The following is a 49,982-nucleotide window of genomic DNA, read 5'->3' on the forward strand; positions in this document are numbered from 1 at the left end:
GCGATGGCCGGGTCGGACATGGGTGGGTGCTCCTTGGCTTGCGGGTCGGATGCCGTGCGGGTGGGGCGCCGTGCGGTGCGGGTCAGAGGCTGCGGATCTGGCGGGGTGTCGGGAGGCCGCGCGGCTCAGAGGCTGCGGGCCGCGATGTCGCCGTACTCCGTGGTGGCGTGGATGTTCAGCTCGGCGGCGGCGCCCTCCGTGTTCCGGAGGGAGTTGTGCACCCGGCCGTAGGAGGTGCCGGCGTTCAGGGAGGCGGAGACCCCGCGGGCGGCGCCGACCTGGATCCCGCCGGACTGGGTGCGGAGCACGACCGTGCCGCGCACGGCCTCGGCGATCCGGATGTCGCCCCTCGCGGTGCTGATCTCCGCGCCGCCGCCCAGCCGGCCGACCTCGATATCGCCGTCGATCGCGGTGAGGCGGATGCTCTCGGCCTCGTCGATCTTGATCTCGCGGTACGCGCCCTCGAAGGCGATGTCGCCGAGGCGCCCGACGCTCCGGAGTTCGGCGCTGGCCGTCTTCGCCTCGACGCGGGAGCCGGCGGGCAGCTGGACGGTGACCTCGACGGACCCGGAGTTGCCGAGGATCCGGTTCTTCGCCTCCGCCGCCGCGATCCGCAGGACACCGTCGGCGTACTCGACCGTGACCCGCTCGGCCGCCTTCACGTCGCGGCTCTTCGAGGCGTCCGCGAGGAGGACCTCGACGGTGGTGTCGGTGCGGTCGGCGGCGATGAACCGGATGTGTCCGGCGGGGACGTCGAGGACGGCGGCGATGGCGGCGGGGGTGTCGAACTTCTGCATGGTGCTCTCCTTCTTCGTCAGCGTGTGCCCTGTTGGCTCGCTGTTTCCGATGAGTGAAAAGCTACGTTGCGTTCGCGAGGTTGGCAATGAGCTTGTTGCGTTGAGTTGGAATAATTGCAGGTCAAACTAGGAAAGTTGTTGCAACGGCTCTGAAGGTAATGCAACGTCAGCTGGCGAGTTCGTTGCAATAAGGTGCAAGTGAACGCTATGCTGGGGGCGTCAGGGTGCACCGAGGAACATGAAGGAGACCGCGATGCCGGGAGGCAGGCTCACCCAGCAGGAACGCCAGCAGATCGCGCTGGGACTGGCCGACGGCCTCGCCTACGCGGAGATCGCCAGGCGCCTCGACCGTCCGACCTCGACGGTCACCCGCGAGGTGATGCGCAACGGCGGCCCCGCCACCTACCGGGCCGACCTGGCCCACCGCGCCACCGAACGCCGTACGCAACGGCGCAGGCAGGCCGCGCCCCGGACGGCGGAGGCGACTCCGCAGGCCCACGGGCGGGACGCCGAGGCGGTGCGCGAGTACGAGGAGGTGTTCACCACCGTCCTCCTGGCCTCGGGGATGCCCCCGATGATGTCCCGGGTGATGGCCTGCCTCACCCTCACCGACACCGGCAGCCTCACGGCGGCCGAACTCGTCCGGCACCTCCAGGTGAGCCCGGCCTCCATCTCCAAGGCGATCACGTTCCTCGAGGGTCAGGGCTTCGTCCGCCGGGAGCGTGACGAGCGCCGCCGCGAGCGCTACATCGTCGACGACGACATCTGGTACCAGTCGATGATCTCCAGCGCGCGGGCCATCGCCCAGATCGTCGAGACGGCGCGGCAGGGCGTCGGCGTCCTCGGTGCGGACACCCCGGCCGGCCACCGCCTGGAGAACGTCGCCCGCTTCCTCGACTTCGTCGCCGAGAGCAGCATCCGTGCCGCGGAGCAGGCTCGGGAGGTCCTGCACACGAAGGGCCGGGCGCCCTCCGGCGAGCCTGCCGGGCCGGTGGAGTCCTGATCCCGCCCCAAGTGCAACCGTTCGGTTGCACTGTCTGTGATGAAGTGCAACTCTGGAGTTGCACTCACTTTCACGTGGTGCTTCCTACGCGAAGAAGGAGTCCCCCATGAGCGAGGACCGGATCGAACGCGACACCCTGATCGAAGCGCCCCTCGAGCGCGTCTGGACCCTCGTCGCCCAGCCCGGGTTCTGGGTGGCGGACGAGGCGAGCGTGGCCGGGACCGTGGCCCGGGAGGGCGAGTCGATGCTCGCCAGGAACTCGGCCCACGGCGACTTCCCCGTACGCGTCGAGAAGGTCGAGCCGCCGACCTACGTCGCGTACCGCTGGGCGAGCGCCTTCCCCGGGGAGGAGCTGCGCGACGACAACAGCACCCTCGTGGAGTTCACCCTGACGGAGGAGGACGGCGGGACCCGGCTCCGCGTCGTCGAGAGCGGCTTCGCGGCGCTGCCCGGGTCGGAGGAACTGCGCGCCCAGGCGGTACGGGACAACACGGGCGGCTGGCCGCAGGTCATCGACGCGTTCAGGAAGCGCGCCGAGCAGGCGCCGTCCTCGTGACGTCGAAGGAGCCGGCAGGGGCGGGCGGCGGCCCGGCGAAGTCCGGGGGCGAGGGATCCGGGTCCGCCGACGGTGTGCTCGGGGCCCTCGCCGACCCCACCCGGCGGCGGCTGCTCGACCTGTTGGCCGAGCACGGCGAGGCCACCGCGACGGCGCTCGCCGCCGGCCTCCCCGTCTCGCGCCAGGCCGTCGTCAAACACCTGGCCGTCCTCGACACCGCCGGGCTCGTCTCGGCCACCCGCGTCGGCCGGGAGGTCCGTTACGCGGTCCGCCCGGCCGCGCTCGACGCGACCGCCCGCTGGATGTCGGCCCTCGCCGCCGACTGGGACCGGCGTCTCGCCGACGTCAAGCGGACCGCCGAGGAGGGGGGAGAGGTGTGAGGGCGGGGGCCCAGAGAGCCCAGGGGGCACCTGGGTTGAGCCCCCTCGACGCCCGCTCTAGCCCGCGCAGGCCGGGAGGAACTCCAGCCCCTCCGGGGTTCCGAAGCGCACCACCGCGAGGTACGCCTCCGGGTAGTCGCAACCCAGGTCGATCCACTGGAGAGCGAGGGCTGTCCAGACGACGAAGACGGCAAGGAAGAACCAGCGCCAGCCCTTTGACATGTACGCCAGGTACCCGTCGGTCCTGCGGAGGAACCGCTTCCTTGAAGGCTTGTGCCGAGGCGGAGGGCGCTGCGATTCTTTCCGGGCCGTGGACATGATCGGCATCGGCATCGGCATCGGAGTCGGTACGGGGGAGGGCTCATGCGATACCGGTTGCGGGTCGCCGTCGCCATGACGGCGGCTGCGATGACGGCGGTTGTCCTGGCAGGCTGCTCGGGCGGTGACGGCGACGGTGGCAGTGGCGGTGGCAAGGCTTCCGCCGTACCGCCGTCCTCCTCCGCGTCACCGTCGTCTTCGGTGCCGCAGCGGCCCACCCGGGCGGAGGTCGTCGACCGGACGCGTGCGGCCGTCGTCAAGTCGACGGCGTTCCGGCCCGACGCGCCCGGTCCGGCCGGACCGATGCTGATCGAGGCGTGGACGAACGGCACCGCGGCCTGGGCCTGGGAGACCGGCGACCACCGGTTCTGTCACGCCTCGGTGGACGGCGACATGGTCTTCCAACAGGTCTGCGCGACGCACCCGGACGATCCGCCCGTACCGAAGGGCCGGCAGGTCAGCGACCTCGACACCTTGTTCGTGCACGGCTGGGGCCGTATCTTCGCCGCCGACCACCAGGAGGTCACGGCCGCGTCCTGCGGAGGCAGGCCCGTGGAGGTCCTGCGGATCGGCACCGTGGCGAAGGGCGTGCGCACGCTGTACGCCGTGTTCTTCCCGGACTACACGAGGGGCGAGGTGCTGTTGACCCTGCGGCACGGCACCACGACCTCCCGTGTGCCGTTCCCTCTCGGTGACGCCGGTGATCTCTCGTGTACGGCGACGTCCAGCGCCAGGGCCTGATCCCTGACGCGGACCCCTGACGCGGACCCCTGACGCGGACCCCTGACGCGGACCCCTGACGCGGACCCCTGACGGCGGACCCCTGACGGCGGACCCCTGACACGGACCCCTGGTCCGGCTTGTCCCGCCCGACTCACTGGTCGAGCCGGGCCATCCGCTGCCTGTTGCCCTCGTCCGTGGACTGCTGGCTCGCCGACACGAGGACGACCGCGTCGGGGAGGGCGCCGCTCAGGTGGCCGGCGACGGCGGCCGTTGCGGCGGCGAGCCGGTCCAGGATCAGGTCGAGGTCCGGGGCGACGGCCTGGGCGAAGGACCCGCTCGCCTTGACGGTCGCGTGCCGGCCGGTGGCGGCGGTCAGCTCGGCGGTGGTCCTGGCGCGGACGTCGGCGGCGACCTCCCCGAGCTTGCGGGCCGCGAGCCGGTGCTCCTCGTGGTCCACGCGCAGTACGCTGCCGATGCCCCGGCCGGCATCCCCCGCGCCCCCCGCGCCCGCCCCGACTGCCCCTGCTGCCGCGCCCGCCACGCCGGCCGCGGCCCCGCCGGTCGCTCCGGCGCCGACCCCGCCGCCCAGCCCGCCCGAGAGGTCGCCCGGGACCTTCTCCAGGGCGGCCACGTCCGGGTCCGCGAGGAGGGACCTGAGGCTTTGCTGGACGGCCTTCGCGGTGTTCTGGACGCGCTGTGCGGCCCGGGCGGCCGTCCGCTGGGCGTCCGCGGTGACGGTGGCGGCCGCGGTGGCCGCCATCCCCGGTGCGAAGGTCAGCGTGCCGGCTGCGAGGGTGAGGGCGTTGCGGGCGGCGAGCGCGGCCGCCTCGCCCGCGATGGCGAGCCTGAGGGTGTTGATCGTGCCGGGGATCTCGCTCACCGCGAGAGCCAGGGCGTGGGCCGACTTGGCGATGGGCGCCATGTCCTGCTCCATGACCCGGGTCCAGTGCTCGGCCAGCGCGTCCATCGCCTCGCCCTGGCCGGTGGAGAGCAGGCGCTGCATGTGCCGGTTCGCGGCCCAGCCGTCGTCCAGGGTGAACCGGGCGTAGGTGTTCAGGGCGGTCGCCACCGGTGCGTAGCCGGCCTCGTCGACCTCCGGCCATGGGAGGCCGTAGTGCGCGATCACTGCCGCTTCAAGTTCCGAGACGTGTGCCGTCATGCCCTGAACTCCCCGTTGTCACGCGCGTGTTGGTGGCACGCGCCCCCACGTGTGGCGGTCACGGTCTCATGGGCTCCCTGCCGCCACAAGGCGGCCGACGCCTTCGCCGCGGTCCCGTCCGAGGCCCTGCCGCCCCGCCCGACACCTCGCCCGAGGACCTGCGCCCCCGCCCGATATCCCGCCCGGCGGTCAGTCGATGTGCACGATCTGGAAGGCCTCCGCCATCCGGCCCGGGGGCAGCCCGCCGGCCGTCGCGTGTTCGCCGAGCCAGGTGCGCAGCAGGCCGGCGAGGTCGTCGAAGTGGGCCGTCTGCGAGGTGTGGATGCGCAGGGCCTCGACCTTGCGGTCGAAGACGGAGGTGACGTCCACGTACTGGTTCGGGGTGGGGCCGGTCATCAGCCACAGTTCGTGGACGGTCCAGGGCTCCAGGCCCTCGTCCTTGAGCAGTCCGGCGTGGGCGAAGGGGTTGCGGGCCTCGGGGTAGACCGCGCGCAGGCAGGCGTCGCCGACCGCGCGGTGGTCGGGGTGGAGGTCGGCGACCCGGGCCCAGTTGATCTCGGGGGAGGGGATGATGGCGCGCTGCGGCCGTACTTCCCGGATGACCCGGCACAGGTCGCGGCGGAGTTCCACGGAGGCTTCCACGAAGCTGTCGGGGTAGCCGAGGAAGCGGACGTCGGCGACGCCGCTGAGTTGGGCGGAGTGGACCTGTTCGGCGCGGCGCAGGTCCGCCATGGCCTGGCGGGGGAGCCGTTCGTCGTAACCGCCCGCGCCGCCGTCCGTGACGATGCAGTACGTGACGCGGGTGCCGCGCTCGATCCACTGCATGACGGTGCCGCTGACGCAGAACTCGATGTCGTCGGGGTGTGCGGCCACGACGAGCAGCGACTCCGGCGCGCCGCGGTCCGGTGCCGAGTCGGTCTTCGGGTCGGTCGCGGGGTCGGTCGTCGCGTGGTCCTCCATGTCCCTCATGGGGCCAGCCTGTTGGGGGCGAAGGGGCGTCGCAAGACCGAGCCGTGGCGTGAACTGGACATGGCACTTACGCGCCACTCAAAAAATTGGTAGATTCAAATCATTGGGTGTGACGTGTAATGAATGACGATGTGCTTGGAGGGTGACCGGCATGTGCAGGATTCTCGGCTCCTTCGCCGCCGGGGCGGACCGCCCCGAGCCGGCCCAGCTCTCGGCGGTGTCCGCCCGACAGCGCCACGGCGGTCCCGACGAGCACCAGGTGCTCAGCGGGCCCGGCTGGTCCCTCGGCTGCGACCGGCTCGCCGTGACCGACCCCTGCGGCGGACAGCAGCCCTACCGGCTGCCCCACCTCCCCGGCGTCCTCGCCGTCCTCAACGGCGAGATCTACAACCACGCCGAACTGCGCCGCGGCCTCGCCGCCCGTGGTCACCGGTTCCCCGACCACTGCGACGGCACCCTGCTCCCCGCGCTCTACGCCGAACACGGCCCCGCCTTCGCCGAGCACCTCGACGGCATGTTCGCCGTCGCCGTCCTCGACCTGCGCCCCGGCAGCAGTCAACTCGTCCTCGCCGTGGACGACATGGGCATGAAGCCGATCCATCTGCACCACGACCCGTACGACGGCTCCACCCGCTTCGCCTCCGAGATCCCCGCCCTCCTCGCCTTCGAGGGCGTACGGATCTCCCCGCGCGAGGACGCCCTCGACACCGTCCTCGCCGCCCGCACCTCCTTCTCCACGCACACCGCGCTCGACGGCGTCAGCGTCCTGCCGCCCGGCGCCACCGCCCTCGTACGGCCCGGTGCGACGCCCCTCGTACGCCGACGCGGGCCGCACCGCGCCACCCCCGTCGGCGACACCCAGGACGTACTGCGCCACGAAGTGCGCCGGCTCGCGCAGGCCGACGCGCCCGTCTGCGCCATCACCAGCGGCGGCCTCGACTCCGGGCTCGTCACCGCGCTCGCCGCCGAACACGCCCGGGAGACCGACGCGCCGCCGCTGCACACCTTCCACCTCACCTACCGCGGCCGGTGGCCCGCGTCCGAAGCGGCGTACGCCCGTTCCGTCGCCCGCCGCACCCGGACCGTCCACCACGAGGTCGCCGTCGACCCCGACGAACTGAGCTCCCTCCTCACCCGGACCGTCCGCCACCTCGGCCAGCCCAACGCCGACCCCATCACCCTCTCCACGTACGCGCTCTTCCGCGCCGTCCGCGAGAACGGCTTCACCGTCGCCCTCACCGGCGACGGCGCCGACGAACTCTTCGGCGGGTACGACCGCATGCGCGCGGCCCTCGCCGCGCCCGCCGGAGCCGACTGGGCCGGCGCCTACGCCGACGCGCTCTCGGCGGCCCCGCGGCTCCTCCGCGAACACCTCTACACCGCCGACTACCGTGCCTACATCGCCGATCAGGGGTCCGCCGCCGACCGCATCGAGCAGGAGCTGGGCTCGGCCGAGGCCGTCGGCGCGGACCGGCTCACCGCGATGACCGCCTTCGAGACGCGCTGGCGGCTTCCCGCGTACCACCTGCGGCGCGTCGACCACCTGTCCATGGCCTGGGCCGTCGAGGCGCGGATGCCGTTCTGCCAGCCGTCCGTCGTGACGCACGCCCGCGCGCTGCCGACGGCGGCGCGCACCGGGAAGCGCGCGCTGTACGAGGCCGGGGCGGAGCTGCTGCCCCCGGCGGTCCTGCGGCGGCCGAAGCAGCCGTTCACACTGCCCGTCTCGGCGATGCTCGCGCCCGGCAGCCCGCTCCTGGAGACCGTCCGGGAACTGCTCTCCCCCGCGCGGCTCGTCCTCGGCGGAAAGGTCCGCGCGGACCGGGTCCGGAAACTCCTCGCTCGCCACGCCGAACGCCCCACGCAGCAGGACGCCCTGACGCTGTGGGCCCTCGCCGTCCACGAACTGTGGACGGAGGTCGTGCAGGGCATGCGGATCCCGGTCGGCTGTGCGGCCTGAAACCCCGGGACCTCCACGTCCCGGACCCGGCCGGCCCGGAGGCCCGGGTGCGCCCGGCGCCCCTGCGGACCCGGCCGCCCGTGGCCTCACACGCCCGGAGCTGCCCGGCGGCCGTGCGGGCCTTGCGACGCCCGGTGCGGACCTTCGCCCCACCCGTGTGGGCCTTGCGACGCCCGGTGCGGGCAGCTTCGCCCCGCCCGGTGCGGACCTTCGCCCCACCTGTGTGGGCAGTCGCTCCGCCGGGGTGATGGGGGTACCCCCTGCTCGAGCGGAGTCGAGAGCTTGGGGGAGGGTGGGCACACGGGACGGCGCCCTGGGTGGCGCGGGCGCTCGGGGTGGGGCACAGGGGGCGGAGGCGCCCGCAAGGGCGCCGTCCGTTGTGCCCACCCGTCCCGCCCCAGCGGGACGAATGCCCACGACGGCGGGACGGGCCTCCGTCACCGTCGTGCGGGCTCTCGATGCGCCTGGGCCCACCCTCGTCGTGCGGAGTGACCGGCTGCCGCCCGGCGCCCTCGGTCTCGGGGGTGAGCTGGCGCGCTTGCGCCAAGCCCTCGCCCGTACCCCCTACGCCCGCCTGGGCAAGATCGCCCTGTACCGCCCGGGGCCCACGCTCGACTACCGCTTCGTCCAGGCCCTCCCGGGCGGCGGGTTCGACTTCCGGGCCGGGTGCGGGCACTCGCTGCTCGCCTGTGTCGTCGCCGAGGGGCGCCCCGGGCCCGTCGTCGTCCGGGCCGTGACCACCGGCGACACCGTCCTCTGCGAACCGCAGCCGTACGAAGACGCCTACACGCTCAGCTTCCTCAAGGCCCCCACCGCCCCCGGTGTCCTCCCCACCGGCCGGCCCGTCGACGTCCTCGACGACGTCCCCGTCTCCCTCGTGCGCTACGGCAACCCGTACGTCTTCGTCGACGCCCGGCACCTGCCCGGGCCCGATCCCGCCCTCCACGACCGGCTCCTCGCCCTCCGCGCCGACGCCGCCCGCCTCCTCGGGCACCCGCCCCACTCCGCCCTCCCCAAGATCGCCGTCTTCACCGCCGGGTCCGGCGGGCTCTCCGTCCGGGCCCTCACCGTCGGCGGCTGGCACCCCCGGCTCGCGCTCACCGGGGCCGCCGCCCTCGCCGCCGCCGGGGCGCTCGACGGGACCGTCGTCCCGCCCGTGGACGGCGAGGTCCGCACCCCCGGCGGCACCGTCACCGTCTCCACCGCACCCGACCGCGTCCGCGTCCACCACAAGCGCGCCGAGGTGCTCGAAGAGCTCGAACTCCCCTGGCGTATCCACGCAACGGCGTGAACGCGCACCCCGCTCACCAGGCCCCGGGTCCCTTTCCTCTGCCACGCTGAAACGGACCGGCCATCGGTATCCGTGGGGAGAGCAGACACACATGAAATTCGAGAATCTGCGTGTCGTCGTGACCGGCGCGTCCCGCTATTTCGGTCGCGCGCTCGCCGTCGGTTTCGCCCATCTCGGCGCCGAGGTCTACGTGTCGGCGCGGACCGTGGAGGCGGCCGAACGCACCCGTACCGAAGTCATGGGTTCGGCCCGTGACCGTATCCACGCCTTCGGCTGCGACCTCAGCAAGCCCGCCGAGATCCGCGAGTTCGCGGCTCGCGTGGGCGAACACACCGACCGTGTCGACCTGCTCGTCAACAACGGCGCCCGCTGGCTCGACGGCATGGACCTGGAGGCGGCGAGCGACGCCGAGATCGTGGAGACGATCGAGTCGACGGCCGGCGGCACGGTCCTCATGGTGAAGCACTTCCTGCCGCTGCTCCGTGGTTCGCTGCGCCCCGACATCGTCAACATGGTCGCCGTCCGCGACGCCGAGGGCGCCTCCGCCGCGACCGCCGGCGCCGCCCACGAGGCCTTCTGGGCGGCGAAGAGCGCGCAGGCCGGATTCGCCGACATCCTCTCGCGCCGGCTGCGGCCTTCCGGAGTCCGCGTCTTCTCCCTCTTCCCGCCGGACTTCTCGACCTCCGACCCGCGCTTCGCGGAATGGGACGGATCGAATCCGGACGGAATGGCGCCGGACGAGAAGCTGACCACCCAGGCCCTTTTCGAATGCATCGTGTACGCCGTCGAACAGCCCCGCGACTGCTTCATCCGCTCGTTCCACTTCGAGCCCCGCTGACGCCATTCGTCAAGCCGCCCGTGAAGACGCCCGCAAAGCCACCCGCAAAGAAACCGTGACCCGCTGACCGCCCTGCGCCGACAGCGCGCCCGCCCGAACGCGACCCGCTGAAGCCCACCGCACCACAGCGTCAAGGAGGTCCCATGAGCACCCCTGTCTGGATCACCGCGACCCCTCCCGCCACCCACGGCGAACTCCACATCGGCCACCTCGCCGGGCCGTACGTCGCCGCCGACGTCCTCACCCGCTACCTGCGCGCGGAGGGCGAGGAGGTCCGGTTCACCACCGGCACCGCCGACCACGCCAGCTCCGTCGAGGTCCGGGCGCTGCGCCACCACCGCAAGCCCGAGGAGGTCGCGGAGGGCTACCGCGCCGCGATCACCGCCGACTGGCTGCGCTCGGGCGTGGAGTTCGACCACATCGTGCGTCCGCGCCGCGACAAGGGATACGGGCGCTGGGTGCAGGACCTCTTCGGCCGTCTCTTCGCGCAGGGCGTGATCGCCCCGCGCACCCGGCTGCTCCCGTACTGCGAGCCCTGCGACCGCTGGTTGTACGGGGCGCACGCGACCGGCACCTGCCCGCACTGCGGCGCGGTCAGCGAGGGCGGCATGTGCCACGAGTGCGCCCGCCCCAACGACGGCGGCGACCTCATCGCCGCCCGCTGCGCCCTCTGCGACACCCCGGCGGTCGCCCGTCGCTGCCGCCGGCTCTACGTGCCCCTGGAGCCGTTCCGGGAGACGCTCGCCGACTACTGGGCGACGGCGGGCCTGCCGCCGCGTCTCGCGGCGCTGTGCGAGTCGCTCGTCGAGGACGGCCTGCCGGACATCGCGGTCGGGCACCCCGCCGAGTGGGGTCTGCCGGTGCCGGTCGAGGGCTTCCCCGAGCACCGGATCGACGGCTGCTTCGAGGCCGCCGCGATGCACCTCTTCGGCTACGACACGAAGGGCCCGCTGCCCCGCCGCGCCATCCACTTCTGCGGCTTCGGGCACGCCTTCCGCCACGCGGTGCTGCTGCCGGTGCTGCTCCTCGCGCAGGACGTCAAGCTGCCGCAGGACTTCAACGTCAACGAGTCGTACGTCATCGAGGAAGGCGTCCAGGAGGGCAACGTCTGGGCGCTCGACCTGCTCACCGAGTACGGCTCCGACACCCTGCGCCGCCACGTCCTCCAGGCCCGTCCGCTCGGCCGCCGCACGGTCTTCCGGCGGGAGCGGCTCGCCGCCGCCCGCCGGGAGCTGGACGAGAACTGGAACAGCTGGCTGTCCCGGCTCTTCGCGGCCGTACGGGAGGAGTGCGGCGGTCTCGCGCCGCAGGCGCTGCCCGGCGGCACCGGCTGGGAGATCCTGGAGCGGCGGCTGCACCGGGGCGTGGACGACCTGCGCGAGGCGTACGGCCCCGACGCGTTCGATCCGCGCCGGGCGGTGGCCGTCCTCGACGAGATGGTCCGTTCGACGGCCGACTTCGGTCATGTCAACGCCCATGAGCGGTGCCGGCCCAGCATCTCCTGCCGGCATCTTCCGGCGCTTGCCGCGCAGTTGGCGGTGGCCTCCGCCCTGTCGGCGTGGTCGCGGCCTGTGATGCCGGAGGGCGCCGACCGGCTGGCGTCGGCGCTCCAGACGGTGCCGGGGCGCCCGGTCGACCGGCACGCCCTGACGCCTCCCCTCCCGGGGACACGCCTGGCACCTCCGTCGGGCCCGGTCTTCGGGTTCTGATCCCCTCCTCCCACTCGCTACTACTAAGCAACTAAGTAGACAAGTAACTGCGTACTTCACGATCTCCGCCACCCTGCCGCGTGACCGTGCGCGCGAGCGACGCGCGGGGACACGTGGCCCCCACTCCTCAGGAGCCCCACGTGTCCCTGCGCGTCGCCATGCTCAGCGTCCACACCTCCCCGCTCCACCAGCCCGGGACGGGGGACGCCGGCGGGATGAACGTCTACATGGTCGAGCTGTCCCGCGCCCTGGCCGAACAGGGCGCGGAAGTCGACCTGTTCACCCGCTGCCGGGGCGAGGGCGTGCCCCCGCTCGTCGAACTCGCCCCGGGCGTCCGGGTCCGTCATCTGCACGCCGGGCCGCGCGAGGCGCTGCCCAAGGAGGCCATGCCGGATCTCGTGGTGCCGTTCTCGCTCGCCCTGCTCAAGGAGGAGCGGCGGTACGACCTGGTCCACTCGCACTACTGGCTCTCCGGGCAGGCGGGCCGGATCGTCTCGGTGGGCTGGCGGATCCCGCTGGTGCACACCGCCCACACCCTGGCCCGGGTGAAGAACGCCTCGCTCGCCGCCGGTGACACCCCCGAGCCGGAGCTCAGGATCCGGGGCGAGCGCCAGGTGGTGGGCGCCGCCGACCGGCTGATCGCCAACACGGCCGACGAGGCGGAGGCGCTGCGTTCGCTGTACGGGGCGGAGGGGCCGCGCACCGAGGTCGTACGCCCCGGGGTCGACCTGCGGACCTTCCACCCGGGGGACGGCCGGGCGGCCGCGCGGGCCCGGCTCGGGCTTCCCCTGGACGCGTTCGTGCCGCTCTACGCGGGCCGGATACAGCCGCTGAAGGGCCCGGACGTGCTCGTACGGGCGGTCGCCGAGCTGCTGCGGGAGTCACCGGACCTGCGCCGCCGGCTGCTCGTGCCGGTGGTCGGCGGGCATTCGGGCGCGAGCCGTGAGGGGTCGGTCCGGCAGCTCGCCGGGGAGCTGGGGGTGACCGATGTGCTGCGGCCCTGCCCGCCCGTACCGCAGGAGCGGCTCGTGGACTGGTACCGGGCGGCGGACGTCCTCGTGGTGCCCTCGCGCAGCGAGTCCTTCGGTCTGGTGGCCCTGGAGGCGCAGGCCTGTGGGACGCCGGTGCTCGCGGCGGCGGTGGGCGGGCTCCCGACGGCGGTGTGGGACGGGGTGACGGGGCTGCTCGTGCGCGGTCACGATCCACTGGAGTACGCGCGCCGGCTGCGCTGGCTCGCGGCGCGCCCGGAGGTGGCGGAGACGATGGGGGAGGCGGCGGTGGCCCATGCGCGGGGGATGAGCTGGCGTGCGTCGGCCGTCCGGACGGTGGAGGTGTACCGGGGGGCGCTGGGGCCAGGAGTGGGGCAGGGGCGGCGGCACGCCCCTGCCCCGGCGGCCCCTCTCTCCTGGAGGAACGAGAAGGCCGTGGCGGAAGTCTAGCATCTCTTTTGGTTCGACCAAAGATATGCAGGACTCCGGATCGCTCAATTCCGTTGCCGGGAAGGCGTATTGACGCATCCACGCCATGGCGGGTCCACGCAGAGACAAACTCTGGATCGGGTTCCGGGGCAGGGACAGAATGGAGATGTCTTCAGGGGAACACCCGGCGGCACGGGAGCCCCGAAGACGGAATTCACATTCCAACTCCTGGAGGAATCATGTCTGCTGAGCACGCCACGGGGATGCGCAAGATCGTCCGTCAGTTCGCCCTCGCCGCGGCCGGCTGTCTCGCCGTCGCCGGCGGTGCGGCACTGGCGACGGCCCCCGGCGCGGTCTCGGCCCCCCAGTACGTGGTGGCCGACGGAGCGTCCGACGGGACGACCGCCGAGCCCACCCCGACCCCCACGCCGTCCCCGTCCAACGGAAACGAGTGGAACAAGGTCAGCCCGGCGCCGACAGCTGCCAATTGAGTCGCCGGGTATAGCGGGTACAGGGAAAAGGCTCCGCGGTCACCCTTCACGGGTGACCGCGGAGCCTTTTCCCGTCGGCCGAAGCCGGCCGGAACGGAATTCGCCGAGCGGTCCCGGCCGAACGGTCTCAACCCGGCCGTCCCGGCCGAACGGTCTCAGTCGACCCAGCCGAGCCGATGGGCCCGCACACCGGCCTCGAACCGGCTCGTCGCGCCCAGCTCCTGCATCAGCTCCGACAGCATGCGGCTCACCGTCCGCAGCGACACCCCGAGCCCCCGCGCGATCTTCTCGTCCTTCATCCCCGAGGCGAGCATCGTCAGCGCCGCCCGCTGCTGCTCCGAGAGCCCGTCACCGCCCTGCTCCGGCGTCGTGCCGTCCCCGTACGGCGACGCGGTGTGCCAGCAGTGCTCGTACAGCGCGAGGTACGAGCGGACCAGGGCCGGACCGCGGGCCAGCACCGCACCCGCCACCGGCTCCGCCGGATCGACCGGCACCATCGCGAACTGCTCGTCGGCGATGATCATCGTCATGGGGACGGCGGGGGCGATCCGCACCTCCACACCCGTCTCGACCCGGCGCCGCAGCAGCTCCGCCACCTCGGGCGTGGAGACGACCCGCTCGCTGTACATGGCGCGGACCCGCACCCCGTTCTCGATCTGCCGCCGGTCCCGGCTCAGTACGCGCTCCGCCACCTCGCGGACCAGCGACGTCGGGTGCATCGACACCAGGCTGTGCTGGATGACGTCCGTGATGTCCTCCAGGACCTGCTGGATCCTGCGGTAGTCGCCGAGGAGCTCCACGTCGGCGTCCGACCGCGTGAGGGAACCGGTCCGCAGGAACGCCCCCGCCAGGGTCTCCAGAGTGCCGTACGCGCGGTCCGCCTCGTCGAGGTGCTCGCGCAGCTGCTCGCGCTCCCGGTGCAGCACCCGCAGCAGCGCTATCTCCGGGTCGATCACCGCGACCGTGTCGTCGTCCTGCCACGCGCCGCCCCCGCCCTCCCGGAGCTCCGCGCGGGCGCCGTGCTGCGCGGGATTGGTCGACACGATGAGCCCGAGGTCCGCCAGCTCGTTCCTACATCGCTCGTGCTCCTCGGGCGAGAGACGGAGATGGGCGCCGACCTCGCCGAGGCTCGACACCCCGCGCCTGCGCAGCTCCTGATAGAGCTTCACCACGGCATCGGATGCCTCCGAGCACGCGGATCCGTTCTCCGTACCCCTGCCGCCGCCGGTGGTGACCAAGGCGAAGTGACCCCCTGTTCCCTCGAGTCGCGCCGCCGTCACCCTGTCACACGGCTGGGCGGCCGTCCGTCGTGCCGGTCCGACCGATCCGGCATCCATCCTGCGTCATCCGAACTCCCCGCCACTTCCCGCAGGTTCCCGCCGGTCCCGCCCTCACGCCCCCCGCTCGGCCGCCTCGCCGTCCAGCAGGCCGAGCCGGGACGCCTTCACCCCCGCCTCGAAGCGACTCGCCGCCCCCAGCTCCTGCATCACCTCGGAGAGCAGCCGGCTCACGGTCCGCAGGGAGACCCCCAGACTGCGGGCGATCTGTTCGTCCTTGATGCCGGAGGCGAGCATGAGCAGCGCCGCCCGCTGCTGCTCGGAGAGGCCGTCGCCGCCCTTCTCCGCGGCCTCCTCCTCGCCGTACGGGGCGGCGGCGGACCAGCAGTACTCGTACAGGGCGAGGTAGGAGCGGACGAGGCCGGGGCCGCGCGCGAGGATCGCGGGGGAGGACGGGTCGTGCGGATCGGTCGGCAGGAGGGCGAAGTTCTCGTCGGCGAGGACCATGCTCATCGGTACGACGGAGGCGAACCGGATCTCCACGCCCAGCGCGGCCCGCTCCTCCAGGTGTTGTGCCGTCTCCGGCACCGAGGCGGCCCGCCGGCTGTACATCGCCCGGACCCGGACCCCGCGGTCGGCCCAACGGCGGTCCAGGGCCAGTTCGTCCGGCAGCTCCTCGCGGCGGACGGAACCGGTGTGCATGAAGTGCACGGCCGTCCGGACCGAGTCCGTCAGGTCCGTGAGGCTGCGCCGTATCCGCCCGCGGTCGTCGACGATCTCGACCTCGATCTCCCCGCGCGGCGTGGCTCCGGCCCGCAGGAACGGTCCGGCGAGGGCCTCCAGGGCGGTGTGCGCGCGGCTGGTGGCGGCGAGGCGCTCCTGGAGCCGGTCGCGTTCCTGGCGCAGGAGCCGCAGCAGGGCGACATCGGGCTCGACGACGGCGATGCCGGGGGCGTCGGGGCCGGCGTCCGGGCCCATGTCCGTGGTGGGGACGGTCAGTCCTAAGGAGGCGAGTTCGTCACGACAGCGCTCCCGCTCGTCGGCGGAGAGCTCCAGGCGGTCCGCGACCCGGTCGAAGTCCGCCCCGGGACGGGAGCGGAGCTCCTGGTACACGGCGAGAGCCTGTTGGCTGCCCGTACGGGCCACGGCGGCGTTCCTGGACACGGCGCAGCAGACTCCCCCCGGATCCCACCTGGATCCTGTCGAATCGCCCCGCCAGACCCTGCCACACATTCGAACGGCACGCACGGAGTTGACCACGACTCAAGGACGGCTCACGGGCAGCCGGGGCGGGCCGGACCGCGGGGTCAGACGGCGGTGACCCCGGCCGCGCAGTCGGGGCACAGGCCCTTGAACACGATCTCGGCGTCCTCGACCCGCCACTCCGGCAGCGCGCCCCGGGGCGGCTTCGGCGAGGCCGCGTCGACGTTCTCCACCCGGCCGCAGGCGACGCACAGCGCGTGCTGGTGCGTCGGACCGGAGATCTCGAAGACGGCGGGAAGGCCGGGCCGGTCGAACTTGCTGACCAGGCCGGTCTCCTGGAAGTGCCGCAGCATCTCGTACACGGCCTGGCTGGTCAGCGTGCCGAGCCGCTCGCGGGCGGTCGTGGTGATCGCCTCGACGTCGAGATGGCCGCCGGCGGCGAGCACCGTGAGCACCTCGAGGCGCGGGCCCGTGACCCGCAGCCCGACGTCGCGCAGGCGCTGGATCACCGCCTCGCGGCCCGTCAGCTCTTCCACGACTGCCATCTCTCCGCCCGCCACCTGGTCGGCTCAAACTTTTGTCGGCATCTTACCTCTTGCTCGTCAACCTCGGCAGGCGCTCTTCAGCCGTCCGGAGGCCGGCCGTCCGGAGGTCAACCGGCCGGAGGTCAACCGTCCGCCCCTCGGCCGGTCGGTCGGTCACCCGTCCGCCCGTCAGCCGTCCGTCCTGCACACGAGCAGGACGGACTCGGTGCGCTCGTCGATGCGGTGCCGCCGCCGGCCCTCGATGTGCAGGCCCGCCGCGTGCAGCTCGGCGGCGAGCCGCTCGGGCTCCACGATCCACTTGTCGGTGGTCAGCACGACCCGCTCCGTGGAGAGCTTGCCGGTCCGCGCCGTGTAGTACGTGATCCGCTCGCTCATCGACGGCAGGTCGAAGACCTGCCGGGCCACCACCCACTCGTCGATGCCGTCGAAGCGGGGCACCTGGAAGGCCCAGGTCCGCCGGGGCTCCGCGATCAGCCCGGGCAGCTGGTGCGCGGTGTAGTCGAGGGCGAGCGCCCCGCCCGTCTCCAGGTGGGAGGCGACCTCCCGCAGCAGCTCGGGCCGCCGCGCCGGGGGTACGGCGGTGACCATCGCGCCCGCGAGCAGCGCGAGCCGGTAGCTGCCGTCGAGGCGGAGTTCGGTGAGGTCCGTCCGGTGGGTGACGACGAGCCCGGCCACCTGCGGACCGATCCGGCGGGCCCAGCCGTCGAGGCGCTCGAGGGCCGGGGCGTCCCGGTCCACGGCTTCCACGGCGAAGCCGTGCCGGGCGAACGGGACGGCGAGCCGCCCGGCGCCGGAGCCGAGGTCCAGGACGGGTCCGCCGGTGGAGCGGGCGAGGCTGAGGTACCGGACGATGTCCGCGCTGTGCGGGCCGAGCAGGGCGTCGTGCAGCCAGACGGAGCCCTCGTCGGCGGGGGAGACGGATTCGAGCCCGGGGAGGGTGTCCGAGGTGACCCGGACGCCGGCCCCGGGGGCGGACTCCCGCTCCCGGCCGTACCGGGACGGCAGGACCGGCGCGAGCGCTGCGGGCACGACGGGCAGGGAAGTGCCGCTCGGTGTGTGCATCGCTCCTCCAGGAACTCGCTCGGTCCATGCCGTCCGGACGAGGTACCCGTGCCGCCGGGACCGCGCCGCTGGACCCATCCTGACCTGGTGGGGGAGCCCCGATCCACCGGATCGGGCTGCGTGAACACGCGATGGCGTGGATCTGCCACGGCACCGCGGGCGCCGCTGCGGGAGGCTCCCGGTGCCGCCGCGGGAGGCCGCGGTGTCGCCGCGGGAGGCCCTGGTACCGCTACGGGAGGCTTCTGCTCCACCGCGTGGGGGTCAGGGGGCCGAAGCCCAGGTGGGTGTAGAACGGCTCCGCCGGATCCCGCTCCGCCGGGAGTTCCACGCGCTGGGCCCGGGCGCCGTAGTTCCGCATCCGGTCCGTGGCCGCGGTGAGCAGGGCCGTACCCACGCCCCGGCGGCGGGAGGCGGGCGCGACGGCCAGGGCGTACACCTCGCCCTCGCCCGGGACCGGGACGCCGCCCGCGGCGACGCCGACGACCGTGCCGTCCGCGTCGGTCGCGACGAGCCAGCCGAGCCAGCCGGGGGCTCCTCCCGGAATTTCAATTTCCGCTCGTATGCGGGGGAGCGCGCATTGGGCGGAGATGAGCCGCCGCATCGGGATTTCGTCGAGGATTCCGGCGTAGCTGCTCCGAATGACGTCGGCGAGCAGCCTGGATATCGTCGTCACATCGCCGGCCGCGGCCGTCCGAACGCCAGCCAGCTGCATTGGTTTTGTACCCTTCGACGTGCCGAGCCAGATCCCCCAACATACCCACGATAGCGGTGAATTCAGTTGTCCGTGACCGATGCGAAATCTACGAATTCGCTTAGTAAATAAGGCGGTTCGGCGGGGCGGGCGGCGAGGCGGGTCAATTAACCGGGGAACGAACAGCAGGCGATGATCAGGGGGGTCATCGCGAGCCCCGCCGCCGCGATCGTCAGCAGCCCCCGGAGAGCGGGGTGCCCCGCGCTGTACGGGGTGAGGATGCGCCGCATCCGCAGCGCCGCCGAAGGACCGCCCGCGGCGAACGCGGACCGGGGGGCCCGACCCGACGCCAGCGCGTACAGCGCCGTGGCCAGCGCGTCCCGCGTGCACCGGCGCAACGCCCGGTCGTCCGCGGCCATTTCGAGCAGCAGCGGTACGGCCGCCCCGCCGTGCCGCGCCAGCGGGAGGAACGGGAAGACGGCCGCGAAGGCCTCCGTCGCCGCGACGAGCAGATGGTGCCGCCCCGTGATGTGCGCCCGCTCGTGCGCGAGCGCCGCCGCCAGCTGGGCCGGGGTCAGGGTGTGGACCGCGCCCGAGGAGACGACGACCCGGCGCGAGCGGCCGGGCAGGCAGTACACGGCGGGGCGTTCGTCGTCGAGGACGGTGGCCCGCAGCGCGGGGTCGTACCGCCCCACGAGCCGCAGCACCCCCGCGTGCCGCAGCCGCGCCCGCCGGGCCCCGAACAGCCGGCGGGCGTACGCGGCGGCGGGCACCGAGAGGTAGGCGAGGGAGAGCGACAGGGCGAACCGCTCGCGCCCGTCGAGGGCGAGGAGCTGGGCGGGGGCGGGCGGCCGGAGCGTGAGCATCATGTCCGCGAGACGGTGGCTGCTCTCGCTCGCCAGGACCATCTGCGCGGGCAGCAGGGCGGACGCGACCGCGAAGACGGCGCCGCACGCGGCCCACACGCCGAGCGCGAGCCGGGGCACCTGCTGCGCCCAGCGCGCCCTGGCCACCAGTAACGGCAGGAGGAAACCGGTCAGCGCGACCAGTCCGAGCGGCACGAGGACGTGGTGGTTCACACGCCGCTCCCGCCGGGCCGCGGGTCCTGGTCGCCGCGGGCGGCGCGCAGGGCCGCGTCGAGGGCGTCCACGTCCTCGTCCGAGATGACCTCGACGAACCGCAGCAGGGCGGCGGGGCGGTCCTGGCTGTCGCCGAGGGCGTCCCGCATGAGTCCCGCGGTGTACTCCTCGCGGCTGCGGACGGGTTCGTACAGCCAGGCACGGCCGGCCTTCTCCCGGCGGAGCCAGCCCTTGCGGTGCAGGATGTCCGCCACCGTCATCACGGTCGTGTAGGCGACCCGGCGTCCCCGGTTGATGTCGTCGACGATCTCGCGGACCGTGGCGGGCCGCTGCCAGGCCCACAGCCGGTCCATGATCTCGGCCTCCAGCTCTCCCAGCCTGCGCACGTGCGTCCCCTCCCCCTGTGGGCGGCTCATCGTACGGGCCGGTCACCCTGCCGAAGTATACCCCCCAGGGGTACGCTGGCGGGATGTCGACCCTCATGAAGAACGGCCCCTGCGCGAAGGCCTGCGACTCCGGCCCGGCCGGATCGGTGGAGCTGGTGCTCCTCTGCCGGCTGCTCGGCCTCTGTCTCCGGCTGAGCCTCACCCTGTCCGCCGACTGCCCGTCGCCCAAGGGCGGTTGACACCGCCGAAGGGCCCCTCGCGGGGCCCTTCGGTCCGACTCCGTCACAGGCGCCCTACGTCCGGATGAGCCGGGCGATGGCCTTGGACGCCTCGCCCACCTTCTCCTTCGCCCGGTCCCCGCCCTGGGCGATGGCCTCCGTGACGCAGCAGCTCAGGTGCTCGTCGAGCAGGGCCACCGCGCAGGACTGGAGCGCCGCGTTGATGGCGGAGACCTGGGTGAGGACGTCGATGCAGTAGACGTCCTCGTCGACCATCCGCTGCACCCCCCTGACCTGGCCCTCGATGCGCCGCAGGCGTCTGATGATGTCTTCCTTGTGCGGTCCGTAACCGGCCACGGCGGGCTCCTCGGAGATTGGCGGGGAAGGGCGGGTCGTCGGCGGTCAGCGGTCGGCGGCCTGGAAGCCCCGCAGGCGCAGGCTGTTGCCGACCACGAAGACCGAGGAGAAGGCCATGGCCGCGCCCGCGATCATCGGGTTGAGCAGTCCGGCCGCGGCGAGCGGCAGGGCCGCCACGTTGTAGGCGAAGGCCCAGAAGAGGTTCGAGCGGATCGTGCCGAGCGTCCTGCGGGAGAGCCGGATCGCGTCGGCCGCGGCCCGCAGGTCCCCGCGGACGAGCGTCAGGTCGCCGGCCTCGATGGCGGCGTCCGTGCCCGTCCCCATCGCAAGACCCAGATCGGCCTGGGCGAGCGCGGCGGCGTCGTTGACACCGTCCCCGACCATCGCGACCGAACGGCCCTCCGCCTGCAGCCTCTTGACGACGTCGACCTTGTCCTGCGGCATGACCTCCGCGATGACCTCGTCGATGCCGACCTCGGCGGCGACGGACTCCGCGACCGCCTTGTTGTCACCGGTCAGCAGGATCGGGGTCAGCCCGAGCGCCCGCAGCCGCCTGATGGCCTCGGGGCTGGTCTCCTTGACGGCGTCGGCGACCTCCAGGACCGCACGGGCCTCCCCGTCCCAGGCGACCGCGATGGCGGTCCTGCCGGCCGTCTCCGCCGCGTCCTTGGCGGACTTCAGCGACTTCGGCAGCTCCATCGCCCACTCGTCGAGCAGCTTCTCGCGGCCGACGAGGACGGCGTGGCCCTCGACGACGCCCTGCACGCCGAGACCGGGGATGTTGGCGAAGTCCTCGGGCGTCGGCAGCGTGCCCACCCTGGCCGCGGCGCCGATGGCGACGGCCTGCGCGATGGGGTGCTCCGAGGAGTGCTCCAGGGCGCCCGCGAGCCGCAGCACGTCGGTCTCGTCCGTGCCGGCGGCGGTGTGGACCTTGATGAGGGTCATCCGGCCGGTGGTCACGGTGCCGGTCTTGTCGAGGACGATCGTGTCGACCTTGCGGGTGGTCTCCAGGACCTCGGGGCCCTTGATGAGGATGCCGAGCTGGGCGCCGCGGCCCGTGCCGACCATGAGGGCGGTCGGGGTGGCGAGGCCCAGGGCGCAGGGGCAGGCGATGATCAGGACGGCGACGGCGGCGGTGAACGCGGCGGTGAGTCCCTGCCCGGTGCCGAGCCAGAAGCCGAGGGTGCCGAGCGCGAGCGCGATGACGATCGGCACGAAGACGGCGGAGATCCTGTCGGCGAGGCGCTGCGCGGCGGCCTTGCCGTTCTGCGCGTCCTCGACGAGCTTCGCCATCCGGGCGAGCTGGGTGTCGGCGCCGACGCGGGTGGCCTCGACGACGAGCCGGCCGCCGGCGTTCAGGGTGGCGCCGGTGACGGAGTCGCCGACGGAGACCTCGACCGGGACGGACTCGCCGGTCAGCATGGAGGCGTCGACGGCGGACGAGCCCTCGACGACGGTGCCGTCGGTGGCGATCTTCTCGCCGGGGCGGACCAGGAAGCGGTCCCCGACGGCGAGTTCGGCGGTGGGTACGGTGACCTCGCGGCCGCCCCGCAGGACGGTGACCTCCTTGGCGCCCAGCTGCATCAGCGCCTTGAGCGCGGCGCCCGCCTTGCGCTTCGAACGGGCCTCGAAGTAGCGGCCGGCCAGGATGAAGGCGGTGACGCCGGCCGCGGCCTCCAGGTAGATGTTCCCGGCGCCGTCACCGCGGGCGATGGTGAACTCGAACGGGTGGGTCATCCCCGGCGTACCGGCCGTACCGAAGAACAGCGCCCACAGCGACCAGAGGAACGCGGCGATCGTGCCGACCGAGATCAGCGTGTCCATCGTCGCCGCGCCGTGCTTGGCGTTCGTCCAGGCGGCCCGGTGGAACGGCCAGGCCGCGTACACGACGACCGGCGCGGCGAGCGTGAGGCTCAGCCACTGCCAGTACTCGATCTGCAGCGCCGGGACCATCGCCATCGCGATGACAGGGACGGCGAGCGCCACGGCGGTGACCAGCCGCTGCTTGAGGGGCCGCAGCTCCTCGTCGGCCTTCTCCTCGTCGGAGGGGCCGTCCTGGCCGCCGGGGGTCTCGCTCTTCGGGGGCGCGGGCTCGGCGGCGGTGTAGCCGGTGGCCTCGACGGTGGCGATGAGGTCGGCGACGTCGATGTCGGCGCCGAAGGTGACCTTCGCCTTCTCGGTGGCGTAGTTGACGGTGGCCTCGACCCCGTCCATGCGGTTGAGCTTCTTCTCGATGCGGGCCGCGCACGAGGCGCAGGTCATGCCGCCGATGGCGAGCTCGACCTGGGCCGTGCCCGGTGTCGTCGTTGTCATGAGGTCTGCTCTCCTCTTTTGAGGGCTCGGTTCGCCTCCGGGGCGCTCAGGCCGGGCTCGCAGGGCCGACCGTGCTCGCCTCCCCCGTTCCTCGGGAGGCTCCGCGCGCTCGTCCCTGTTCCCCCGGCCGCGTCCCTTCGGCCCACTCGCCGGTAGCGGCGGCCGCGCCGAGGTGGCTCGGGTCAGGGTTCGGGGGCCGGGGCCCGGGCTTGGCGGGCGGGCCCCGGCGGCCGAGGTGGTGTCTTGATCAGGCGTGGCGGCCGGTGAGCTCGTAGCCCGCGTCGTCGACGGCCGCGGCGATCGCGGCGTCGTCGGGCTCGCCGCCCGTGGTCACGGTCACCAGGCCGCCGGCGACGTCGACGTCCACGGAGATGACGCCGTCGAGCGCGCCGACGGACTTGGTGACCGCGGTCTTGCAGTGGCCGCAGGTCATGCCGGAGACGGCGTAGACCGTGACGGTGCTGTCGGCGACCGCGACGGCGGTGGTCTCCGTGGTCGAGCAGCTGTTGTCGGGGGTGCAGCAGGAGCCCATGGCTTCCTCCTCGGTCGGTTCCACTTCACCGATACCCTCGGGGGGTATTCGGTCGTGGGTCCATATATACCCCCCGGTGGTATCACACGCAAGTAGTCCTCCGACTTGACTTGATACCCCCTAGGGGTATGGTGAGGTGCAGTGAACGGTTACCCACGCCACCCACGTACGGGAGAGCAGCCATGAACACCGGAGTGAAGATCACTGCCTTTGCCGCCGCGCTCGCCGCGACCTTCGGGACCGCGTACGGGGTCGGCAAGGGGGTCGGCCCCGTCGAGGAGCCGAAGAAGGCCGAGCACGGCGACCACGCGACCGCGCCCGCCCCTTCGGGGAGCGCGGCGGCCGACGGCCACGCCGGCCACGAGGAGGGCGCCACCACCGGCACCCCCGCCGCGGACCTCCCCGGCGGCCTCCAGATCTCCCAGGAGGGCTACACGCTGGCCATGGAGACCCCGACGCCCACCACCGGCAGGAGCGTCCTGAAGTTCTCCATCAAGGACGCGGCCGGCAGGAAGGTCACCGCCTTCACCACCGAGCACGGCAAGGAGCTGCACTTCATCGTCGCCTCGCGCGACCTCGGCACCTTCCGGCACCTGCACCCCGTGAAGGCCGCGGACGGCACCTGGACGACCCCCGTCGACCTCCCCGCCGCCGGCGGCTACAAGGCCTTCGCGGACTTCAGGCCCGCCGCGCCCGGGGCGAAGGGCATCACGCTCGGCGCCGACCTCGCGGTCCCCGGCGCGTACGCGCCGAAGCCCCTGCCCGCCGCGAACCGGACCGCGACCGTCGACGGCTACCAGGTCCGGCTCGGCGGCACCCTGAACCCGGGCAGGGCGGGTGAGCTCCGGCTCACCGTCACCAAGGGCGGAAAGCCGGTCACCGACCTGGAGCCGTACCTCGGCGCGTACGGACACCTCGTCGCCCTCCGCTCCGGCGACCTCGCCTACCTCCACGTGCACCCGAACGAGGGCGGCCCCGGCCCGGACGTCTCCTTCACGGCGACGGCACCCAGCCCCGGCGCGTACCGTCTGTTCCTCGACTTCCAGCACGAGGGCAAGGTCAGGACGGCGGCCTTCACGGTCACCGCGGGCGGAACCGGGAAGCCCCTTCCCGCGGCCGATGAGGCCACGCACGGTGCGGGAGGGCATTCGCACGGCTAGGCTGGCCATTGGACTAGACCTGTAGCCGTCATTCATGGAGGAATGGGCTCGATGAGCAACCGTGCAGTCCTTGAGGTGATCGCCCTCGACGAGCAGGACGCGGTCGCCGCCCAGACCGGCGGCGCCGACCGGCTCGAACTCGTCACCGACATGGCGGCGGACGGGCTCACCCCGTCCCGGACCGGCTTCGCCGCCATCCGCGCCGCCGTCGACATCCCGCTGCGCGTGATGCTCCGCCTCACCGACGGATTCGCGGCCGGTGACGTCGACGCCCTGGTGGGGAGGGCCCTCGAACTCCGCGAGGCGGGCGCCGACGAGTTCGTCCTCGGTTTCCTCACTCCGGACGGCGAGCCCGACCTGGTGGCCGTCGAGCGGCTCATCGCCGTCCTCGACGGCTGCCGCTGGACCTTCCACCGGGCGATCGACCGCGCCGCCGACCGCGACGGGCTCCGCAAGCGGCTCGCCGACCTGCCCGGCCTCGACACCTACCTCACGGCCGGCGCCCCCACCGGCGTCGACGACGGCATCGCCACCCTCAAGGCCGAGGCCGCCCGCACCGGTGAACCCGGTTACGAGGCCCGGATCCTCGTCGGCGGCGGCCTCCGCCTCGACCACCTCCCCGAACTCCGCGCGGCGGGCCTCGACGCCTTCCACATCGGCGGCGCGGCCCGCCCGCAGGGCTGGACGGCCCCGGTCTCGGCGGACGCGGTACGGACCTGGCGCGAGGCGGTCGACGCGTAGCCACCGCTTTCCGGCGGCGCCGCACGGACCTGGTCGTACGGGCCTGGGCCGCGCGGGCTCGGGTCCGCGCGAACCCGGCCGTACGGGCCCGGCGTCACGCGAAACTCGGTCCTATGGGCCCGGCCTCACTGACCTGGCGCCGAGCGGCACCCGGCGTCGCGGCGAAAACGCGTGGCCCCCGGTCCGCCGCTGTCGCTAGCCTGCCCCGCATGGCAGCCACCCCCATGCAACCCGGCGAACTCGACATCGACACCGAGCTCGTCGAACGGCTCGTCGCCGGGCGGTTCCCCGAGTGGGCCGGCCTCCCGGTGCGGGCCGTGGCCTCCGCCGGTACGGACAACGCGATGTTCCGGCTCGGCGACGACCTCGTCGTACGGCTGCCCCGCGTCCCGTACGCGGCGCGCCACGTCGAGAAGGAGCAGCGCTGGCTGCCCCTGCTCGCCCCGCACCTGCCGCTCGACGTCCCCGCCCCCGTCGGGCGGGCCGGGGCGAGCGCCGACTTCCCGCTGCCCTGGTCCGTCTACCGCTGGCTCGACGGCGCCGACGCGTACGACGCGCCGCTCACCGACCTCGCCCACGCGGCCGTCGCACTCGGCCGCTTCGGCGCCGCCCTGCGCGCCGTCGACGCGAGCGGCGGGCCCGCCTCCTTCCGGGGCGGCCCGGTCACCGACTGGGAGGACGGCAACCTGCCGGACGCGGTCCGCGGCCTCGCGGCCCGCGGCGACGTCGACGCCGAACTGGCCACCGCGGCCTGGGAGACCGTCCTGCGGCTCCCGCGGTGGGACGGCGCACCCGTCTGGGTCCACGGCGACCTGCTGCCGGGCAACCTGCTCGGCCGCGACGGCCGGCTCAGTGCCGTCATCGACTTCGGCGGCCTCGGCACCGGCGACCCGGCCTGCGACATGATGCCCGCCTGGACCCTGCTCACCGCCGGCACCCGGCCGCTGTTCCGCGAGGCCGCGCGGGCCGACGACGCGACCTGGGAGCGCGGGCGGGGCTGGGCCCTGGCCTGGGGCCTGGTGACCGAGGACTACTACCGCGACACGAACCCGGTGCTCGCCGCCGTCGCCCGTCGCACCCGCACCGAGGCCCTCGCGGAGTACGCCACGATCTGACGGGGTCAGCGGACGACGTCGAAGACGTTCAGCTGGATGCCGTTGGCGTACGCCTCGTGCTCGACGAGCTTCAGCTTCTGCGCGTCCTTGTCCGTGCCGCTGAACAGCCGCTTGCCCGCGCCGAGCAGCAGCGGGAAGACGAGCAGGTGGTACCGGTCGATCAGGCCGGCGTCCGAGAGGGCCCGGTTGAGGCTCGCGCTGCCGTGCATGATGATCGGCCCGCCCTCGGTCTCCTTCAGCGCGGCGACCTCGTCCAGGGAGCGCAGGATCGTGGTCTCGCCCCAGTTGTCGACCAGGTCGTCCTCGGTGAGGGTCGTGGACACCACGTACTTCGGCATCGCCTTGTAGAGGGCGAAGTCCTCCATGTCCGGCCACACCGCGCTGAAGGCCTCGTAGCTGGCCCGGCCGAGCAGCATCGCCCCGGCCTCCTCCTGCTCCCGGCCCTTGACGGCGTACGCCTCGGGAAGGAACTCGATGTCCTTGAAGGTCCACCCCGCGTTCCGGTAGTCGGACTCCCCGCCCGGGGCCTCCACGACGCCGTCGAGCGAGACGAAGGCGGAACTGATCAGGGTGCGCATCTGGGTTCTCCCGTGAGGTTCATGACTGGTGTTCAGCAGTAGCAACTATCACCTAGGACCGGACGCGCCGGCGAAACTCATCGGTCACGTGCACACCGATGCCAGCTGGCTCGGGACCGGAGCCGAGTGGACGATCGTCAGCCCGGACACCGCCCGGGTCAGGGCCACGTACAGGCGGCGCAGGCCCGTGCGTTCGTCCGGTTCGCCGTCGACGACCGCCGCCGGTTCGTCCAGGACCACGTAGTCGTACTCCAGGCCCTTCGCGAGCGTCGCCGGGACGAGGGTGAGCCGGGACTCGGCCGTCGTCTCCTCGCCGGGGGAGAGGTGTGCGAGACCGGCGGCCGCCAGCGCCTCCGCCAGCGGGGCGATCCGCGCGTCCGCCGCGATCAGGCCGACGGAACCCTCGTGGGCGAGGGCCTCGGCGCAGGCCGCGACCACGTCCGCGTCGAGCGTGTCCGGGCCCGTGGGGCGTACGGCGAGCGAACCGGGGTTCTCCCGGACCGACTCGACCGCCGCGAGCCCCGGCGACATGTGCGGAAGCAGCCGTGAGGCGTACGCGATCACCTCGCGCGGCACACGGAAACCGGCGGTCAGCTCCTCCACCACCGCCTCCGGCTTCCCCAGGTGTCCGAGGGCCTCCGCCCAGCTCGCCGTCGCCCACGGGGTGGTGCCCTGCGCCAGGTCGCCGAGGATCGTCGCCGAACCGGTCGTGCAGCGCCGTCCCACCGCCCGGTACTGCATCGGGGACAGGTCCTGCGCCTCGTCGAGGACCACGTGCCCGAGCGAGTGCGTCCGCTCCACCAGGTCCCGCGCCTCGTCGATGAGGACCGCGTCCGCCGCCGACCACTTCGCCGTCTTCACGCTCCGCGCCGGCTTCGTCCACAGCAGCAGCTTCTGCTCGTCCTCGGTGAGCAGCCCCTCGGCGTGCTCCGCGAGGAACTCCGGGTCCCCGAGCAGCCGGAGCACCAGCTTCTCGGGTTCCACCGGGGGCCAGCACTCCTTCACGACCGCCTTCACCGCCGGGTTCCGCGCGACCGCGTTCTGCACCCGGTCGTCGGGCGCCTCGCCCGCCTGCTCCATCCGGACGAGGACGGCGTGCGCGATGCGCTGCGGCAGCGCATCGCGGGCGGCCCCGTACCGGATGTCTCGGTCCATCAACTCCCGGACCATCTCCTCCAGTTCGTACGCGGGCACCCGCCAGCGGCGCGAGCCGCGCACCACCATCAGGGACTCCTTCGGCAGCGCGATGTGCGAACGCACCGCCCGGCGCAGCACCTCCGCCAGCCGGGCGTCGCCCTTGACGACCGCCGTCGCCGCCTCGTCCGTCCCCCGCACCTCGACGTGCGCGACGAGGTCGTCGACCGTCGCCTGCCTGACCTCCAGTTCGCCGAGCGCGGGGAGGACCTGCTCGATGTAGTGGAGGAAGGAACGGTTCGGCCCGATGACCAGGGTGCCGGTGCGGGCGAGCCGCTCCCGGTGCGCGTAGAGGAGGTAGGCGACGCGGTGCAGGCCCACGGCGGTCTTGCCGGTGCCGGGGCCTCCCTGCACGCACACGGTCCCGGACAGGTCGGAGCGGACGATCCCGTCCTGTTCCGGCTGGATCGTGGCGACGATGTCCCGCATCGGGCCGACGCGGGGCCGCTCGATCTCCGCCTGGAGCAGCCGGCTCGTCCGCTCCAGCTCCTCCGGGTCGGACAGGTGCTCGTCCTCGTACGCGGTGAGTTCCCCGCCCGTGTACCCGAAGCGGCGGCGGAGCCCGACGTCCTGCGGGTCCTTCTTCGACGCCTGGTAGTACGGCTGGGAGACCGGCGCGCGCCAGTCGATGACCATCGGGTCGCCGACGGCGTCGTGGACGTGCCGCCGCCCGATGTAGAAGCGCTGCCCCTCCTGCGTGGTGTGGAGGTAGTCGAGCCGCCCGAAGAACAGGGGGGTGTGGGAGAGGTCGGCGAGCGCCTTGATCCGGTCCTCGATCTGCCGCCCGAGGACGACCGAGTTGACCCAGTTCGCCGTGACGTTCGTGATGTCGAGCGCCTCGACGTCCTCGCGCATCGCGCGCAGGGCGGCGCGGGACGAGGCCAGATGGGCGCGCTCGCGCGCGAGCGGATCGTCGGAAACGGGCGCGGACACGGACACGGGAGCGGACACGGTGAAGCCTCCGGGCAGGTGGATACGCGGACACGACGAGGTGGCCGCCGGTTTCCGGCCGGGCGGCGGCTCTCCACGGAGGGAGGCGGGGAAGCTGGCGAGTGTAACTCCTGTGCGGGGACGGCCGCGAACGGATTCCCCCCATGTCCACCCCGTAGGGGACGGGGTCCGCCTCACGTCGGAGCCGGGCCGGGCCCCGGGTCACCCCCGAGAGCGATGTGTTCGGAATGTCCGGATTCCATCATGGAGGTATGACCGCGACGACGTTCACCTCCGTGACCACGATCCCCCGTCCCCGCGTCCGCCCGCTGAGCACGGCGTTCCGCGCGATCCGCGCCTTCGGCGGCGCGGCGGCCGGAGTCGTCCTCCTCGGCGACTACGGCCCGCCGGAGGCCGGGGTCAGGAACCCGCGCCCTGAGTACGCCCCCGGCCCCGACTGAGTACGAGAACGCCTGCCGGTGCCGCCGCCGCACCTGATGGGATCAGGACATGACGACGACGCCCACCCCGACCCCGGACGGGACCGCCCCGACCGCCCCGGCCCCGGACGGGACCGCCCCGACCGCCCCGTACACCTTCGGGCTGCGCCTCGCCGCCGCCTGCGGGCTGCTCTTCCTCCTCGCCTGCCTGGTGCTCACCGCCATGATCACCCTCGGTGACGCCATCGAGGGCGACGGCTCGGGCGGCGTCTTCATCACGGCCGGCTTCTGGTCCCCGGCCCTCGGCGCCGTCGCGGGCGTGGCGGCCCTGGTGGCACCCCGCCGCGCACTCGTCACCGCCCAGTACTGCCTGGGGGCAGCCGGCCCGCTCCTCGCCCTGCTGGACTGAAAGCCCAGGTCACGGCGCCAGCAGCTCGTCCGCGTCCACGATCCGGTACGCGTACCCCTGCTCGGCCAGGAACCGCTGGCGGTGCGCCGCGAAGTCCTGGTCGATGGTGTCCCGGGCGACCACCGAGTAGAAGTGCGCCTGGTGCCCGTCGGCCTTCGGCCGCAACACCCGGCCGAGGCGCTGCGCCTCCTCCTGCCGGGAGCCGAACGTGCCCGACACCTGGATCGCGACGGTCGCCTCCGGCAGGTCGATGGAGAAGTTCGCGACCTTCGACACCACGAGCACACTGATCTCGCCGGTGCGGAACGCGTCGAAGAGCTTCTCCCGCTGCGCGTTCGACGTCTCGCCCTTGATGACGGGGGCGTCCAGGTGCTCGCCGAGCTCGTCGAGCTGGTCGATGTACTGCCCGATGACGAGGATCTGCTGCCCCTCGAACCTCTTCACCAGGGCCTCGGTGACCTTCCGCTTCGTCGCCGTCGTCGCGCAGAAGCGGTACTTCTCCTCGGCCTCGGCGGTCGCGTACGCGAGCCGCTCCGAGTCGGTCAGGTTCACCCGGACCTCGACGCAGTCGGCGGGCGCGATGTACCCCTGCGCCTCGATCTCCTTCCACGGCGCGTCGAACCGCTTGGGCCCGATCAGCGAGAACACGTCGGACTCGCGTCCGTCCTCGCGCACGAGGGTCGCGGTGAGGCCGAGCCGCCGACGGGCCTGCAGGTCGGCGGTGAACTTGAAGACGGGCGCGGGCAGCAGGTGCACCTCGTCGTAGACGATGAGGCCCCAGTCGCGGGAGTCGAAGAGCTCCAGGTGCGGGTAGACGCCCTTCCGCCTGGTCGTGAGCACCTGGTAGGTGGCGATGGTGACCGGCCGGATCTCCTTCTTCGTACCGCTGTACTCGCCGATCTCGTCCTCGGTCAGCGAGGTCCGCTTCACCAGCTCGCTCTTCCACTGCCGGGCCGAGACGGTGTTGGTCACGAGAATGAGCGTGGTCGCCTTGGCCTGTGCCATGGCCCCCGCCCCGACCAGCGTCTTCCCCGCGCCGCAGGGCAGTACGACCACCCCGGAACCGCCGTGCCAGAACCCCTCGACGGCCTGCTTCTGGTACGGGCGCAGGGCCCAGCCGTCCTCGGCGAGGTCGATCCGGTGCGCCTCGCCGTCGACGTACCCGGCGAGGTCCTCGGCCGGCCAGCCCAGCTTGAGCAGCGTCTGCTTGATCTGCCCGCGCTCGGAGGGGTGCACGGCGACGGTGTCGGCGTCGATCCGCTCCCCGACCAGCGGCTGCACCTTCCGCGACCGCAGGATCTCCTCCAGGACGGGCCGGTCGGTGCTGGTCAGGACGAGCCCGTGGGTGGGGTGCTTGGACAGCGTGAGCCGCCCGTACCGGGCCATCGTCTCGGCGATGTCGACGAGCAGCGCGTGCGGTACGGGATAGCGGGAGTACTCGACGAGCGCGTCGACGACCTGCTCGGCGTCGTGCCCGGCGGCCCGCGCGTTCCACAGGCCGAGCGGCGTCAGCCGGTACGTGTGGATGTGCTCCGGGGCCCGCTCCAGCTCCGCGAACGGCGCGATGGCCCGCCGACAGGCGTCGGCGAGCTCGTGGTCGACCTCGAGGAGCAGGGTCTTGTCGCTTTGGACGATGAGCGGTCCACTCACGTGTGATCAGGTCCTTCCGGCACCCGGCCGTTCCCGTAACGGCCAATCCTCCAGTGTGCAGCATGGTTGCGCGTGCGGAGCGGGACGTGACACGCTCGTACGACAGCTGTATGACAGGTGTACGACGCGAGGTGAGATCCATGGCAGGACGCGCGGCGGAGACCGCCGGCACCCCCGCCCAGGTCAGGCTCTCCCGGCAGGACTGGGCGGACCTGCGGGAGACCATGGCGATACTGCGTCTGGAATCCACCTCCGACGCGTTGCGGGAAGCGATCCGGCTGCTCCACCGGGAGGCCCGCCAGATCGGGGCGGCGCGGAACATCGCCCGCTTCTACGGCGAGACCGGCGCCCCGGGTCCCCTGCTCGACGAGCTGGTGACCGAGGCGGACCTCGCCGCGGCCGACGCCGCGGAGTTCTGAGGGTGGCCGCGGCCCTTTCGATGCCGCCGCTGCGGGGGCAGGTGTGGGCCTGCGCCTTTCCGCAGCCGATCGGCCCCCACCCCGTGGTGGTGCTGACGGCGAACCGGATCTCGCGTCGCCTGGCCGGCATCACCGTCGCGCTGGTCACGGGCACGGCCGGGCCGGAGGAGACGCATGTCGCCGTGGGGCCGGAGAGCGGCCTGACGACGTACGCGGAGTCGTACGTCGACTGCACCGAGCTGCACACCGTCGGCAAGCCGCGCCTGCGCCGCATGCTCGGACTGCTCGCCCCCTCCGAACTCGCCGCCGTCGAGGGGCGGGTACGCGTGGTCCTTGAGCTGGACTGAGCCACCCGCCCGGCCCGTCCGCACCTGGCCAGGCGGCCAGGCGCCCACGCCCGGTCGTCCGCCAGGCCCACGCCCGGCCGTCCGCCCGGCCGTCTACACCTGGTCGTCCGCCAGCTCCGCCACCCCCGTGACGCGGTGCAGCGGATACGTGCGGACCTCGTCGGCCGTGTGGTCGTAGGCCGTCACGAAGCCGCCCTCCACACGCACCGGGGCGATGACCCGCTGGCTCGCCGCGCCCTCCGCGTTGACGTAGCCGATCCAGACGGCCGAGCCGGTCATCGCGGCGGCCTGGACGGTGGCGAGCGTCTCCGCGGCGGAGGTGCGGGGCAGGGCGCCCGCCGCCGTCGTCGCCGCCGGCTCCTTCCGTACCACCGTCGCCGCCCGGTCGCCCGCTCGGATCGCGCGTACCGCCGCGCCGAGAAGGACCGTGTCCGGCGCGGGCGGCCCGTCGGGGACCGGGACGGGAGCCGTACGCGCGGGCGTGCGGTACGCGTCGGCGCGGGCGATCAGGACGTCGCCCTCCGCGGACTCGGCGGCCGGCGCGTACCCCATCGACCGCAGCCCGTCGAGCAGCGACGCCGGGTCCGTCTGCGCCGCGAGGACCGTCGGCGCGATCCTCCGCAGGCCGAGCGAGGCCGAACGCCGGTCCGCCAGGATCTCGCCGAGGACCGCGTCGTCGTCGCAGCGCACGTACGCCGACGCCGCCCCCACCCGCAGGTGCCCGTGGCGTCTCGCCACGTCGTCCACGAGGTACGCCAGCGGCTGCGGCACCGGCGTACGGGAGTGCGCCTTCAGGAAGTCGTGCAGGTCCGAAGCCGTCCGCCCGGAGTCGAGCGCACGCCGCACGGACCCGGGCGTGAACCGGTAGACCGTGGCGCCACCCTTCGACTCCACGTCCGCGAGGACCGCGAGCGCGTCCGCCAGCGGACGCCGCAGCGGCCCCGGCGCGACCGCCGTCAGGTCCGCCTGGAGCAGGACGTGGTCGACGGCCTCGGGGAGCAGCGGCGCGAGGAGGGTCGCCGCCCGCCCCGCCGCCACCGACATCTCGACGCCGCCGCCCGGCGCCGTGGCCGTCGCGGCCTCCGCGAGGGGGAGGTTGAGCAGCGCCCGCGCCGGACCCGACAGGGCGCCCCGCCCCGTGAGCCCGAGCAGCTCCGCCTCCGCGAGCGTCCAGCGGGCCAGCCGCGACCGCAGGTCCGTGCCCTCGCCGGGCTGCGCCGCCGCACCCCGCAGCGGCCGCTCCCAGCGGAGCCGCGCGAACAGCGTCTCCGGGTCGACGGCCGCACCCGGCGGCAGCGTCGCCAGGAGCGCCAGGACCCGGTGCCGGACCTCGGGGGCCGACGCCCGGTCCAGGTCGGGGCCGAGAGCGGCGAGCGTACGGCCCTTCGCGTCCTGGCCGCCGACCAGGCCCGCCGTACGGGTCGCCGTCAGCCAGGGGGTGACGAGCCGCGCCCACCGTTCGGCGGGCGGCAGGTCCAGCCAGTCGTCGTACGCGGGCGTCGGCGCGTACCGCTCGTCCGCCTCGCCGTCCGAGGCGAGCAGCCCCGCCCCGTAACAGAGCTCCAGCCAGAACGCGGCCGTCTCCTCCGAGACGTCCAGGGCCGCCGCCGTCCGCTTGAGGTCCCGTACGGCGAGACCACCGGCCCGCAGCACCTGAGGGCCGCCCCGGTCCCAGGACTTGAGCAGCTCCTCGACCGTCGCGAGCGCCACGTGCGCCTGCCCGGCGGCGGCACTGTCCACCACCTGTGGACGGTACTCGCGCAGCACCCCGAGTTCCGGGGCCCGCGGCTCCGGCGACCGGTGCGCCCGCCCGCCCCGCAGATGCAGCGCCACCTCGCGCGGCAGCACCATCGTCCGGGCCGACACCGGAAGCAGCAGCCCCCGGTCGCGCAGCCAGCGCACCGGAGGCGCCGGATTCGCCGTCACCTCGCCGTACGGCGGACCCCACACCAGCCGGTCCAGGACGCCCAGCGCCTCCGGCGACGCCGAGTCGAGAAGCGAGCCCATCCGGTCCCGGTCCGTGAACAACGCCGTCAACGCCGCCACCGCCGACACCGGATCGTGCGTCGCGGGCAGCCCCGCCGCCGCGATGATCTCCTGCACCCGGCCCGGCGACATCCCCGACGTGGCCTCCGCGACCGTCGGCCCGAGCCCCGTCGGAGACGGATGCTGTGCGGACGGCGCGAGCAGCTCCCGAGCCGTCCGCACGAGCCGCAGCCGGTCGTCCTCGCCCCACACGAGCGCCTGCTCGCGCAGCAGCGCCACCGCGCCCGGCAGCGCCGCCTCGATCTCCGGATCGCCCTCGTCACCGGTGAGCAGGGAGAGGAGTACGGGGTACGGGGTCGGATCCGGGCCGACGGCGAGCGCCTCGGCGGTCTGGAGGGCGAACCGGTCGAGCCGCTCCAGGGCACGGACCACCGAACCCCGCGTACCGGCCCTGGTCGCCAGCTGCGTCAGGTCGTTCGGCACGGGACTCAACAGGTCCGGCCGGGCCCGCAGCAGCGCGGCGAGTCCCTCGTCACCCCGCGCGCGCAGCGCCTCCGCGAGTGTGCGGGGCGCCGCGGCGGCGCCAGTTACCTCGGGCACGTGCGCCTCCCGGTCGAGCTCACCGATCCCCATCCGGACCACGTTAGCCGCTGCGCAGGCGCTAACGTCGGGCCGTACCGGGCGAACCGGCCGTGGAGGGGCACCGTGGGGATCGAGAGCGACCAGTTGGTCTACGACTATCTGAGCCGGGTCGGCGACGTGGCCCAGCAACGGCAGCTGCCGGCGAGCGACCGGATGCGGCTGGTGTCGACGCTGCGGAACGAGATCGACCGGCGCCGCGCCACGCACGGCGAGGAGAGCCCGTCGGCGGTACGCGGCATCCTCGGCGCGCTCGGCACGCCGGACGAGGTGGTGGAACGGGCGGGCGGTTCGGGCGCGCCGCCGCCGGCGCTGCCGAAGCCCCGCGAGGAAGAACCAGGGCCGAGGACGGCCGAACCGGAGTGGTGGCGAACCGAGACCACTGACGCCACCGACGCCGCCGACGCCGCCGAGGCCATCGACGCCACCGACGTCGCCGGGGGCCTGACGGGCTTCGTCGGCGGCATCGAACGCCCGGACCTCTTCACACCACCGGCCCCCGAAGCGGCGGAGGAGGGCACCGGGGCCGGGGACGATCCGGCGCCGGTGAAACGCCGCCGCCTCGCCCGCGTCCTGGCCCGCCGCCGAAGGCCCGAACCGGAAGCGGCCGCGCCGGTGTCCCGCCCTCGCCTCGCGAACCCCTTCGTGCTGCTCGCCGCGCTCCTCCTGCTCGGCGGCGCCGTCTTCAGCTCCCTGGCGGCCCTGGCCGCGGGCTGGCTCCTCGCGTACGCCTCACGCCGCCTCACCCCCGGCGAGGTCAAGACGGCCGTCCTGGTGATCCCGGGCCTCGCCGCCGCGTCGGGCGCCGTCTGGCTGTGGGGCCGCGTCGAGGGCCGCTGGGGTACGCCGGTGGGGGCGGGGGGCGAGGCGATGGGCGCGGCGATCTCGGAGACCTGGCCCTGGACCCTCCGCGGCGCGGCGATCGCCTCGGCCCTCTTCCTCCTCTGGCGCACCCGCCGCCACTGACCCCACTATGGCCGGGCGCCGCCCCGCCCACCCCGTTGCGGGCACGCACTCCGCTGGACGTTGCCCGCACGGGGGTGGGGCGGGCCCGGGGCGGTTGCCCGCACGGGCCCGGGCGGGGGTCCGGTGCAGCGGGACGGGTGCCCACACGGGGGCGCGGGCCCGGCGGGCCGCACGCGGTCGCGGGACGCCCCCACGGCTCAGCCCGGCACCGCCCCCGGCAGGTCCGCGTGCCACGGCGCCCCCGGCACCACCAGCGGCGACCCCGTCACCGGGTCCGGGACGACGACCGACGTCAGCCCGAAGACGTCCCGTACGAGCTCCTCCGTGACGATCGACCCCGGCGGCCCCTCCGCGACCACCCGCCCCGCCTTCATGGCGACCAGGTGGTCGGCGTACCGGGCCGCCTGGTTCAGGTCGTGGAGGACGAGGACGACCGTGCGGCCGCGCAGCCGGTTGAGGCGGCGGACCAGGTCGAGGACCTCCACCTGGTGGGAGATGTCCAGGTAGGTGGTGGGCTCGTCGAGGAGCAGCAGGTCCGTCTCCTGCGCGAGCGCCATCGCGATCCACACCCGCTGCCGCTGCCCGCCCGACAGCGCGTCGACGGACCGGTCGGCGAGCGCGGCGACGTCCGTGCGTTCCATGGCGTCGGCGACGGCCCGTTCGTCCTCCTCCGACCACTGCTTCCACCAGGCCTGGTGGGGCTGGCGGCCGCGCGAGACGAGGTCGGCGACGGTGATCGCCTCGGGCGCCACCGGCGTCTGCGGCAGCAGCCCGATGGAGCGGGCGATCCGCTTCGTCGGCAGCTTCGCCAGCTCCTCCCCGTCGAGCAGCACCGCGCCGCCGGCCGGCTTGAGCAGCCGCCCGAGCGCCCGCAGCGTCGTGGACTTGCCACACGCGTTCGGGCCGACGATCACCGTCACCTTGCCGTCGGGGATCGCGAGGTCGAGCTCGTGGACGACGGTGCGGTCCTCGTAGGCGAGCGTCAGCTCGCGGGCCTGCAGTCTGCTCACGCCTTACCTCCAACAGCTCGGCTCCGGACGATGAGCCAGATCAGATACGGGGCGCCGACCGCCGCCGTGAGGACTCCCACCGGCAGTTCGACGGGGGAGAGGAGCCGCCGGCCGAGCAGGTCGGCGAGGACGACGACCGCGGCGCCGGCCAGCGCGGAGCAGAGCAGCGGGATCTGCGCGGTCCGCGTCATGCGGCGGGCGATCTGCGGGGCGAGGAGCGCCACGAAGTCGACCGGTCCCGCGACGCCCGTCGCCACGGACGCGAGGACGACGCCGACGGCGACGAGCCCGAGCCGGACCCCGCCGAGCCGTACGCCGAGCGCGGTCGCCGTGTCGTCGTCGAGGGACACGGTCCGCTGGGCGCGGGCCGCCCACAGCACGGCGGGCAGCATGAGGAGCAGCGTCCAGCGGATGGGCGCGGACTCGTCCCAGCCGCGTCCGTTGAGGGAGCCGGTCATCCAGATCTGGGCCTGCTGGGCGACGAGGTAGTCGCCCTTGGTCATGAAGAGGGTGGTGAGCGACCGCAGGGCGATCGCGAACCCGATCCCGATGAGGACGAACCGCGTGGCGTGCAGCCCGCCGCGCCACGCGAAGACGTACACCAGCGCGGCGGCGAGGACGCCCCCGCCGATCGAGAGGTACGGCAGGACGGTGTACGAGGTGAGCCCGAAGGTCATCGCGGCGACGGTGACGGCCCCGGCGCCCTGGCTGATGCCGATGATGTCGGGGCTGGCCAGCGGGTTGCGGGCGACGGTCTGGATGAGGGCGCCGGCGACACCGAAGGCGGCGCCGACGGCGAGGGCGACGACGAGCCGGGGCTCGCGCAGCTCCTCCACGACGAACGCCGAGGGCGACGGCTGTCCGAGCAGGATCCGTACGACCTCGGAGGGGCCGACGAACCGTTCGCCGACGCAGAGGTACGCGACGGAGGCCGCGGCCAGGAGCAGCAGCAGGCCGGAGGCGACGAGGGCGGAGCGCCGGTGGAGCAGGAAGGAGGCGCGTCCGGCGCGCACGATCCCGTACCCGGCGGGCCTCAGGGGGGTAGCGGTCGCGGCGGTCGCAGAGGTCGCAGCGGTCTCGGCGGTCACGCGGGCACCGCCTTCCGGCGTACGAGGGTGACCAGGAAAGGAACGCCGATCAGCGCGGTCATCACCCCGGCCGGCACCTCGCCCGGCGGGAACACGATCCGTCCGGCGACATCGGCCACGAGCAGCATCACGGGACCGATGACCGCGGCCATCGGCAGGACCCAGCGGTGGTCGGAGCCGACGACCGCCCGCGCGATGTGCGGGACGGCGAGGCCGACGAACGCGACCGGCCCGGCGGCGGCGACGGCCGCTCCGGTGAGGACGGTCGCGCCGATCCCGCCGACGATCCGCACGGTCGCGACCCGCTGCCCGAGCCCCTTGGCGACGTCCTCGCCGAGCGCGAGCGCGTCGAGCCCGCGTGCCACGGAGACGACGAGGAGGGCGCCGAGCAGCAGGAAGGGCCAGATCTGGCCGACGATCTGGGCGTCGCGCCCGTCGAGCGAGCCGATCTGCCAGAACCGGAACTCGTCGAGCGCGGAGGCCCTGGTGGTGAGGATGCCGGTGGTGACGGAGAGCAGCAGCGCGTTGATCGCGGCGCCGCCGAGCGCCAGTTTCACGGGCGTGGCACCGCCGCGCCCGCCGGAGGCGACGGCGTGGACGGCGACGGCGGCGAGCGCGGCGCCGGCGAAGGCGAACCACACGTATCCGGTGAGGCTGTGCACGCCGAAGAAGGCGATGGCGAGGACGACGCCGACGGAGGAGCCCTGGCTGATGCCGAGGATGCCGGGGTCGGCGATCGGGTTGCGGGTGATGCCCTGGAGGGCGGTGCCGGCGAGGGCGAGCGCGGCGCCGACCATCAGCCCGATGAGGGTGCGGGGGACGCGCAGCTGCCGTACGACCTCGGCGTCGGGGCTCGTGCCGCCGTGCAGCAGGGCGTCGAGGACCGTGGACGGGGCGATGGCGCGGGCGCCGACGGCGAGGCTGAGGAGGACGGCGAGGAGCAGGGCGACGAGAGCCGCCGAGGTCGCGAGGACCCGTCTGGTACGGAAAGCGGCTGGCATCAGGACCCATCGGGTGGTGCGTCGGGCGGTGCGAGGTTCGGTAAGGCTTGGCTCAGTGTAAGCAGCACCGAGATTCGAACATCAGAGCCCGATGTCCCCCAGAATGGCCACCATGCATACCCCGCCCTCCGCCCCCGCGTCCCCGCTCACCGTCGGCTTCGACCTCGACCTGACGCTGATCGACACCCGCCCCGGCATCAAGGCGGCCTGGGAGGCCTTCGCGGTCGAGACCGGCGCCGTGATCGACGCGGACCTCGTCGTGACCCGCCTCGGCCCGCCCCTCGAACACGAGATGGCGTACTGGTTCCCCGAGGAGCACGTCCCGGAGATGGTGACCCGCTACCGGGCGCTCTACCCCACGTACGCCATCGAGCCCTCGCACCCGATGCCGGGCGCCAGGGACGCGATCGACGCCGTACGCGAGGCCGGCGGCCGCACGATCGTCGTCACCGCGAAGAACGGCCCGCACGCCGAGCTGCACCTCGCGCACCTCGGCATCGCACCCGACGCGGTCGCCGGCGGCCTGTGGGCCGAGGGCAAGGCGGAGGCCCTGCGCGCCCACGGCGCCCGGGTGTACGTGGGGGACCACGTCGGCGACGTGCGCGGCGCCATGACGGCGGGTGCCCTGTCGGTGGCCGTGGCCACCGGCCCCTGCGCGGCCGAGGAACTGAAGGAGGCCGGCGCGGACGTGGTCCTGCAGGACCTGACGGACTTCCGTCCCTGGTGGGAGGGCTACCTGGCCTGAACCGGTGCGGCGGCCCCGCCCCGGGCCTGCCGCCGCTGGGCGGCGATCGACCGCAGCACGCCGGCGGCGGCGACCGCGAACCCGACCCCCATCAGCATGGAGACGGTGTACGCGACGGTGGGGAACGGCTCGGTGCCGAGGAACAGCGGAGCCACGGTGACCAGCGTCGCCACGGCGCCGACGGCGAAGAGGATCACACCGGCCTTGACGAGGCCGTCGCCCGGAGCGCTGTCGTTCGCCGGTGCGGCGGGGGTTTCACTACGCATCCGGCCAGGGTAGTTCCCAGGCCACAGGAACACACCGGCGACGTCTTGTCACCGGCTTCCGGACCACTAGCCTTGGTGCCGGCGGGTCGGCCGACCCGCTGTTTGCCATACCCATCGACGAGTACGAGGACGAGGACAGACGTGCCTACCGGCAAGGTCAAATGGTTCAACAGTGAGAAGGGCTTCGGCTTTCTCTCCCGTGACGACGGCGGCGACGTCTTCGTCCACTCGTCGGTGCTCCCTGCCGGAGTCGACGCACTGAAGCCGGGTCAGCGGGTGGAGTTCGGGGTCGTCGCCGGTCAGCGCGGCGACCAGGCGCTGTCCGTCGCCATCCTCGATCCGACCCCGTCCGTCGCCGCGGCGCAGCGCCGTAAGCCCGACGAACTGGCGTCCATCGTGCAGGACCTGACGACGCTCCTGGAGAACATCACGCCGGCCCTCGAGCGCGGCCGCTATCCGGAGAAGACCCAGGGCAAGAAGATCGCGGGCCTGCTGCGGGCGGTCGCCGACCAGCTCGACGTATAGGTCCGGTCACCTGGTCGGGCTGTCGAGCCCGGCTACGGGAACGAGAGCGCGTCCGGGCCGAGGGGCGGTACGAGTCCCTCGGCCGCGGCGCGCGTGAGCAGCCCGCGGACCGCCGCGTAGCCGTGCTCGCCGAGGTCGGCCGTGAACTCGTTGACGTAGAGACCGATGTGCTGGTCGGCCACCTTCGGATCCATCTCCTGCGCGTGCTCCAGGACGTACGGCCGGGAGGCGGCCGGGTCGTCCCAGGCCATCCGTACCGAGGCGCGGACGGACTCGGCGAGCCGTTCCAGCGTCTCGGCGCCGAGCGAGCGGCGGGCGACGATCGCGCCGAGCGGGATCGGGAGCCCGGTCGTGGACTCCCAGTGCTCGCCCATGTCGGCGAGGCGGTGCAGGCCGTAGTTCCGGTACGTGAAGCGGGCCTCGTGGATGACGAGCCCCGCGTCGACCTTGCCGTCGCGCACGGCGGGCATGATCTCGTGGAACGGCATCACGACGACCTCTCCGACGCCGCCCGGCACGGTCTCGGCCGCCCACAGCCGGAACAGCAGGTACGCGGTGGAGCGCTCGCTCGGCACCGCGACCGTCTTCCCGGCCAGGTCGGCGCCCGTCCCCTCGTCCCGTGTCAGGACCAGCGGGCCGCAGCCGCGGCCCAGGGCGCCGCCGCAGGGCAGCAGCGCGTACTCGTCGAGGATCCACGGCAGCACGGCGTACGACACCTTCAGGACGTCATGGGTGTCGGTGCCGCTCTCCGCCCAGCCGTTGGTGACGTCGATGTCGGCGAAGGTCACGTCGAGGCGGGGGGCGCCGGGGACGCGGCCGTGGGCCCAGGCGTCGAAGACGAAGGTGTCGTTCGGGCAGGGCGAGTAGGCGATCTTCAGCTTGGTCACGACGGCTCCAGCTCCAGCTTGGTCACGACGGCTCCAGCTCCACGAAGACGGTCTTGCCGAGCAGCCCGAAGGCGTGCCCCAGCGATTCCAGGGCCTCACCGATGCGCCAGGCGGCGCGGTCGCGGGGGCCGACGGCGTTCGACACGGCCCGGATCTCCACGACGGGTACGCCGTACGCGGCGGCGGCCTCGGCGACGCCGAAGCCCTCCATCGCCTCGGCCGCGGCCCCGGGGTGGCGTTCCGCGAGCTCGGCGGCGCGCCCGGCGGTGCCGGTGACGGTCGAGACGGTGAGCACGGGCCCGACGTGGTGGGGCAGGCCCCCGGCGGCCAGGGCGGCGGCGATACGGCCGGTCAGGGCGGCCGGCACGGTGTGCGTGGACCGCCCGAAGCCGAGCTCCTCGACGGCGAGGTAGCCGTCGGGGGTCTGGGCGCCGAGGTCGGCGGCGACGAGGGACGCCGAGACGACGACGGATCCGACCGGCGCGCGGGAGGTGAATCCGCCGGCGATCCCGGCGGAGACGATCAGGTCGTAGGGGCCGTCCGTACCGGCCTGGGTCAGTGAGGCGTACGCGAGTGCCGTCGCCGTCGCGGCGGCCACGGCGGCCGGTCCGACCCCGCCGACGAGCACGTCGACGCGTACGTGTGCGGCCCCGTCCTCCGCCCCGCCGGTGTGGCGGCGCAGGACGAGGCCCCCCGGCAGCGGGAGGAGCTCGGGGCCGCCGAGGCCGAGGCCGGCGGTGACGGAGTCCGCCTCCGCCGCCACGGCCGTCACGATCAGGATCCGGTGGAGCACCGGAGGATCAGGATTCCTTCTTCAGCTGGAAGTGCCAGACACCGGTCAGCTCCTTGCCGGTGTTCTCGACGATGGTCACCTGGGAGTTGTCGGTGGTCTCGCCGGGCTGGGTCTGGCTGGAGAAGAAGGCGCTGGCCGGAATGGTCCGGTACGTCTTCTTGTACGGCTCGGGCTCGGCCTGCTGGCCGCCGAGGAAGATCGTCCAGCCGTTGTCCGCGATCTCGGGGTCCACCCCGAAGCGGATCTTGTCGTCCATCGCCACGGTGATGGACTTCTCGGCCTTCTTGTTGAGGCACTGCTGGATCTGGGACTCCTTGATCGCCTTGCCGTCGTTGTAGCAGGCGGCTTCGGAGTTGATCGAGTCGGAGCCGACCGTCAGGGTCGCGATCGGAGTCGGCTTGTCGCAGGCGGAGAGTACGAGGAGCCCGGCGGAGACGGCCCCGAGGGCGACGGCGGCCCGGCGGCGCGAGCCGGAGAAGAACGCAACGGTCATGAGCCGAAGGCTATCGGGCCGTCGCGTCCGCGCCACGCGGGGGTACGGCGTGCCGCCCTCCGAGACGCGGCACCTACGCCACCGGGGCCTCCGGGCCTTACGCCACCCGGGCCCCGGTCCCTATGCCACCCGGGCCTTCGGACGGTCCTTGGAGCCCGGCCGGCGGCGGGCCGCCGCGAGCAGGCCGCGGACCGAGAGGAGCGCGCCCAGGGCGAGGAACCCGGCCGCGACGGCCATGCCCAGGGTCCCGTTCAGCGGCAGCGCGATCCCGATCGCGCCGCCCACCACCCACGCCATCTGCAGGGCCGTCTCCGAGCGGGCGAACGCCGAGGTCCGCACCACCTCCGGCACGTCCCGCTGGATCAGCGCGTCCAGGGACAGCTTCGACAGGGCCTGGGTGAGACCCGCGACCGCCCCCAGGACGGCCACCATCACCCCGCCGAAGAACACCGCCGCGCAGACCGCCGTACCGCAGACCACGCTGATCATCGTGGCGATGATCACCTCGGGCCCGTGGCCCCGGTCCCGGAGCAGCGAGCCGACCGCCGTACCGCACGCGTTGCCCACGCCCGCCGCCACGCCCACGATCCCGAGGGAGACGGCGGCGCTCTGCCCCGACAACGGGTGCTCGCGCAGCAGGAACGCCAGGAAGAAGATCAGGAAACCCGACAGCATGCGCTGCGCCGCGTTCGCCTCCAGGCCGTGCAGGACCGAAGGTCCCACCGTCCGCAGGCTCGGTTTCTTCTCGCCGTGCGTCAGCAGGTGCGCCCGCCGCTCGCCCTTCGCCGAGTCCACCTTCGGCGGCATCCGCAGCGCCCAGAACGCCCCGAGCAGGAACAGCGCACACGCCCCGTACAGCGGCCAGCCCGGCCCGATCATCTGCAACCCCACCCCGGCGGGCGCCGCGATCCCCGTCGCGAGCAGCCCGGCCAGGGTCACCCGCGAGTTCGCCTTCACCAGCGAGAACCCCGGTGGGAGCAACCGCGGCACGACCGCGCTGCGCACCACCCCGTACGCCTTCGAGGCCACCAGGACCCCGAGCGCCGCCGGGTACAGCTGGATGCCGCCGGTGGCGACCAGCGTCGACATCATGATCGCGAGGACCGCGCGGGTCAGCATCGCGCCGGCCATCGCCGCCCGCCGCCCGTGCGGGATCCGGTCCAGGAGCGGACCGATCACCGGGGCGAGGAGCGTGAACGGGGCCATCGTGACGGCGAGGTAGAGGGCGACGCGCCCGCGGGCCTCGTCGGTCGGCACGGAGAAGAAGACGGTGGACGCGAGGGCGACGGTGATCATGACGTCCCCGGCACCGTTCACGGCGTGCAGCTCGATCAGCTTCCCGAGCCCCGACTCACCCGCGCCGTGCGCGTGCGTGGCCTTCCTGATGCCCTTCGCGGTCCCGGTGAAGGGCAGGTGCAGGGCACGCCCCACCGACCGGCCCGCTCGGCTGAGCGGTCCGGCATGATCTTCGGATCGTGCGGGGGACCGTGCGGCTGCCACTCCGTCATAGTGCCCCACCGGCACGCCGGACGAACCGTCGGCGCGGCGGCGGAGGCCCTCCGGAACGTCCGGAGCGCCCCGGAACATCCGTCCCCGACGCCTCCCGCCGTCCGTCCCGGATCCCTTTCGCCGTCCGCCCCTGACGCCTTCCGCCATCTCTCCAGCACCCCTTCCGCCGTTTCTTCCGGACCTCCCGTCATCTCTCCCGGACCCCTCCCGGCATCCCTCCCGCGCCCCTCGGCATCCGTCCCCGGCGCCTCCCGAACCCCTTCCGCCGCCCCTCCCGAACCCCTCCCGCCGCTCCTCCCGCACCCCTTCCGCCGTCCGCGATCCGGGCCACTTGGGGCGGGCATGTGGGCTGAGGCCCGCGAACGGGGTAGCGTGCGTAGCGCGTCACCGGCGGAAGCTCCCGGCCGCGCGCCTCTTCGGCATCCCGCAGAATGGATGGCGATAGGTGTGCCCGAGACACGCGAGACAAGTCGGGTGCGCGGACGTCGATGCGGCCCCCAGGTCCGCTCCGCCCGCCGCCCGTGGCTTCGCTCCCGCCCCTCGGCCGGCGCACCCGTGAGACGGCGTAGGAGAGAAGCGAGACCTGTGAGTGCTGCGACGACGCGAAGCGGTACCCCGCGTACCCCGCGAGCCACGCGTACCCCCGACCGCCTGTGCGCCGAGGCCGTAGACCTCGCGCGGGAGGCCGCCGAGGAGGCGGCCGCCCCCGGCATCGTCGGCGCACACGTCGGGGTGGTTGCCGAGGGTGACCGCGTCGTCACCCACTACTTCGAGTCCAAGGAACCCGGCTACCGGGGCTGGCGCTGGGCGGTGACCGTCACCCGCGCCTCCCGCGCCAAGAACGTCACGCTTGACGAAACCGTCCTGCTGCCCGGCTCCGACGCCCTCCTCGCGCCCGAGTGGGTGCCGTGGAGCGAGCGCCTGCGCCCCGGCGACATGGGCCCCGGCGACCTCCTCCCCACCGAGCAGGACGACCTGCGCCTGGAGCCCGGCTACACGGGCGAGGACGCGCCGCCGCCGAACTCCATCCTCTCGGAGGAGCTGGAGGAGCACCTCGACACCGAGGACGCCGAGATCGTGTCCCGTACCCCCGTCCGGGGGACGGTCGCCGCGGTCGCCGAGGAGCTCGGCATGCGCCGGGCCCGGGTCCTCTCCCGGTACGGCCTGCACGTGGCGGCCGACCGCTGGGACGAGGCCTTCGGCGCCCGTACGCCGATGGCCCAGGCGGCCCCGGCCTCCTGCGAGTCCTGCGCCTTCCTGGTGCCGCTCGCCGGCTCCCTGAAGCAGGCGTTCGGCGTCTGCGCCAACGAGTTCTCCCCGGCCGACGGCCGGGTCGTCTCCCTCGCGTACGGCTGCGGCGGCCACTCGGAGGCCGCGATCATGCCGAAGCCGCCGCGGCCCGCGCCGCCGGTCTTCGACTCGACGGCCGTGGACGCCTTCCCCCTCCGCCCGGCCAAGGACTCCGGCTCGACGACGGAACCGGACGAGACCTTCGAGGACCTGGGGCACTCGTAGGGCCGGCCCTCCGCCCGCCGGGGCGCTGAAGGGCCGGAACCCGGAAGCGGAGCCCGCCGGGCACCGGCCCCAGGGGCGGGGCGCCGACGTGCCCTGTCAGCAGGGCAGGGGCGGCGCGCGGTACCTTTCGGGCCCCGGGACTCAGGGTCCCGGGACCGCACCCCCCCGCAGAGTGGAGTCAGACGTGAGCGTCAGCGTCCGGACGACGACCGACGGAACCGACCCCTTCGGCACCGCACGGCTCCGGCGGGGCGTGCTCGACGCCTGGGGCGCCTCGCCCGCCCGGTTCCGCGAGGACGCCAACGCCGAGGAGGACCTCGCCCTCGGCGGCTACCGCGACCGCCTCGTCGTCGAACTCGCCCAGAACGCCGCCGACGCCGCCCACCGCGCCGGCGTCACCGGCCGCCTCCGCCTCACCCTGCACCCCGCCGACCACGAGGGCCCCGCGGTCCTCGCCGCCGCCAACACCGGCGCCCCGCTGGACGCCGCCGGCGTGGAGTCGCTGTCCACGCTCCGCGCCTCCGCCAAGCGCGAGCAGACCCACGGCGCCGTCGGCCGCTTCGGCGTCGGCTTCGCCGCCGTCCTCGCGGTGACCGACGAACCCGCCGTCCTCGGCCGGCACGGCGGCGTCCGCTGGTCCCTCGCCGAAGCCCGCGAACTCGCCGCGGAGGCCGCCCGGTACAGCCCCGGCCTCGGCGACGAACTGCGCCGCCGCGACGGCCACGTACCCCTCCTGCGCCTCCCCCTCCCCGCCGAGGGCAGCGCCCCCGACGGCTACGACACGGTCGTCGTCCTCCCCCTCCGCGACGCCGCCGCCCGCGACCTCGCCGAACGGCTCCTCTCCTCCGTCGACGACGCCCTGCTCCTCACCCTCCCCGGCCTCGCCGAACTCGTCGTCGAGACGGCGGAGGGCGTACGGACCCTCCGTCGCTCCGACGACGACGGCTACGTCCGCATCGACGACACGGCCACCGACACGGCCACCGGCGCCACCGCCGCCACCGGCACCCACCGCTGGCGGACCGTCTCCCACGGTGGACCGCTCGACGCCGGACTGCTCAAGGACCGCCCGGTCGAGGAGCGGCTCCGCCCCCACTGGTCCGTCACCTGGGCCGTACCCGTGGACGCCGAAGGAGCTCCGCTCCACCCCCGTACGAGCCCCGTCGTGCACGCCCCCACGCCCACCGACGAGCCGCTCGGCCTCCCCGCCCTCCTCATCGCGTCCCTGCCCCTCGACACCGCGCGGCGGCACCCGGCACCCGGACCGCTCACCGACTTCCTGGTGCAGCGCGCCGCCGACGCGTACGCCGAACTCCTCGCCGACTGGCAGCCGGTGACGACCGCCACCCTCGGCCTCGTCCCCGGCCGGCTCGGCAAGGGCCCCCTCGACGGGGCGCTGCGCGAGGCGGTCCTCGACCGGCTGCCGAGGGTCGCGTTCCTGGCGCCCGCCGCCCCGTCCGAGGAACTCCCGGCGCTCCGACCGATCGAGGCCGAGGTCGTGGAGGGCGCGGGCGCGGAGACGGTCGACGTCCTCGCGGAGGTCTTCCCGACGCTCCTCCCGGCCGGTCTGGAACGGCGGCCGGAACTCCGCACGCTCGGCGTCGGCCGGGTCCCCCTCACCGAGGCGATCGACCGCCTCGCCGGGGTGGACCGGCCCCCGACGTGGTGGTGGCGGCTCTACGACTCCCTCGCCGGCGTCGACCCGGACCGCCTGACGGGCCTCCCGGTCCCGCTGGCGGCGCCGGACCAGGAGGAGGGAGCCCGGATCCGTACGGCGATCGGCCCCCGCCAGGTCCTCCTGCCGCAGGACCGCACCCCCGCCGAACTGACCAGGCTCGGCCTGAAGGTGGCCCACCCCGAGGCCGCCCACCCGCTCCTGGAGAAGCTCGGCGCCCTGCCCGCCACGCCCCGCGCGGTCCTGACGACCCCGCAGGTACGGGCGGCGGTCGCGGCCTCCCTCGACGCGGGCGAGATCTGGGACGAGGACGCGCTGGACGCGGAGGAGCTGGCCGACACGGTCCTCGCCCTCGTCCGGGACGCGGAACTCGACCCCGGTGACGAGCCCTGGCTCGGCGCGCTCGCCCTCCCCGACGAGGACGGCGAACTCTCCCCCGCGGCCGAACTGGTCCTCCCCGGCTCCCCCTTCGCCGCCGTCATGCGCGAGGACGAACTCGCCCACGTCGACGCCGACCTGGCCGCCCGCTGGGGCGAACAGCCCCTCGCCGCCTGCGGGGTCCTCGCGAACTTCGCCCTCGTCCGCGCCACCGACCTGCTCCTCGACCCGGACGAGGTCGAACCCCGCGAGGGCGACTACCCGGAGCCGGACGACGCCGGACTCCTCGACGCGGTCGACGTGTGGTGCGAGGACGTCCTCGACCGGCTGCCGGAGTCGCCGGTGCCACCGGTGGCGACGGAGATCGTGGCCGTACGGGACCTGGACCTCGTCGACGACGAGTCCTGGCCGCAGGCCCTTTCCCTCCTCGCGCAGCCCCCGCTCCGTGACGCCCTCACCCAGCCCGTACGCGTCCTCCTCCCGGACGGCACGACGGAGACGGTCCGCTCGTACACGGCGTGGTGGCTCCGCGACCACCCGGTCCTGGACGGCCGCCGCCCGGCGGGACTGCGCGCGGCGGGCTCCGACCCCCTCCTGATCGGCCTGTACGACTCCGCCGACGCGACCGGCTTCGAGGACGAACAGGTCCTCCGGGCCCTGGGCGTCCGCACCTCGGTGGCGGCGTTGCTGGACGAGCCGGGCGGCGCGGCGGAACTCCTGACCCGCCTGGCGGACCCGGACCGCGAGGTGTCGGCCACCCAACTCCACGCCCTGTACACGGCCCTGGCCGACCTGGACCCCGACCAGGTGACGCTCCCCGACGAACTGCGGGCGGTCGTGGACGGCACCCTCGTCGTCGTCGACGCGTCGGAGGCCCTGGTGGCCGACGCCCCGGACCTCCTGCCCCTGACGGGGGGCCTGCCGCTGCTCCCGGTGTCCCCGTCACGCGCGGCGGACCTGGCGGAGCTGTTCCAGGTGCGGCGGCTGAGCGAGGCCGTGGAGGCGCAGGTCACGACAGTGGGCGAGGAGCACGAGGTCCCGCCGTCGGTCCACGCCCTCCTGGGCCCGTCGACGCCGGCCTCGTACATCGAGCACGAGGAACTCCACGCGGGCGGAGCGGAACTCGACTGGCGCCGCACCCCGGACGGCGTCGTCCACGCCTCCACCCTGGAGGGCGTGGCGGCCGGCCTGGCCTGGTCGGCCGGCCAGTGGCCCCGCCGCTTCGAGGTGGCGGCCCTCCTGGAGGACCCGTCGAGGACGACGGAACTGGCGAGGGACCGCTGGTTCGACTGACGGGGCGGCCCGGGTCCGCCGCGGGGCGAACTCGGGCGTGCGAAACGGAAGGATGAGGTGGTTCCCCCCGTTTGACTCGACAGAACCGTCCGCAGTCGGCGTTCGTCGTTCATACAGAGAGGGAACCGCCGTGAAGGTAGAGATCTGGTCGGACATCACCTGCCCCTGGTGCTACGTCGCCCAGGCCCGGTTCGAGAAGGCGCTGGCCGTCTTCCCGCACCGGGACTCCGTCGAAGTGGTGCACAAGTCGTACGAGTTGGAGCCGGGGCGGGCCAAGGGCGACGTGGAGCCCATCATCAAGGTGCTCATGAAGGGGAAGGGGTGGTCCGAGGCGCAGGCGCTCGCCAACGAGCGGAACCTCACCGTCCAGTCCCTCGGCGAGGGGCTGCCGTACGTCGCCGGGCGTGACCACGGGAGCACCTTCCACATCCATCGGCTGCTGCACTTCGCCAAGGCCCGCGGCAAGCAGCACGAGCTCGTGAAGGCGCTCTACCGGGCCAACTTCGCCGAGGAGGAGTCGATCTTCGCCGACGACGAGCGGCTCGTCGCGCTCGCTGCCGAGGTCGGGCTCGACGCCGACGCCGCCCGGGGCGTGCTCGCAGCCCCGAACGCCTACGCCGACGACGTCCGCGCCGACGAGCGCGAGGCTTCCCAGCTCGGGGTCGCCGGCGTGCCGTTCTTCGCCTTCGACCGGCAGTACGGCGTTTCCGGCGCCCAGTCCACCGAGGCTTTCACCCGGGCGCTCACCCAGGCCTGGGGCGACCGTTCCCCCCTCCGGGCCGTCGACGGCGCCGACGACGCCCATGCGTGCGGACCGGACGGGTGCCCTGTCCCGCACTGAGGCGGCACAAGCGCACAGGGGCGGCCCTCCACCCCCTGCGGGGCCCCGACCAGCGGGTGGTGGGGCGTGGACACCGAGCCCAGGACGGTGGAGAGAAAGAAAAAAGCACCCAACCCC

The 49,982-nt window shown here is 73.6% G+C and carries 50 protein-coding genes; 24 read left to right on the forward strand and 26 right to left on the reverse strand.

The window, feature by feature from the left end:
* Positions 1-125 precede the first annotated feature (125 nt).
* Complete coding sequence (locus ACFWUY_RS30995; protein WP_384117376.1) at positions 126-797, reverse strand: DUF4097 family beta strand repeat-containing protein; 672 nt, start codon at positions 795-797, stop codon at positions 126-128.
* Between the two features lie 253 nt (positions 798-1,050).
* Here ACFWUY_RS30995 and ACFWUY_RS31000 point away from each other — a divergent pair, with 253 nt between their 5' ends.
* From ACFWUY_RS31000 to ACFWUY_RS31010, 3 genes are all read left to right on the forward strand, one after another.
* Positions 1,051-1,800 (forward strand): helix-turn-helix domain-containing protein, encoded by a 750-nt coding sequence (locus tag ACFWUY_RS31000; protein ID WP_384117515.1) that lies wholly within the window; start codon positions 1,051-1,053, stop codon positions 1,798-1,800.
* Between the two features lie 106 nt (positions 1,801-1,906).
* Positions 1,907-2,356, forward strand: coding sequence for an SRPBCC domain-containing protein (locus ACFWUY_RS31005; RefSeq protein ID WP_384117379.1), 450 nt, complete (start codon positions 1,907-1,909; stop codon positions 2,354-2,356).
* A gap of 74 nt (positions 2,357-2,430) precedes the next feature.
* Positions 2,431-2,736: an ArsR/SmtB family transcription factor gene (locus ACFWUY_RS31010; RefSeq protein ID WP_384117518.1), complete on the forward strand. Its 306-nt coding sequence runs from the start codon at positions 2,431-2,433 to the stop codon at positions 2,734-2,736.
* A 57-nt stretch (positions 2,737-2,793) separates the two neighbouring features.
* Here the strand turns inward: ACFWUY_RS31010 and ACFWUY_RS31015 are convergent, their stop codons facing one another.
* The gene (locus ACFWUY_RS31015) at positions 2,794-2,958 is read right to left on the reverse strand and encodes a hypothetical protein (protein WP_384117382.1); all 165 of its coding nucleotides are present in this window, start codon (positions 2,956-2,958) and stop codon (positions 2,794-2,796) included.
* A 141-nt stretch (positions 2,959-3,099) separates the two neighbouring features.
* On the opposite strand from ACFWUY_RS31015, the gene ACFWUY_RS31020 reads away from it, so the two are divergent.
* A complete protein-coding gene (locus ACFWUY_RS31020; protein ID WP_384117385.1) occupies positions 3,100-3,795 on the forward strand; it encodes a hypothetical protein in 696 nt (231 codons plus the stop codon).
* 133 nt (positions 3,796-3,928) lie between these two features.
* On the opposite strand, the gene ACFWUY_RS31025 is transcribed toward ACFWUY_RS31020, so the two are convergent.
* Positions 3,929-4,936 carry a hypothetical protein gene (locus ACFWUY_RS31025; protein ID WP_384117388.1) on the reverse strand — a complete coding sequence of 336 codons (1,008 nt, stop codon included), beginning with the start codon at positions 4,934-4,936 and terminating at the stop codon, positions 3,929-3,931.
* Positions 4,937-5,125: 189 nt separating this feature from the next.
* Complete coding sequence (locus ACFWUY_RS31030; protein ID WP_384117391.1) at positions 5,126-5,905, reverse strand: PIG-L deacetylase family protein; 780 nt, start codon at positions 5,903-5,905, stop codon at positions 5,126-5,128.
* A 151-nt stretch (positions 5,906-6,056) separates the two neighbouring features.
* Between ACFWUY_RS31030 and asnB the strand changes: the two genes are divergently transcribed.
* The 6 genes from asnB to ACFWUY_RS31060 all read left to right on the forward strand — a co-directional run bounded on the left by asnB (position 6,057) and on the right by ACFWUY_RS31060 (position 13,609).
* Positions 6,057-7,862: an asparagine synthase (glutamine-hydrolyzing) gene (asnB, locus tag ACFWUY_RS31035; RefSeq protein ID WP_384117394.1), complete on the forward strand. Its 1,806-nt coding sequence runs from the start codon at positions 6,057-6,059 to the stop codon at positions 7,860-7,862.
* A gap of 481 nt (positions 7,863-8,343) precedes the next feature.
* A complete protein-coding gene (locus ACFWUY_RS31040; RefSeq protein WP_384117397.1) occupies positions 8,344-9,153 on the forward strand; it encodes a PrpF domain-containing protein in 810 nt (269 codons plus the stop codon).
* Between the two features lie 91 nt (positions 9,154-9,244).
* Positions 9,245-9,991 carry an SDR family oxidoreductase gene (locus ACFWUY_RS31045; protein ID WP_384117400.1) on the forward strand — a complete coding sequence of 249 codons (747 nt, stop codon included), beginning with the start codon at positions 9,245-9,247 and terminating at the stop codon, positions 9,989-9,991.
* A gap of 143 nt (positions 9,992-10,134) precedes the next feature.
* Positions 10,135-11,700, forward strand: coding sequence for a class I tRNA ligase family protein (locus tag ACFWUY_RS31050; protein WP_384117403.1), 1,566 nt, complete (start codon positions 10,135-10,137; stop codon positions 11,698-11,700).
* A gap of 158 nt (positions 11,701-11,858) precedes the next feature.
* Positions 11,859-13,139, forward strand: coding sequence for a D-inositol-3-phosphate glycosyltransferase (gene mshA / locus ACFWUY_RS31055; RefSeq protein WP_384117520.1), 1,281 nt, complete (start codon positions 11,859-11,861; stop codon positions 13,137-13,139).
* A 218-nt stretch (positions 13,140-13,357) separates the two neighbouring features.
* Complete coding sequence (locus ACFWUY_RS31060) at positions 13,358-13,609, forward strand: hypothetical protein (protein ID WP_384117406.1); 252 nt, start codon at positions 13,358-13,360, stop codon at positions 13,607-13,609.
* Between the two features lie 155 nt (positions 13,610-13,764).
* Here the strand turns inward: ACFWUY_RS31060 and ACFWUY_RS31065 are convergent, their stop codons facing one another.
* The 7 genes from ACFWUY_RS31065 to ACFWUY_RS31095 all read right to left on the reverse strand — a co-directional run bounded on the left by ACFWUY_RS31065 (position 13,765) and on the right by ACFWUY_RS31095 (position 19,852).
* The gene (locus tag ACFWUY_RS31065; protein WP_384117409.1) at positions 13,765-14,778 is read right to left on the reverse strand and encodes a LuxR C-terminal-related transcriptional regulator; all 1,014 of its coding nucleotides are present in this window, start codon (positions 14,776-14,778) and stop codon (positions 13,765-13,767) included.
* A gap of 222 nt (positions 14,779-15,000) precedes the next feature.
* Positions 15,001-16,050: a LuxR C-terminal-related transcriptional regulator gene (locus tag ACFWUY_RS31070; protein WP_384117412.1), complete on the reverse strand. Its 1,050-nt coding sequence runs from the start codon at positions 16,048-16,050 to the stop codon at positions 15,001-15,003.
* Positions 16,051-16,193: 143 nt separating this feature from the next.
* On the reverse strand, positions 16,194-16,634 hold the full coding sequence (locus tag ACFWUY_RS31075) for a Fur family transcriptional regulator (protein ID WP_384117417.1): 441 nt from the start codon (positions 16,632-16,634) through the stop codon (positions 16,194-16,196).
* A gap of 168 nt (positions 16,635-16,802) precedes the next feature.
* On the reverse strand, positions 16,803-17,696 hold the full coding sequence (locus ACFWUY_RS31080) for an SAM-dependent methyltransferase (RefSeq protein ID WP_384117421.1): 894 nt from the start codon (positions 17,694-17,696) through the stop codon (positions 16,803-16,805).
* Between the two features lie 229 nt (positions 17,697-17,925).
* Positions 17,926-18,369, reverse strand: a complete 444-nt coding sequence (locus tag ACFWUY_RS31085; RefSeq protein WP_384117425.1) for a GNAT family N-acetyltransferase — start codon at positions 18,367-18,369, stop codon at positions 17,926-17,928.
* Positions 18,370-18,554: 185 nt separating this feature from the next.
* Positions 18,555-19,466: a M56 family metallopeptidase gene (locus ACFWUY_RS31090; RefSeq protein ID WP_384117428.1), complete on the reverse strand. Its 912-nt coding sequence runs from the start codon at positions 19,464-19,466 to the stop codon at positions 18,555-18,557.
* A complete protein-coding gene (locus ACFWUY_RS31095) occupies positions 19,463-19,852 on the reverse strand; it encodes a BlaI/MecI/CopY family transcriptional regulator (protein ID WP_384117431.1) in 390 nt (129 codons plus the stop codon). Before ACFWUY_RS31095 ends, ACFWUY_RS31090 begins: the two co-directional genes overlap by 4 nt.
* 83 nt (positions 19,853-19,935) lie before the next feature.
* Here ACFWUY_RS31095 and ACFWUY_RS31100 point away from each other — a divergent pair, with 83 nt between their 5' ends.
* Entirely contained in the window at positions 19,936-20,091 is a 156-nt protein-coding gene (locus ACFWUY_RS31100; protein ID WP_384117434.1) for a hypothetical protein, read from the forward strand.
* Positions 20,092-20,145: 54 nt separating this feature from the next.
* Here the strand turns inward: ACFWUY_RS31100 and ACFWUY_RS31105 are convergent, their stop codons facing one another.
* From ACFWUY_RS31105 to ACFWUY_RS31115, 3 genes are all read right to left on the reverse strand, one after another.
* The gene (locus tag ACFWUY_RS31105) at positions 20,146-20,427 is read right to left on the reverse strand and encodes a metal-sensitive transcriptional regulator (protein WP_384117436.1); all 282 of its coding nucleotides are present in this window, start codon (positions 20,425-20,427) and stop codon (positions 20,146-20,148) included.
* A gap of 45 nt (positions 20,428-20,472) precedes the next feature.
* A complete protein-coding gene (locus ACFWUY_RS31110; protein ID WP_384117441.1) occupies positions 20,473-22,740 on the reverse strand; it encodes a heavy metal translocating P-type ATPase in 2,268 nt (755 codons plus the stop codon).
* Between the two features lie 247 nt (positions 22,741-22,987).
* A complete protein-coding gene (locus tag ACFWUY_RS31115) occupies positions 22,988-23,272 on the reverse strand; it encodes a cation transporter (RefSeq protein WP_384117524.1) in 285 nt (94 codons plus the stop codon).
* Positions 23,273-23,454: 182 nt separating this feature from the next.
* Here ACFWUY_RS31115 and ACFWUY_RS31120 point away from each other — a divergent pair, with 182 nt between their 5' ends.
* The 3 genes from ACFWUY_RS31120 (at position 23,455) to ACFWUY_RS31130 (ending at position 26,288) form a co-directional block, all read left to right on the forward strand.
* Positions 23,455-24,432 carry a hypothetical protein gene (locus ACFWUY_RS31120; protein ID WP_384117443.1) on the forward strand — a complete coding sequence of 326 codons (978 nt, stop codon included), beginning with the start codon at positions 23,455-23,457 and terminating at the stop codon, positions 24,430-24,432.
* A gap of 51 nt (positions 24,433-24,483) precedes the next feature.
* Positions 24,484-25,173, forward strand: a complete 690-nt coding sequence (locus tag ACFWUY_RS31125) for a copper homeostasis protein CutC (RefSeq protein ID WP_384117446.1) — start codon at positions 24,484-24,486, stop codon at positions 25,171-25,173.
* Positions 25,174-25,382: 209 nt separating this feature from the next.
* Positions 25,383-26,288 carry an aminoglycoside phosphotransferase family protein gene (locus tag ACFWUY_RS31130; RefSeq protein ID WP_384117449.1) on the forward strand — a complete coding sequence of 302 codons (906 nt, stop codon included), beginning with the start codon at positions 25,383-25,385 and terminating at the stop codon, positions 26,286-26,288.
* A 5-nt stretch (positions 26,289-26,293) separates the two neighbouring features.
* Here ACFWUY_RS31130 and ACFWUY_RS31135 read toward each other — a convergent pair whose 3' ends face one another.
* Together ACFWUY_RS31135 and ACFWUY_RS31140 are read right to left on the reverse strand one after the other, a co-directional pair.
* Positions 26,294-26,866, reverse strand: coding sequence for a dihydrofolate reductase family protein (locus ACFWUY_RS31135; RefSeq protein WP_384117452.1), 573 nt, complete (start codon positions 26,864-26,866; stop codon positions 26,294-26,296).
* Positions 26,867-26,950: 84 nt separating this feature from the next.
* Positions 26,951-29,011: a HelD family protein gene (locus ACFWUY_RS31140; RefSeq protein ID WP_384117455.1), complete on the reverse strand. Its 2,061-nt coding sequence runs from the start codon at positions 29,009-29,011 to the stop codon at positions 26,951-26,953.
* A gap of 251 nt (positions 29,012-29,262) precedes the next feature.
* Between ACFWUY_RS31140 and ACFWUY_RS31145 the strand changes: the two genes are divergently transcribed.
* Positions 29,263-29,451: a hypothetical protein gene (locus ACFWUY_RS31145; protein WP_384117458.1), complete on the forward strand. Its 189-nt coding sequence runs from the start codon at positions 29,263-29,265 to the stop codon at positions 29,449-29,451.
* 49 nt (positions 29,452-29,500) lie between these two features.
* On the forward strand, positions 29,501-29,839 hold the full coding sequence (locus ACFWUY_RS31150) for a hypothetical protein (protein ID WP_384117461.1): 339 nt from the start codon (positions 29,501-29,503) through the stop codon (positions 29,837-29,839).
* A 9-nt stretch (positions 29,840-29,848) separates the two neighbouring features.
* Here the strand turns inward: ACFWUY_RS31150 and ACFWUY_RS31155 are convergent, their stop codons facing one another.
* Positions 29,849-31,489: a DNA repair helicase XPB gene (locus ACFWUY_RS31155; RefSeq protein WP_384117464.1), complete on the reverse strand. Its 1,641-nt coding sequence runs from the start codon at positions 31,487-31,489 to the stop codon at positions 29,849-29,851.
* Positions 31,490-31,629: 140 nt separating this feature from the next.
* On the opposite strand from ACFWUY_RS31155, the gene ACFWUY_RS31160 reads away from it, so the two are divergent.
* Complete coding sequence (locus ACFWUY_RS31160; protein WP_384117467.1) at positions 31,630-31,908, forward strand: hypothetical protein; 279 nt, start codon at positions 31,630-31,632, stop codon at positions 31,906-31,908.
* 2 nt (positions 31,909-31,910) lie between these two features.
* Positions 31,911-32,255, forward strand: a complete 345-nt coding sequence (locus tag ACFWUY_RS31165; RefSeq protein ID WP_384117473.1) for a type II toxin-antitoxin system PemK/MazF family toxin — start codon at positions 31,911-31,913, stop codon at positions 32,253-32,255.
* A 93-nt stretch (positions 32,256-32,348) separates the two neighbouring features.
* On the opposite strand, the gene ACFWUY_RS31170 is transcribed toward ACFWUY_RS31165, so the two are convergent.
* Positions 32,349-34,874 carry a helicase-associated domain-containing protein gene (locus tag ACFWUY_RS31170; RefSeq protein WP_384117476.1) on the reverse strand — a complete coding sequence of 842 codons (2,526 nt, stop codon included), beginning with the start codon at positions 34,872-34,874 and terminating at the stop codon, positions 32,349-32,351.
* Positions 34,875-34,946: 72 nt separating this feature from the next.
* Here ACFWUY_RS31170 and ACFWUY_RS31175 point away from each other — a divergent pair, with 72 nt between their 5' ends.
* Positions 34,947-35,846 (forward strand): hypothetical protein, encoded by a 900-nt coding sequence (locus tag ACFWUY_RS31175; RefSeq protein WP_384117479.1) that lies wholly within the window; start codon positions 34,947-34,949, stop codon positions 35,844-35,846.
* Between the two features lie 197 nt (positions 35,847-36,043).
* Here ACFWUY_RS31175 and ACFWUY_RS31180 read toward each other — a convergent pair whose 3' ends face one another.
* Genes ACFWUY_RS31180 through ACFWUY_RS31190 form a run of 3 tightly spaced genes read right to left on the reverse strand, consistent with a single transcriptional unit; the run spans position 36,044 to position 38,945 of the window.
* Positions 36,044-36,856, reverse strand: a complete 813-nt coding sequence (locus ACFWUY_RS31180) for an ABC transporter ATP-binding protein (protein ID WP_384117482.1) — start codon at positions 36,854-36,856, stop codon at positions 36,044-36,046.
* Complete coding sequence (locus ACFWUY_RS31185) at positions 36,853-37,944, reverse strand: FecCD family ABC transporter permease (protein ID WP_384117485.1); 1,092 nt, start codon at positions 37,942-37,944, stop codon at positions 36,853-36,855. Before ACFWUY_RS31185 ends, ACFWUY_RS31180 begins: the two co-directional genes overlap by 4 nt.
* Positions 37,941-38,945, reverse strand: a complete 1,005-nt coding sequence (locus tag ACFWUY_RS31190) for a FecCD family ABC transporter permease (RefSeq protein ID WP_384117488.1) — start codon at positions 38,943-38,945, stop codon at positions 37,941-37,943. The genes ACFWUY_RS31185 and ACFWUY_RS31190 overlap by 4 nt, the downstream gene beginning before the upstream one ends.
* Positions 38,946-39,057: 112 nt before the next feature.
* On the opposite strand from ACFWUY_RS31190, the gene ACFWUY_RS31195 reads away from it, so the two are divergent.
* A complete protein-coding gene (locus ACFWUY_RS31195; RefSeq protein ID WP_384117491.1) occupies positions 39,058-39,690 on the forward strand; it encodes an HAD family hydrolase in 633 nt (210 codons plus the stop codon).
* Here the strand turns inward: ACFWUY_RS31195 and ACFWUY_RS31200 are convergent.
* On the reverse strand, positions 39,678-39,956 hold the full coding sequence (locus tag ACFWUY_RS31200; RefSeq protein WP_384117494.1) for a hypothetical protein: 279 nt from the start codon (positions 39,954-39,956) through the stop codon (positions 39,678-39,680). The genes ACFWUY_RS31195 and ACFWUY_RS31200 overlap by 13 nt on opposite strands.
* 141 nt (positions 39,957-40,097) lie before the next feature.
* Here ACFWUY_RS31200 and ACFWUY_RS31205 point away from each other — a divergent pair, with 141 nt between their 5' ends.
* A complete protein-coding gene (locus ACFWUY_RS31205; RefSeq protein ID WP_033211384.1) occupies positions 40,098-40,481 on the forward strand; it encodes a cold-shock protein in 384 nt (127 codons plus the stop codon).
* Positions 40,482-40,513: 32 nt separating this feature from the next.
* Here the strand turns inward: ACFWUY_RS31205 and ACFWUY_RS31210 are convergent, their stop codons facing one another.
* The 4 genes from ACFWUY_RS31210 to ACFWUY_RS31225 all read right to left on the reverse strand — a co-directional run bounded on the left by ACFWUY_RS31210 (position 40,514) and on the right by ACFWUY_RS31225 (position 44,154).
* A complete protein-coding gene (locus ACFWUY_RS31210; protein WP_384117497.1) occupies positions 40,514-41,368 on the reverse strand; it encodes a 1,4-dihydroxy-6-naphthoate synthase in 855 nt (284 codons plus the stop codon).
* A 22-nt stretch (positions 41,369-41,390) separates the two neighbouring features.
* A complete protein-coding gene (locus tag ACFWUY_RS31215) occupies positions 41,391-42,161 on the reverse strand; it encodes a futalosine hydrolase (RefSeq protein ID WP_384117498.1) in 771 nt (256 codons plus the stop codon).
* Between the two features lie 7 nt (positions 42,162-42,168).
* A complete protein-coding gene (locus ACFWUY_RS31220) occupies positions 42,169-42,654 on the reverse strand; it encodes a DUF2771 domain-containing protein (protein WP_384117501.1) in 486 nt (161 codons plus the stop codon).
* Positions 42,655-42,774: 120 nt separating this feature from the next.
* Entirely contained in the window at positions 42,775-44,154 is a 1,380-nt protein-coding gene (locus ACFWUY_RS31225) for an MFS transporter (protein WP_384117503.1), read from the reverse strand.
* 594 nt (positions 44,155-44,748) lie between these two features.
* Between ACFWUY_RS31225 and ACFWUY_RS31230 the strand changes: the two genes are divergently transcribed.
* The 3 genes from ACFWUY_RS31230 (at position 44,749) to ACFWUY_RS31240 (ending at position 49,865) form a co-directional block, all read left to right on the forward strand.
* A complete protein-coding gene (locus ACFWUY_RS31230) occupies positions 44,749-45,678 on the forward strand; it encodes a DUF3027 domain-containing protein (RefSeq protein WP_384117506.1) in 930 nt (309 codons plus the stop codon).
* A 172-nt stretch (positions 45,679-45,850) separates the two neighbouring features.
* Entirely contained in the window at positions 45,851-49,024 is a 3,174-nt protein-coding gene (locus ACFWUY_RS31235; protein ID WP_384117509.1) for a sacsin N-terminal ATP-binding-like domain-containing protein, read from the forward strand.
* Between the two features lie 130 nt (positions 49,025-49,154).
* Positions 49,155-49,865, forward strand: coding sequence for a DsbA family oxidoreductase (locus ACFWUY_RS31240; RefSeq protein WP_384117512.1), 711 nt, complete (start codon positions 49,155-49,157; stop codon positions 49,863-49,865).
* Positions 49,866-49,982: the final 117 nt, after the last annotated feature.

It is taken from the genome of Streptomyces sp. NPDC058664 (assembly GCF_042716635.1).
Taxonomy (GTDB): domain Bacteria; phylum Actinomycetota; class Actinomycetes; order Streptomycetales; family Streptomycetaceae; genus Streptomyces.

Bases quoted from the DNA above. Each gene is read 5' to 3' on its own strand.
- ACFWUY_RS30995 (WP_384117376.1), bottom strand. From the start codon at position 797: ATGCAGAAGTTCGACACCCCCGCCGCCATCGCCGCCGTCCTCGACGTC.
- ACFWUY_RS31000 (WP_384117515.1), top strand. From the start codon at position 1,051: ATGCCGGGAGGCAGGCTCACCCAGCAGGAACGCCAGCAGATCGCGCTG.
- ACFWUY_RS31005 (WP_384117379.1), top strand. From the start codon at position 1,907: ATGAGCGAGGACCGGATCGAACGCGACACCCTGATCGAAGCGCCCCTC.
- ACFWUY_RS31015 (WP_384117382.1), bottom strand. From the start codon at position 2,958: ATGTCAAAGGGCTGGCGCTGGTTCTTCCTTGCCGTCTTCGTCGTCTGG.
- ACFWUY_RS31020 (WP_384117385.1), top strand. From the start codon at position 3,100: ATGCGATACCGGTTGCGGGTCGCCGTCGCCATGACGGCGGCTGCGATG.
- ACFWUY_RS31025 (WP_384117388.1), bottom strand. From the start codon at position 4,936: ATGACGGCACACGTCTCGGAACTTGAAGCGGCAGTGATCGCGCACTAC.
- ACFWUY_RS31030 (WP_384117391.1), bottom strand. From the start codon at position 5,905: ATGAGGGACATGGAGGACCACGCGACGACCGACCCCGCGACCGACCCG.
- asnB (WP_384117394.1), top strand. From the start codon at position 6,057: ATGTGCAGGATTCTCGGCTCCTTCGCCGCCGGGGCGGACCGCCCCGAG.
- ACFWUY_RS31045 (WP_384117400.1), top strand. From the start codon at position 9,245: ATGAAATTCGAGAATCTGCGTGTCGTCGTGACCGGCGCGTCCCGCTAT.
- ACFWUY_RS31050 (WP_384117403.1), top strand. From the start codon at position 10,135: ATGAGCACCCCTGTCTGGATCACCGCGACCCCTCCCGCCACCCACGGC.
- mshA (WP_384117520.1), top strand. From the start codon at position 11,859: ATGCTCAGCGTCCACACCTCCCCGCTCCACCAGCCCGGGACGGGGGAC.
- ACFWUY_RS31060 (WP_384117406.1), top strand. From the start codon at position 13,358: ATGTCTGCTGAGCACGCCACGGGGATGCGCAAGATCGTCCGTCAGTTC.
- ACFWUY_RS31075 (WP_384117417.1), bottom strand. From the start codon at position 16,634: ATGGCAGTCGTGGAAGAGCTGACGGGCCGCGAGGCGGTGATCCAGCGC.
- ACFWUY_RS31080 (WP_384117421.1), bottom strand. From the start codon at position 17,696: ATGCACACACCGAGCGGCACTTCCCTGCCCGTCGTGCCCGCAGCGCTC.
- ACFWUY_RS31100 (WP_384117434.1), top strand. From the start codon at position 19,936: ATGTCGACCCTCATGAAGAACGGCCCCTGCGCGAAGGCCTGCGACTCC.
- ACFWUY_RS31110 (WP_384117441.1), bottom strand. From the start codon at position 22,740: ATGACAACGACGACACCGGGCACGGCCCAGGTCGAGCTCGCCATCGGC.
- ACFWUY_RS31115 (WP_384117524.1), bottom strand. From the start codon at position 23,272: ATGGGCTCCTGCTGCACCCCCGACAACAGCTGCTCGACCACGGAGACC.
- ACFWUY_RS31120 (WP_384117443.1), top strand. From the start codon at position 23,455: ATGAACACCGGAGTGAAGATCACTGCCTTTGCCGCCGCGCTCGCCGCG.
- ACFWUY_RS31125 (WP_384117446.1), top strand. From the start codon at position 24,484: ATGAGCAACCGTGCAGTCCTTGAGGTGATCGCCCTCGACGAGCAGGAC.
- ACFWUY_RS31130 (WP_384117449.1), top strand. From the start codon at position 25,383: ATGGCAGCCACCCCCATGCAACCCGGCGAACTCGACATCGACACCGAG.
- ACFWUY_RS31135 (WP_384117452.1), bottom strand. From the start codon at position 26,866: ATGCGCACCCTGATCAGTTCCGCCTTCGTCTCGCTCGACGGCGTCGTG.
- ACFWUY_RS31145 (WP_384117458.1), top strand. From the start codon at position 29,263: ATGACCGCGACGACGTTCACCTCCGTGACCACGATCCCCCGTCCCCGC.
- ACFWUY_RS31150 (WP_384117461.1), top strand. From the start codon at position 29,501: ATGACGACGACGCCCACCCCGACCCCGGACGGGACCGCCCCGACCGCC.
- ACFWUY_RS31160 (WP_384117467.1), top strand. From the start codon at position 31,630: ATGGCAGGACGCGCGGCGGAGACCGCCGGCACCCCCGCCCAGGTCAGG.
- ACFWUY_RS31170 (WP_384117476.1), bottom strand. From the start codon at position 34,874: ATGGGGATCGGTGAGCTCGACCGGGAGGCGCACGTGCCCGAGGTAACT.
- ACFWUY_RS31190 (WP_384117488.1), bottom strand. From the start codon at position 38,945: ATGCCAGCCGCTTTCCGTACCAGACGGGTCCTCGCGACCTCGGCGGCT.
- ACFWUY_RS31195 (WP_384117491.1), top strand. From the start codon at position 39,058: ATGCATACCCCGCCCTCCGCCCCCGCGTCCCCGCTCACCGTCGGCTTC.
- ACFWUY_RS31200 (WP_384117494.1), bottom strand. From the start codon at position 39,956: ATGCGTAGTGAAACCCCCGCCGCACCGGCGAACGACAGCGCTCCGGGC.
- ACFWUY_RS31220 (WP_384117501.1), bottom strand. From the start codon at position 42,654: ATGACCGTTGCGTTCTTCTCCGGCTCGCGCCGCCGGGCCGCCGTCGCC.